Source organism: Hyphomonas beringensis, from assembly GCF_000682755.1.
In the GTDB taxonomy this organism is placed as follows: Bacteria; Pseudomonadota; Alphaproteobacteria; order Caulobacterales; family Hyphomonadaceae; genus Hyphomonas; species Hyphomonas beringensis.
This window is the reverse complement of the sequence record NZ_AWFF01000040.1, coordinates 1-42,905: the sequence shown is the minus strand read 5'-3', so window position 1 is coordinate 42,905 and position 42,905 is coordinate 1. Positions and strand designations below refer to the sequence as shown.

43 protein-coding genes and 1 tRNA gene are annotated in these 42,905 nt (G+C 58.8%); 18 read left to right on the top strand and 26 right to left on the bottom strand.

Features of this window, described 5'->3' with window-relative positions:
• On the top strand, positions 1 to 425 hold a 425-nt coding region (locus tag HY29_RS19695), incomplete at its 5' end, for a hypothetical protein (RefSeq protein WP_241765181.1).
• 70 nt (positions 426 to 495) lie between these two features.
• Complete coding sequence (locus HY29_RS10105; RefSeq protein ID WP_034796465.1) at positions 496 to 2,229, top strand: ShlB/FhaC/HecB family hemolysin secretion/activation protein; 1,734 nt, start codon at positions 496 to 498, stop codon at positions 2,227 to 2,229.
• A gap of 28 nt (positions 2,230 to 2,257) precedes the next feature.
• On the opposite strand, the gene HY29_RS10100 is transcribed toward HY29_RS10105, so the two are convergent.
• The 3 genes from HY29_RS10100 to HY29_RS18490 all read right to left on the bottom strand — a co-directional run bounded on the left by HY29_RS10100 (position 2,258) and on the right by HY29_RS18490 (position 5,309).
• Positions 2,258 to 4,039: an ATP-binding protein gene (locus HY29_RS10100; RefSeq protein ID WP_081811331.1), complete on the bottom strand. Its 1,782-nt coding sequence runs from the start codon at positions 4,037 to 4,039 to the stop codon at positions 2,258 to 2,260.
• Positions 4,040 to 4,264: 225 nt separating this feature from the next.
• Positions 4,265 to 4,555, bottom strand: a complete 291-nt coding sequence (locus HY29_RS10095) for a hypothetical protein (RefSeq protein WP_034796461.1) — start codon at positions 4,553 to 4,555, stop codon at positions 4,265 to 4,267.
• Positions 4,556 to 4,823: 268 nt separating this feature from the next.
• Complete coding sequence (locus tag HY29_RS18490; RefSeq protein ID WP_051601400.1) at positions 4,824 to 5,309, bottom strand: MarR family winged helix-turn-helix transcriptional regulator; 486 nt, start codon at positions 5,307 to 5,309, stop codon at positions 4,824 to 4,826.
• 495 nt (positions 5,310 to 5,804) lie between these two features.
• Here HY29_RS18490 and HY29_RS10085 point away from each other — a divergent pair, with 495 nt between their 5' ends.
• Positions 5,805 to 6,578, top strand: a complete 774-nt coding sequence (locus HY29_RS10085) for a response regulator transcription factor (RefSeq protein ID WP_081811330.1) — start codon at positions 5,805 to 5,807, stop codon at positions 6,576 to 6,578.
• 474 nt (positions 6,579 to 7,052) lie between these two features.
• A complete protein-coding gene (locus tag HY29_RS10080; protein ID WP_034796458.1) occupies positions 7,053 to 9,578 on the top strand; it encodes a sensor domain-containing protein in 2,526 nt (841 codons plus the stop codon).
• Positions 9,579 to 9,926: 348 nt separating this feature from the next.
• On the opposite strand, the gene HY29_RS10075 is transcribed toward HY29_RS10080, so the two are convergent.
• Positions 9,927 to 10,003, bottom strand: a tRNA-Arg gene (locus HY29_RS10075).
• Between the two features lie 111 nt (positions 10,004 to 10,114).
• Here HY29_RS10075 and HY29_RS18485 point away from each other — a divergent pair.
• Complete coding sequence (locus tag HY29_RS18485; protein ID WP_155838281.1) at positions 10,115 to 10,879, top strand: thermonuclease family protein; 765 nt, start codon at positions 10,115 to 10,117, stop codon at positions 10,877 to 10,879.
• On the opposite strand, the gene HY29_RS10065 is transcribed toward HY29_RS18485, so the two are convergent.
• The gene (locus HY29_RS10065; protein ID WP_034796456.1) at positions 10,876 to 11,763 is read right to left on the bottom strand and encodes an RNA polymerase factor sigma-32; all 888 of its coding nucleotides are present in this window, start codon (positions 11,761 to 11,763) and stop codon (positions 10,876 to 10,878) included. The two genes, HY29_RS18485 and HY29_RS10065, sit on opposite strands and share 4 nt — an antisense overlap.
• Positions 11,764 to 11,973: 210 nt before the next feature.
• On the opposite strand from HY29_RS10065, the gene HY29_RS10060 reads away from it, so the two are divergent.
• Both HY29_RS10060 and HY29_RS10055 read left to right on the top strand, forming a co-directional pair.
• The gene (locus HY29_RS10060; protein WP_034796454.1) at positions 11,974 to 12,423 is read left to right on the top strand and encodes an MmcB family DNA repair protein; all 450 of its coding nucleotides are present in this window, start codon (positions 11,974 to 11,976) and stop codon (positions 12,421 to 12,423) included.
• 5 nt (positions 12,424 to 12,428) lie between these two features.
• Complete coding sequence (locus HY29_RS10055) at positions 12,429 to 12,875, top strand: hypothetical protein (RefSeq protein ID WP_034796452.1); 447 nt, start codon at positions 12,429 to 12,431, stop codon at positions 12,873 to 12,875.
• On the opposite strand, the gene tkt is transcribed toward HY29_RS10055, so the two are convergent.
• A complete protein-coding gene (gene tkt, locus HY29_RS10050) occupies positions 12,872 to 14,848 on the bottom strand; it encodes a transketolase (RefSeq protein ID WP_034796450.1) in 1,977 nt (658 codons plus the stop codon). The genes HY29_RS10055 and tkt overlap by 4 nt on opposite strands.
• A 100-nt stretch (positions 14,849 to 14,948) precedes the next feature.
• Here tkt and HY29_RS10045 point away from each other — a divergent pair, with 100 nt between their 5' ends.
• From HY29_RS10045 to HY29_RS10030, 4 genes are all read left to right on the top strand, one after another.
• On the top strand, positions 14,949 to 15,233 hold the full coding sequence (locus HY29_RS10045) for a DUF4164 family protein (protein ID WP_034796448.1): 285 nt from the start codon (positions 14,949 to 14,951) through the stop codon (positions 15,231 to 15,233).
• Positions 15,226 to 15,534 (top strand): cell division protein ZapA, encoded by a 309-nt coding sequence (locus tag HY29_RS10040; RefSeq protein ID WP_034796446.1) that lies wholly within the window; start codon positions 15,226 to 15,228, stop codon positions 15,532 to 15,534. The genes HY29_RS10045 and HY29_RS10040 overlap by 8 nt, the downstream gene beginning before the upstream one ends.
• 82 nt (positions 15,535 to 15,616) lie before the next feature.
• Entirely contained in the window at positions 15,617 to 15,829 is a 213-nt protein-coding gene (locus tag HY29_RS10035; RefSeq protein ID WP_034796444.1) for a twin transmembrane helix small protein, read from the top strand.
• A 7-nt stretch (positions 15,830 to 15,836) separates the two neighbouring features.
• Positions 15,837 to 16,409: a cob(I)yrinic acid a,c-diamide adenosyltransferase gene (locus HY29_RS10030; RefSeq protein ID WP_034796443.1), complete on the top strand. Its 573-nt coding sequence runs from the start codon at positions 15,837 to 15,839 to the stop codon at positions 16,407 to 16,409.
• Here HY29_RS10030 and HY29_RS10025 read toward each other — a convergent pair.
• From HY29_RS10025 to argH, 7 genes are all read right to left on the bottom strand, one after another.
• The gene (locus HY29_RS10025) at positions 16,406 to 17,368 is read right to left on the bottom strand and encodes an MBL fold metallo-hydrolase (protein WP_051601398.1); all 963 of its coding nucleotides are present in this window, start codon (positions 17,366 to 17,368) and stop codon (positions 16,406 to 16,408) included. The two genes, HY29_RS10030 and HY29_RS10025, sit on opposite strands and share 4 nt — an antisense overlap.
• 64 nt (positions 17,369 to 17,432) lie before the next feature.
• Positions 17,433 to 20,015, bottom strand: coding sequence for a bifunctional lysylphosphatidylglycerol flippase/synthetase MprF (gene mprF / locus HY29_RS10020; RefSeq protein WP_051601397.1), 2,583 nt, complete (start codon positions 20,013 to 20,015; stop codon positions 17,433 to 17,435).
• A gap of 9 nt (positions 20,016 to 20,024) precedes the next feature.
• Positions 20,025 to 22,775 (bottom strand): DUF4175 domain-containing protein, encoded by a 2,751-nt coding sequence (locus HY29_RS10015; RefSeq protein ID WP_034796441.1) that lies wholly within the window; start codon positions 22,773 to 22,775, stop codon positions 20,025 to 20,027.
• Complete coding sequence (lysA, locus tag HY29_RS10010; RefSeq protein ID WP_034796439.1) at positions 22,754 to 24,028, bottom strand: diaminopimelate decarboxylase; 1,275 nt, start codon at positions 24,026 to 24,028, stop codon at positions 22,754 to 22,756. Before lysA ends, HY29_RS10015 begins: the two co-directional genes overlap by 22 nt.
• The gene (locus HY29_RS10005) at positions 24,029 to 24,295 is read right to left on the bottom strand and encodes a hypothetical protein (protein ID WP_034796437.1); all 267 of its coding nucleotides are present in this window, start codon (positions 24,293 to 24,295) and stop codon (positions 24,029 to 24,031) included.
• 9 nt (positions 24,296 to 24,304) lie between these two features.
• Positions 24,305 to 24,541 (bottom strand): LPS translocon maturation chaperone LptM, encoded by a 237-nt coding sequence (gene lptM, locus HY29_RS19535; protein WP_051601396.1) that lies wholly within the window; start codon positions 24,539 to 24,541, stop codon positions 24,305 to 24,307.
• Positions 24,542 to 24,547: 6 nt separating this feature from the next.
• On the bottom strand, positions 24,548 to 25,951 hold the full coding sequence (argH, locus tag HY29_RS09995; RefSeq protein ID WP_241765180.1) for an argininosuccinate lyase: 1,404 nt from the start codon (positions 25,949 to 25,951) through the stop codon (positions 24,548 to 24,550).
• 33 nt (positions 25,952 to 25,984) lie between these two features.
• On the opposite strand from argH, the gene HY29_RS09990 reads away from it, so the two are divergent.
• Positions 25,985 to 26,569 carry a TlpA family protein disulfide reductase gene (locus HY29_RS09990; protein ID WP_034796435.1) on the top strand — a complete coding sequence of 195 codons (585 nt, stop codon included), beginning with the start codon at positions 25,985 to 25,987 and terminating at the stop codon, positions 26,567 to 26,569.
• Here HY29_RS09990 and HY29_RS09985 read toward each other — a convergent pair.
• The 3 genes from HY29_RS09985 to rpmE all read right to left on the bottom strand — a co-directional run bounded on the left by HY29_RS09985 (position 26,555) and on the right by rpmE (position 28,273).
• Entirely contained in the window at positions 26,555 to 27,307 is a 753-nt protein-coding gene (locus tag HY29_RS09985) for a hypothetical protein (protein WP_034796433.1), read from the bottom strand. The two genes, HY29_RS09990 and HY29_RS09985, sit on opposite strands and share 15 nt — an antisense overlap.
• Before the next feature lie 78 nt (positions 27,308 to 27,385).
• On the bottom strand, positions 27,386 to 27,886 hold the full coding sequence (locus tag HY29_RS09980) for a thermonuclease family protein (protein WP_034796431.1): 501 nt from the start codon (positions 27,884 to 27,886) through the stop codon (positions 27,386 to 27,388).
• Between the two features lie 168 nt (positions 27,887 to 28,054).
• The gene (gene rpmE / locus HY29_RS09975) at positions 28,055 to 28,273 is read right to left on the bottom strand and encodes a 50S ribosomal protein L31 (protein WP_034796429.1); all 219 of its coding nucleotides are present in this window, start codon (positions 28,271 to 28,273) and stop codon (positions 28,055 to 28,057) included.
• Positions 28,274 to 28,443: 170 nt separating this feature from the next.
• On the opposite strand from rpmE, the gene HY29_RS09970 reads away from it, so the two are divergent.
• Complete coding sequence (locus HY29_RS09970; protein WP_034796427.1) at positions 28,444 to 30,276, top strand: ABC transporter transmembrane domain-containing protein; 1,833 nt, start codon at positions 28,444 to 28,446, stop codon at positions 30,274 to 30,276.
• Between the two features lie 6 nt (positions 30,277 to 30,282).
• Here the strand turns inward: HY29_RS09970 and HY29_RS19530 are convergent, their stop codons facing one another.
• From HY29_RS19530 to efp, 4 genes are all read right to left on the bottom strand, one after another.
• Entirely contained in the window at positions 30,283 to 30,447 is a 165-nt protein-coding gene (locus tag HY29_RS19530; RefSeq protein ID WP_199285825.1) for a hypothetical protein, read from the bottom strand.
• 72 nt (positions 30,448 to 30,519) lie between these two features.
• Entirely contained in the window at positions 30,520 to 32,016 is a 1,497-nt protein-coding gene (locus tag HY29_RS09960) for a flavin-containing monooxygenase (RefSeq protein ID WP_034796423.1), read from the bottom strand.
• A gap of 102 nt (positions 32,017 to 32,118) precedes the next feature.
• A complete protein-coding gene (locus HY29_RS09955; protein ID WP_034796421.1) occupies positions 32,119 to 32,934 on the bottom strand; it encodes an inositol monophosphatase family protein in 816 nt (271 codons plus the stop codon).
• Between the two features lie 8 nt (positions 32,935 to 32,942).
• A complete protein-coding gene (gene efp / locus HY29_RS09950) occupies positions 32,943 to 33,509 on the bottom strand; it encodes an elongation factor P (RefSeq protein WP_034796419.1) in 567 nt (188 codons plus the stop codon).
• A gap of 191 nt (positions 33,510 to 33,700) precedes the next feature.
• On the opposite strand from efp, the gene HY29_RS09945 reads away from it, so the two are divergent.
• Entirely contained in the window at positions 33,701 to 34,033 is a 333-nt protein-coding gene (locus HY29_RS09945; protein WP_034796417.1) for a DUF4282 domain-containing protein, read from the top strand.
• On the opposite strand, the gene thiE is transcribed toward HY29_RS09945, so the two are convergent.
• A complete protein-coding gene (gene thiE / locus HY29_RS09940) occupies positions 34,030 to 34,707 on the bottom strand; it encodes a thiamine phosphate synthase (RefSeq protein ID WP_034796415.1) in 678 nt (225 codons plus the stop codon). The genes HY29_RS09945 and thiE overlap by 4 nt on opposite strands.
• A 96-nt stretch (positions 34,708 to 34,803) precedes the next feature.
• Here thiE and HY29_RS09935 point away from each other — a divergent pair, with 96 nt between their 5' ends.
• Together HY29_RS09935 and HY29_RS09930 are read left to right on the top strand one after the other, a co-directional pair.
• Positions 34,804 to 35,313, top strand: coding sequence for a MarR family winged helix-turn-helix transcriptional regulator (locus tag HY29_RS09935; RefSeq protein ID WP_034796413.1), 510 nt, complete (start codon positions 34,804 to 34,806; stop codon positions 35,311 to 35,313).
• A 64-nt stretch (positions 35,314 to 35,377) separates the two neighbouring features.
• Positions 35,378 to 36,382, top strand: coding sequence for an aldo/keto reductase (locus HY29_RS09930; protein ID WP_034796411.1), 1,005 nt, complete (start codon positions 35,378 to 35,380; stop codon positions 36,380 to 36,382).
• A 76-nt stretch (positions 36,383 to 36,458) separates the two neighbouring features.
• Here the strand turns inward: HY29_RS09930 and HY29_RS09925 are convergent, their stop codons facing one another.
• The 4 genes from HY29_RS09925 to gap all read right to left on the bottom strand — a co-directional run bounded on the left by HY29_RS09925 (position 36,459) and on the right by gap (position 40,574).
• On the bottom strand, positions 36,459 to 37,355 hold the full coding sequence (locus HY29_RS09925; RefSeq protein WP_034796409.1) for a fructose bisphosphate aldolase: 897 nt from the start codon (positions 37,353 to 37,355) through the stop codon (positions 36,459 to 36,461).
• 343 nt (positions 37,356 to 37,698) lie between these two features.
• On the bottom strand, positions 37,699 to 38,898 hold the full coding sequence (locus tag HY29_RS09920) for a phosphoglycerate kinase (RefSeq protein WP_034796407.1): 1,200 nt from the start codon (positions 38,896 to 38,898) through the stop codon (positions 37,699 to 37,701).
• Positions 38,898 to 39,533, bottom strand: coding sequence for a class I SAM-dependent methyltransferase (locus HY29_RS09915; protein ID WP_034796406.1), 636 nt, complete (start codon positions 39,531 to 39,533; stop codon positions 38,898 to 38,900). Before HY29_RS09915 ends, HY29_RS09920 begins: the two co-directional genes overlap by 1 nt.
• 33 nt (positions 39,534 to 39,566) lie before the next feature.
• A complete protein-coding gene (gene gap / locus HY29_RS09910; protein ID WP_034796405.1) occupies positions 39,567 to 40,574 on the bottom strand; it encodes a type I glyceraldehyde-3-phosphate dehydrogenase in 1,008 nt (335 codons plus the stop codon).
• Positions 40,575 to 40,765: 191 nt separating this feature from the next.
• Between gap and HY29_RS09905 the strand changes: the two genes are divergently transcribed.
• Both HY29_RS09905 and HY29_RS09900 read left to right on the top strand, forming a co-directional pair.
• Positions 40,766 to 41,668: an aldo/keto reductase gene (locus tag HY29_RS09905; protein ID WP_034796404.1), complete on the top strand. Its 903-nt coding sequence runs from the start codon at positions 40,766 to 40,768 to the stop codon at positions 41,666 to 41,668.
• Complete coding sequence (locus HY29_RS09900) at positions 41,665 to 42,594, top strand: DMT family transporter (RefSeq protein WP_034796403.1); 930 nt, start codon at positions 41,665 to 41,667, stop codon at positions 42,592 to 42,594. Before HY29_RS09905 ends, HY29_RS09900 begins: the two co-directional genes overlap by 4 nt.
• Positions 42,595 to 42,670: 76 nt before the next feature.
• Here HY29_RS09900 and HY29_RS19585 read toward each other — a convergent pair.
• The coding region (locus HY29_RS19585; RefSeq protein ID WP_206741949.1) for a hypothetical protein at positions 42,671 to 42,905 on the bottom strand (235 nt) is incomplete at its 5' end.

Here is a 42,905-nt window from a genome sequence, read left to right as displayed (position 1 = left end):
TTGAAAGCGGCACCCTGACGGTCCAGGCGGCAGGTGAGCAGCCCTCCCCGGAGCAGCCATCGCCAGGGCAGCCCTCACCGGAGCAGCCCTCGCCGGAGCAGCCCTCCCCGGAGCAGCCATCACCGGAGCAACCCTCCCCGGAGCAACCCTCACCGGAGCAGCCATCACCAGAGCAACCCTCACCGGAGCAGCCAACATCTGAGTTGCCTGTGACCAATGAGGCCAGCCTGTTCGTCATCAATGCTCCTGTGACCCCGGATTCGGGACTCTCGGAAGGCGATGACCGGGCACCGGAACTCGGCGCACTGAATGAGGCCGAAAGCGCCTCTGAAACGACAGAGCAGGATGAAGCCGACGGCGACCTTGAGGACTGCGCCATAGGACAAGACTGCGATAGGCGCCCCGTGGCGCAACCTGTTGAGTAATTTACGGGTCGCCTGCCTCGGTGTGCAGGCTCGGCTCCATCATAACAAGATCAGCATAAAGGGTATTCAGATGACTAAGAAAAAATCCTGCTCGGGCCTGCGGGCAAAGCTTCTCATGTCGGGAGTTGCATCGGCGGCGCTGGCAGGTGCTTCATATGGTCAGGCGCAGGGGACTTCGCCAAGCCAACAGCCTCCAGGCGAAGTCGCCGGCGAGATGCAGAGCGATACTGTCCTTTCATTGCCGCAAGTGCGGGGCCTGATGGCGCCTCCAGGCGCTGAAAACTCCCGGTTCGTTGTAGGTGGAATTGTATTGGAGGGCGGACAGCCAGAGCTAAACGCCCGCGCGCTAGAGGCCGCCCCAAAGTCCGGCGCGACCGTAACGGTTGCTGACCTTTTCGAGTTTGCGGGTCACGTGCAACAGCTTTACTTCGAAGCAGGCTACCCACTCGTACGCGTTGCTGTACCGGCCCAGGATATTCAGCTGAATGGAGGTGATGTTCGCCTCCTGATTGTCGATGGCTATATTGATCACATCGATTCAAGTGCTCTGCCGGACAAGGTTGCGCGCCAAGTTGAGAAGATGCTTTCGCCACTGGTTGGGGAGCAAATGGTGACAGCCGATGAATTAGAGCGCCGTATTCTGCTCGCTGGCGATACCAAGGGCCTCAGGCTGCGAACAGCTCTGACGCCAGGCGCAGAGATCGGGGCAACAACTCTTGTGGTTACCGGTGAGCACCAAGCGCTGAATGCCGTGGTGTCAATCGACAACCGCGTCATTGAAGATGTCGGACGTGAACAGATTACCTTCTCTGCAGCGGCCAACTCAGTGCTCGGGGCCGGCGAGCAAGTCGTCGTGACAGCTGCAACTGCGCTCGATGATCCGGGCTTCGGCTCAACGGCTTTGCGGAGTTATCTCGGTGTTTCGGCCAGCGCTCCTGTGGGTGTGGATGGCTGGTCAGTTGGATTTCAGGCGCTGCAGGCAAGCAATGCGCCAGACCCTGTTGAGGCAGGCGTTCAGTTCAAAAGCGATTTTTTCCGTACCGGCATCAATGCGTCGTATGCACTGGAGCGTACGCGCAAAAAATCTACCACAGTGTCGCTGGGCTTCGATGCGTCTTTTGAAGAACAGAATGTGGAGCTGCTGGCAAACGAAGTGCCGCTATTTTCAGACCGCACGCGCGCGGTTAGGGCTGGATTGTCTGGTTACCGTTCTCTTTCCAGCCCAGGCACGCTGAGCTATGATGTGCAGTTCTCACAAGGGATAGATGGGCTCGGTGCGCGCGGAGCCTCAGAAGCATCAGTCTTGCGACCCTTGTCACGAGAAGGGGCGGATGCAGACTTCACGAAGCTGAACATCGGCGCAACGGCCCTAAAGAAAGTTAGTGAGCAATTGTGGGTGCGGGCGACCGTGAAAGCACAATCCAGCTTCAACGAGCCACTACTGCGATCCGAGCAGACCTCGTTCGTGTCAGCAGACCTCGTATCGGGACCGCCTTCAGGACTAGTGACGGGGGATAGGATGGTCGCTGGAAGGTTTGAAGCACAGTCAAACGTCCGGGTGAATGATTTGTTTAACGTGCAGCCCTATGCCGCCGTCGCCGCAGGGGAGTCCCATCTCGAGCAAGTAAGCCAACTGGAGCGCGCTCATAGCGGCGCCGCAAGCGCAGGCCTGGGACTCAGAAGTCAGTTGCAGTTGACGGACCGTGCGCTGATGAATCTGCAATTGGAGTGGGCTAGCATTCAGTCAAAGGATGAACGTCTTGACCGGGACTGGCTTGGCTTTTCAGTCGCACTACGGAGATAGCTGAGTATCGGAGGAAGGGAGGCGCTGATCAGCCTCTGCGAGTCCATGAAACAGCAGCCCGGAATTCGGCCAGTGACAAGGGTTTTGTCAGGACAATCTCAATTCCAGCTAAGCGATATTCTTCCAGATCTTTGGCGGAAAAGCTTGCTGTAATTGCAACAAATGGCGTTTCGATGCCATTTTGCCTTGCTTCGGTCAGCAGGCCAATTCCCGTGCCGTCACTTAAATTCATATCAGTCAGCACAATGTCGAAGACTTCATGCGAGAGTAGTTCCAAGGCATCATCGTAACCCGCGGCCGCTTTAACTGTGTGGCCGTCACGTTCGAGTTCCTCTTTCAAAAAATGCCGATTAAACGCATGATCCTCTACCAGTAGCACTGAAGCGGTTCCTGCGAGTAGTGTGCGTGAGGTGTGGAATTCTGTTTGTGGAACAGCGTGTGTCTCAGAAAAGGGGAGTTCAAACCAGAAAACGGCACCTCCCTTATCAGCATTTCTGACGCCAATATCTCCTCCAAGCAGAGTGGCAATTTGCTTGGATATGGCCAAGCCTAGGCCAACGCTATGGCTATCGGACGTGTCCCTTCCTTCCCCTCTTTGAAACGGTTCAAAGATGAGTTCGCGCTTGTCATCAGGTATGCCAGGACCATTGTCAGATACTTCTACATGGAGAGTTTTGGCATCGAGGCTCGCGTCAGCAAAGACGTGTATTGCTCCCTCTGTGGAGTACGTCACTGCATTTGAGAGTAGATTCAGCAGTAATTGACGGAGGAGCAGCGGGTCGCAGTCAAACGACTGGGGAACTGAGTCGCTAACCTCAATGTTTATGGACAGAGATTTGCTCTCGATCTGTGGCAAGAGCGTATCTCTTACATTTTCCATATGCTCACGGAGATTGACGGGCGAATATCGAGTCTTGAACCGACCGTCGCTGTAACGGGTATAGTCGAGTGAATTATTGAAGAGTGCCAGAAGGTGGAGAGTCGCCGCCTCCACGGCAATGAACTCATCACTGAACTTTGATACCTCAGGTTTCCGGAGCAGGCGTTGGGATGCCATTACGAGTGTTGTTAAAGGCGTTCGGTATTCGTGGCTTACATTCGCCAGGAAATCACGTTGCGCTCTAGCTGCTCTAAGAGCCCATTCTTTTTCGGCTTCTGCCTGTGCGGATGCGAGACGAACCTGTCTATCTGCCGCGCTTAAAACAGATGGGATCACGAGGAGATGCAGTAGCATGATCGAGATGACAAAATATTCGACCACGTTAAGCAACTCGTCGCGTCTGGTCAGGGGGAGTTCTGCCAAAGGAGCTGGCTGCCATAGGAAACACAGCAAAGTGGCAAGCCCCACGGAGACAAAAGTTGCAATTCTGAAGCCAAGACGTTCGGGTCTAATGAGTATCAAGTGGCTGCCCAATACTACCGCGCTAAACACGATCAGATGGTGTTCTGAGGCGAACATGGCATGGAAAAGCAGGGGCATTGAGAAGGCTGACGCCAAAAACAAGGTCGGAATACGATCCGTTCGGCGAGCGCGTTTCACTAGGGGAACAATAGCGCCACTGAATCCCCAGATTCCTGCTATCAGAAAGAATGGAAGCAAACTATCGCTATAGAGGAACCCCAATCCAATGGACATGACGGTCATGAAAAGGCCAAGCCAGATTGCCATGAAATTGACGGCGACGTGGAAGATGTCCATTTCTTCTGGCTGGCTATAGGATCGAACAATCCGTTTTGATAACTGCGTCATCCAGCGACGTGCGGCCGCAAGCGGGTTAATTGCTGGGGGCAGCATAGCTTTTAAATACATGTTAGATGCACTTCGTCTGCGGTTTCAGTTCGAGACGCATTCTGGCGGATCGGGCCCCTTTAACCTATCACACTGGTTATATTTGTTGAGTCGCATATTCGTTTGGTCTCCACCAAAGCTAATGGTGGTTTGCCTGCTCAGAGCGCGGCACCCAAATTGACTTATTGCAAACGATGCGAGGGCTTGAGGCCGTCAATTTGACCATGCGCCTCGGTACTATGATTTCTAGTCTTTGAGCCGACGATGCGTCGATTTCGAATCATATGCCGACACAAGTGCGAAGGCGCTGTTTAAATGCAGCATTGCAGAAGAGGAATCCAATGAAAGTAATGCGTGTTCAAAAGATCTCATTGCTTCGGTCAAGTCTGTTGCCCCGAGTAGAAGGGCGGCCCCAATGACGGCGTGAGATTTTGTCTTTGCTGACGTATATGCACCGATTTTCACGTCATCGGAAATTGCTTTCAGGATAGGCAGATTGGTATCATGAAAGAGCTGATAATATTTGGATAGTGGCATAAAAGGAAGCCTGATTCATGAAGCCATTCTAGTTTCTGGCGCTCATGGTGACCCGGTGTGGTCAAAATACAGCCCAAAACGCCAAAGGTGCTGCTAATAAATGAATCGAGTTTTGGCAACTGCCAAGGGCGAAACTTCCTTGAAAATAAACATACAATGCCCTGCGCAAAAACGTGGGAACATTCTGTCTAGTGATAAATGGTCTGGCCGTTCCGGTATGAAGGAGCACGCAGGTCCTTACGCCTGTTAGGGCACAAATAACCCATTTTTACTCGGATTTACTGATGCCTTTTAGATTAGCTAAGTCTGGAGCAAGGGCGGCAAAGAGTTCCGTGTTCAGATGCGACAGATAGGTCCGCGTTGCCTCTAGGCCGCATGCAGTCAACACAATATATATTCTTCTTGAATCCTCAGTATCAGGAAGGCGTGCGGCAAGGCCGGCATCTATTAGGCCTTCCAGGCGGCGAAGCGCGCTCGTGGCAGATGTGCCAGCATTGGCGCACAGTGCAGAGACGTATAGCTTTGTTTTGTTGGCATGCGCTTGGTATAGGTCCAAGAGCATCCACCACGCTGCGTCGTCAATCTTGTAATCGCGGACAAGATTTCTGCGCCGTTCCCTCATGCGGAACGAAGCTTTGATTAGTCGCAAATCCACCTGTTGATTTCGGGATGAAGACTCCTCTGCAGCGGATGCGATATCCGGAGATGACATCGTAATGTCGCGGTAGGATGCCTGTTGATTATATCTGTTCATTCTATGGCACAACGCTTTTTTCTGAGTATATGCGCGAACGGCGCACGGTCTTGATCGGTTCAAGATCACAGGATTGGCTGTGCATGTGTACGGATCTTTTGGCTATTCTCGTAAATCTTTTGGTCACTGGAGTGCTCGAAAGTTAGATCTTTTGAGCATTAGGGCGTGCTAATGGCATGGTCGCGTGAAAACCCATTTATTGCTTGAGCTTGTGCCGGTGCGATTGAGGTGCTTTGGGGCTGCGGTTATTTAGAAATTCTGGCTTCACGTGTTACTTTACAACAGCAGGCTGCACGATCGCCGCTGTCTTGAAGCCGAGTGTACTGAACCGGGTTTGCCAACGGAGAAAAGCTTACCGGAGACGAGGTTGCATCAATATCTTTTGATCTCCATTCGGAGGTGTTTGAACTTGGCCGGTTCGTATCTGCCAAATATTTGTAGAATTCGTATTGCGTATAATAGAGAACGCTATCATTCTATTATTGGGGGAAGGAAATGAGTAGCCACCGCGTGTTTTCTGAGGGGAATGGAGGAGGGGCCAGCAAGGCGGAGCCCGAATGGAGGGACTTTTTGATGCGCAGTGGCGAACATAGCGCTCAAAGGGGAGTATCAACAATATTGATTGCGGATGATCATCCGTTTGTGTTGGAATTCCTGGCCGACTTCTGCAAAGGAAAATGGCCGGATGCCAAGGTGGAGAAGGCCACCAATTTCAACGAAGTTCTGACTGCGCTTGACCGTGTTAATCCTCAAATCGTCATAATGGATTTTGTGATGCCTGAGGGGTCAGCGCTCGATGCTGTAGCTGAGATAGTCCAGAGGCTTCCAGACGCCAAAGTCATTTTCTTTTCTGGCATGATGTCCGATGAAGATGCGATCAGAGCCCTGCAATCCGGAGCGGCTGGCTATATTTCAAAAGAAGAAGGCGTTGCTGTTATTGATCGGGTTGCAGATTTGATTGAAATGGGTGGAACATATGCGCCAGTTTCAATTATCAAAGGAGCCTTGGGATCAGACCCATCAGGCTCTGCTTCCAGTAAAGAATTAAATGAGTTGTCGGCCAGTCTATCCAGTAGCGACCGAGAGTTGCTCCGTCTAATTGTCAGCGGACAATCAAATAAGATTATTGCCTCAAACTTGGGTATTTCGATTGCCGCAGTGAAGCAGATGGCACGCGGTGTATTTAAGAAGCTTAATGTGACGAATCGCACCCAGGCCGCTGTCGTGGCTCTGAAGCTCGGTATCAGCACTTTGAATTTAGATGAGTGAGCACGGTGAATGCTAAGTAGACCGTTTAGCGGATGCCTGTCTAAGTGAAAATCTGTTAGAAGGCATTTGTTCTACATAAAATACTCCGTCTTGAAGCGACTTATGAAAACTAAATACTGTGGCCAGTACTGAAAAATATGCTGCGTAGACAGATTTTCGGTGGATGTGATCCAGAGTGGAGTCATCTGTTGGTGAGCTTTTAACCCGCTGCACAATTCTCAAATGCAATGCTCAGGATCGTTGCGCATATTCATGTGCATTTGCGATATTAGCAACTGATGTGAGGAATGTATGAGATCGTATTGTGAATACTCCGCCGGCGTATGGCCGAGTTTCGAAATTGCGCATAGGTTCCGGCTGAACCAGGCGAGATGAAGTTTCGTATTCAGGCTGCAGACCGAGTGACCCGATTGTGGGGCTGGCGAACAGAGTAGTATTCAATGCGACAGACGGTATCTTAAAGGTTTTTTTGACGTGATTTCCCACAACTCCAAACGATTGAAGTTGCGCGGTAGTGTCGTGCAAGAAACGAGTCTTCTCGATGCGACACTTACGGCTATTAGCGATGCGGTCGTGCGAGTCGATGAGCGCGGCGCAATTGAATATTTAAACAACTCAGCCTCCGAAATGTGTGGCATAGAGATTGATGATGCCCAAGGACTCCCCTTTGAAGTTGCCTTCAAGCTGGTGGGGCAGAAAGACCGTCCCCTTGAGCTTCTGAAAGGGTTTGAAGGGCATCAATCACTGCCTGCCAAGCTTGTAACTTCGCGATTGGTGGCGCGAGACGTACAGGTATCGACAGAGCGCCAGTATTGTCCACGCGGGAAGCCTAGAGGACTACTTGTCGTACTGCGAGATGTCACAGATTTGAAGGTGAGTCAGATTGCGTTGGCGGAGTCTGAAGCATTGTTCCGAGAAGCGCTTGATCATGCACCCATAGGCCTTCTGGTTATCGATGGAAACAAGCTGATCTCCTTCGCTAACCGCGTCGCTGGCAAGATCACGGGACTGCCTGTGGCCGACTTGGTGGGCAAACCATTTGCTGATATCGGTATACTGAACGGATTGGGAGCGGAAAGGATCCGTGCGTGTAGCCAATCTGAGGCAGAGGATGAGATAGGTCTCACTTACGAGGTATCAACCCCAAAGGGAGAAGGAGAGGAAATCCGCTTGCGCATATGCATCAGGCATGTCCGCGACGGCCGCGGTGCTGTGCAACACTCCATTATGCGCATGGAGGACGTAACCGCTGAATATCAACATAGTGAGGCGCTACATAAAGCAAATGAACTGGCGCAGGTTACTATTTCATCTGCCAGTGAGGGAATCGTTTGTACAGACGAAAATGGTCTTATCACACTGTGTAACCCGGTTGCCATGAGATTGATTGGACGGGAGAAGAATGATGTCCTCGGTCGGAGATTCGGCGATCTCTTCAGGCTTTTGAGCAATAGGGAGGGGGATGATACGGCCAACTGGGTGGATCGCGTAATCGCTCGCGGTCAGTCGGTGAGATTTCACTCCATGCTCGAGCTCGTAGTCGCGGGGGATAAAAAACAGCCCGTCAACATGTCGATAGCACCAATGCAAAGCGCGGACGGGAGGCCCATCGGATCGGTTGCTCTCCTGCAGGATGCTTCTGACATCATTGCCCTCACGAAGAAGTTGAGAAGCCAGGCGTATACGGATGAAATGACCGGATGCCATAACCGGCGATCATTCGAAGAGCGTTTGAGGGAGAAGGTAAATGAGCGTGAGCGGCGCAACTCGAAGGACTTTCTTTTGTTTTTGGACCTTGATCATTTCAAAGCTATCAATGACCTCTGTGGTCATCGGGTTGGGGATAATGTGCTCCGCGACGTTAGTAAAATGCTCCGTAAGAATGTTCGGGAGTCGGATTTGGTTGCGAGGATTGGGGGGGATGAGTTCGGTATTATCTTGTACGATACTGACAAGGTCCGAGCCCGTGGGGTCGCAGAGAGACTTGTTTCAGAGGTAAGCGCATTTCGGCTCAGTCATAATGAGCGGGTCTTCCGAATAGGTGTCAGTATAGGGATGGTAGAAATTCAAGACCAACTGGACATTGAAACGGCAATGACCCAGGCGGATACAGCCTGTTATTCGGCAAAGAACTCCGGGCGCGGCAGGGTTTGCGACTTTGAGGAAGTGGCCGAGGATGTTTCCGAGACCCAAGAGAGCCGGAGTTGGTACCATCGCCTTTTAGAGGCTGTGGAAGAGAAGCGAATTATCCTGTTTCTTCAGCAAATTGTATCCAAAGGCGGACGTTGTGTCGGGTATGAGGCGCTCATGCGATTGCGGGAGAAGGGCGGTATTTATAGTCCTTGCGACTTTCTAGAAAATGCACGTCGTGGCGGAATAATTCCAGTGCTGGATCGGGTCATGTTTGAGCATGTTATTCAGGTCCTGCGCGATGAAGAGAAATCCGCACTTTTTGGAGAGGGGCAGTACATTTCTGTCAACCTGAGTGCCTCATCAATTGCTGACCCTGCCTTTCGAAATTGGCTGGAAGACGTCCTTGATCAGAATATTGATTTGGTGGAGAGGATCTGGTTTGAGCTTACTGAGTCTGAGCGTATGCGCTGGACTCCTCAGGAGAAGGCATTCCTGGAATCTCTGCGAGCTAGAGGCGCCAGATTGTTTTTGGACGATTTTGGTACTGGATACAATTCGTTTGAAGTTCTCAAAATTATGAACGTTGACGGATTGAAGCTTGACCATTCTGTTATAAAGGATGTGATAACGAGTCCTGTCGATCAGGCTCTTGTTGGTGCGGCGTTGGGAATATGCAGGCATCTTGGTCTGGAAATTGTTGCAGAAGGCGTCGAGACTAGTGCAACGGCATCCTTCCTCGCGAGCTTGGGGGTGCACAAATTTCAAGGTTACTATTTCCACTATCCTGAAGAGGTAAGTACGGTGGAAGCCGGGTACCCATACTCAGGAAGCGTGGAAAAATCGGTTGATGTGCCTGCTGTCGGATAAGGTCAGTTATCTGAACTTTAGCGTCACCCTGCCCTTCCCCCTTAAAACTGCACCTAATTGATCTTAGTGGTCTTGGCTGTTCAAGAGGGGTTTGTGATGGCTCGGAGCGGCATTCGGACGAGGACGCCTTGCAGCTGTTGTGTGAGGTAGAGGTTTCTCTTGCTGACGGGCTGGATGCTGTCTCGACTTGCCGTGCGTTAGGTGTGCCAGATGCGACCTATTATATCTGACGCAAGAAGCTTGGCGGTATCGGGCGAGTATAACTGACCCGAGAAACGATCTCTGGATAAGGAGAGCGCAAAGTCTAACTTTTCCGAATTTATAACGCATTGTTTTTTTATATGATCTTGGCGATCCCGGCGCGATTCGAACGCGCGACCTACAGATTAGGAATCTGTTGCTCTATCCTGCTGAGCTACGGGACCGCTTGGGATAATGCTATAAGGCAAATGGCGGCGGGGTTGAAGACGCCGATTGCGCTTGGCCGGAATGTGCGGCGTGCTAGGAGTGGAGCGAGATAGGAGGTTGGGAGCAAAGTGGGCGTTTGGCGAGTGCTCTGGCTGATGTGCGCCCTTGCGGCATGTGGCAAGGCGGACCCGATGCAGGGGCTGGAGCCGGGCGAGCATGGCCGGGTTGTGCGCGTCATCGATGGGGATGCCTTAGTGCTGGATACCGGCCAGAGTGTGCGCCTTATTGGCATAGAGGCGCCAGCGCGTCCCTACAAGGACCGCGAAGGGCAACCTTACCATGAAGAGGCCAAACGCCTCTTGGAAGACATGGTGCTCGGCCGCGAGGTGCAGCTGCATTATGCTGGCCTGACGCGGGACAGATATGATCGGGCGCTTGCCCATGTGCGTACCACCGATGCGTTGGGCCCGACGCTTTGGCTGAATGCGGAAATGATCCGACGCGGCGGCGCGCGGGTGCGGGTCTACCCGGATACCGCGCTTGCAAATGCGCCACTGCTTGAGCTGGAGGAGGGGGCCCGTGAGGCCAGGGAAGGACTGTGGAAAATGCGCGCCTACCGCATACCTCCAGCAGACAAACTGCCAGACGAATTCTCAGGGTTCCAGATTGTGAGCGGCCATGTCACCGGCATGGAGGGGGCCGAGAGCGCTTACTCTGTGTGCGACCTCATTCTGGTAGGCTCGCCGTTGAGATTGAGTCTTTCAAAGTCTGCCGCCAGTCTGTGTCAGGAGGCGCAGGGCCATCAGATTCGCGCCCGCGGCTATGTGCGTGAGGGGAGAATGGAGATCTCCCATCCGCTGGATCTGGAATTGCTTGGCCCGGTTCCGGACTAGGTGCCCGGCAGAAGGCCCGCTTCGTCCGGATCGCCGACAATACGTTCAAGGGCACGGCGCAGCTTTCCCAAGGCCTGATGTTCAATCTGACGTACGCGTTCCTTCGAAATGCCAAGTTCCGTGCCGAGCTTTTCAAGCGTGACGGAATCCTCGCAGAGGCGGCGGTTCAGGATGATATGCGTTTCGCGTGCGTTCAGGGCCTTGAGGGCGTTGGCAATCCATTCCTTCCGGCGTGTCGTATCGCGGGATTCCATGACCTGTTCGTCAGGGCGCGCGGATTCATCTGGCAGCAGATCCTGCCACTCGCCATCGCCATCCACCGCGATAGGCGCATTCAGGGAGCGGTCAGAGGCTGACAGGCGGGACGCCATGGATTCCACATCGCGTTCCGGCACACCCAGATGCTCGGCGATCCAAGTCTTGTTCTCTTGGGTCATCACGCCATCGCCCGTATCATCAATCTGGGCGCGCAGGCGCCGCAGATTGAAAAAGAGGGACTTCTGGGATGATGTCGTGCCGGTACGGACGATAGACCAGTTGCGCAGCACATAATCCTGTATGGAGGAGCGGATCCACCAACTGGCGTAGGTCGAAAAACGAACTTTTCTATCGGGCTCAAACCGGGCCGCGGCCATCATCAGGCCGACATTCCCTTCCGAGACGAGGTCTGGCATGGGCAGGCCGTAATGGCGGAATTTTGCTGCCATCGCGATGACGAGGCGCATATAGGCCCGCGTCAGTTCGTGCAGGGCGTTTTCGTCTTCTGCTTCCCGCCAGCGCCGGGCAAGATCAAGCTCATGATCCGCCTCCAACATGGGGGCTTTCATGGCTGTCTTCACATAAGTTCGGTCAGCAGGTCCATTGGAACTATAGGCATTGGCCATGGCCGGTCCTTTCCTCCTGCAGTGTGACTATTGCCAAGGTAACACACCCTCTACGGTCTACAGCGCGTAACGGATCATATTCGTTCCCCATTTTGATCACATTCCTGAGAGCGCGGCCGAGCTTGACCCGTAGAAGCGCTCGGGATTAGGTTCGGATTGAACATTAAGGGAACAAATAGCGTCGTGATACCAGATCAACGCCCCGCCGATATGCCTGATAGCCGTGCCGCAGAGATTGTGCGTGGCACAATGCGTCTGCTGGCGGGGCTTGGCTTCCATGGCGTCACGGAAATGACGCTGGCCAATAATCGCCGGGCAGACATTGCTGCGCTTGGGCCTGCCGGAGAGATCTGGATCATTGAGGTGAAATCATCGGTCGCTGATTTCCGGTCTGACTCTAAATGGCCGGATTACATGTCCTATTGTGACCGGCTATTTTTCGCCGTGGGGAGTGATTTTCCACAGGAATTAATCCCGGACGAGACGGGCCTGATCGTGGCAGATGCCTTTGGCGGCGCGGTGATCCGGGATGCGCCGGAAGAACGGGTTGCTGCGGCTCGGCGCAAGGCCGTTACCCTGCGGTTGGCGCGTCTTGCGTCCATGCGCCTCATGCAAGCAGCTGATGCTGGCTGGACGGTGGCACCTGCTTTGCTTACGTGACGCTTATGACAAGCCTTTCCTTTCCCATCGCAAAGACCCTGCAGGATGCCCTGAAGCCTGACGCACAGGCGGCGCGCACGCGTGCACAGGCCGAGGCCATCGCCGAGGGAGAGGTGATTCAGGAGCTGGCTGTAGACTGGCTGAACGTCACTGAAGAAGAGGCCACCGCCTATTTTCAGGCTGCTAATAGCGAGGAAACACCGGCCCAAGGTTATCTCCAGCGGTATGAGGACAATGAAGGCAAACCGGTCCTCGCCGTCACTTGGTGGAAGATCGCGGATCCAAAGGCCCTGAAAGCCAAGGCCAAAAAGGCAGTCAAAGAAAAACCGGCGACTGAAGAGCCGCCGGTCGAAGATCATACCGATGATCTGTATTTCCGCTCCGGGAGGACCAAGCCGCGCCGAAAGCGCTACATTGATCCCCGCCAGATGGATCTGTTCAAGAAGAGCTAGATCAGACCTTTAACGGTATCCGCCACATGTTCGGCCGTGATGCCGAAATGCTTGTAGAGGTCGCCATAAGGGGCGGACGCGCCAAAGCTGTCCATGCCGACAAAGCCGCCCTTCGGGCCGATCCAGCGATCCCAGCCGATGCGCACACCAGCTTCGACGCCCACTTTCGGCAGATCGCCGCCAAGCGTCTCACGCTGATACTTTTCATCCTGCTGGGCGAACAGTTCCATGCACGGCATGGAGACGACGCGAACGTGGATTTTCTCTTTTGCCAGCTCAGCCTGAGCAGCGAGAGCGATTTCCACTTCGGACCCTGTCGCGATCAGAACAGCCGCCTCGCGGGACTTAACGCCCGATGGAGAGAGCACATAGGCGCCCTTCTCGCAGAGGTTTTCGTCCGTGTGCTCCTTGCGGGCAGGGGTCAGGCCCTGACGGGTCAGCGCCATGGTGGACGGGCCGTTCTCGCGGTTGACCGCGATTTCCCAGCACTCTGCCGTTTCGACACCGTCTGCCGGGCGGAAGACCAGCATATTCGGCATCACGCGCAGGGAGGCGACCTGTTCCACCGGCTGGTGGGTTGGGCCATCTTCGCCGAGGCCAATGGAATCGTGTGTCATCACATGGATCACACGGGCCCCCATCAGGGCGCCCAGACGGATGGCTGCGCGGCTATAGTCCGCAAAGGCCAGGAAGGTGCCGGAATAGGGGATGATGCCGCCATGCAGGGACATGCCGTTCATCGCGGCCGCCATGCCATGCTCGCGCACGCCATAATGGACATAGCGTCCAGCCCAGTCTTTCGGCGTCATCGGGCCGGTGACGGCAGTCTTGGTATTGTTGGAGCCGGTCAAGTCGGCTGAACCGCCCACCATTTCCGGAACATAATGCGTCAGCACTTCAAGTGCCGCGCCGCTCCATTGGCGGGTGGCTTTTTTCTCGCCGCCTTCGACAACAGCTTTCTTGTGCTTGATGATCGCCTTGGAGAGGTTTTTCGGCAGGCGGCCTGCAATGGCGGCGTTGAACTCGCCCTTGTGCGGAGACGCCATCAGGCGTTCTTTCCAGGCCTTGCGCGTGTCCTTGCCGCGCTCGCCGACTTTCTTCCAGGCTTTCTCAATCGGGGCCGGAACCTCAAACGGCTCATGTGGCCAGCCGATATTCTCGCGGATGCCCGCCACTTCTTCGGCGCCGTAAGGCCCACCATGGGCTTTGCCAGTGCCTGCCAGTTTCGGTGCGCCGTAACCGATGATGGTTTTGATGGCGAGGAAGACAGGTTGCTTCTGCTTTTGGGCCCATTTCAGGCCAGCTTCGATGTCTTTCGGATCATGGCCGTCCACCTTGCGCGTAACCCAGCCGGCCGCTTCAAAACGGGCGCACTGGTCGGTCGAGTCGGCAACATCGATATTGCCGTCAATGGTGACGGAGTTGTCGTCCCACAGAACGATCAGGCGGTTCAGCTTCATATGGCCGGCCAGCGTGATCGCTTCCTGGCTGACGCCTTCCATGAGACAGCCATCACCTGCGATGACATAGGTCTTGTGGTCAACCAGATCGTCGCCAAAGCGTGCATTCAGGTGGCGCTCTGCCATGGCCATGCCAACGGCAGTCGCAATGCCTTGGCCAAGCGGGCCGGTGGTCGTCTCGACGCCCTTGGTGACGAAGTTTTCCGGGTGACCCGGTGTGTTGGAGCCAAGCTGGCGGAAGTTGCGGATGTCATCCCGGCTGACGGACTTATAGCCCGTAAGGTGCAGCAGGGAATAAATCAGCATGGAGCCATGGCCGGCAGACAGGACGAACCGGTCACGGTCCGGCCAATCAGGATTTGATGCATCGAACTTCAGGAATTTGCGGAAAAGCACCGTGGCGGCATCCGCCATTCCGAGGGGCAAACCGACATGTCCTGACTTCGCCGCCTCGACGGCATCCATGGACAGGGCGCGTATGGCGTTGGCCATGTCGCGGTTCGTGACAGCCATTCTGCTGGTCTCCTTTGATTGCGAGTGTCGTAGGCCAGACTACGGGCCTTGCGTCAAGCCGCTTGGCGGATTGAAATAATGTGGTTACTTCATTGTGTATATGAGTGAAATCGATCCAGCCATTCGCCAGCTTGAAAATGCTTTGACAAGATTGGAGGGCGCGCTCGACAGCCTGATGGCGCGAGCGGGCGATCCGGACGTGGTCAAGGCTGAACTTGCCGCCCTTGTATCAGACCGTGCCCAGCTTGCTGATGAGCTGGATGCTTCGCTGGCGCGTGAGCGCGAGCTTCAGATTCTTGCCGATGAGGCGAGCGCGGCGCTCGGCTCTGCCATTGAAGAAGTGCGCGCCGCAATAGGCCGCGGAGAGGGGCAGTCCGGTGGCTAAGGCAGACATACAACTTCGCGGCAGGTCCTATTCCATTGCCTGCGCGCCGGGACAGGAAGTGCGGATTGAGGCCTTGTCCAAGCAGCTTGACGCGCGCGTGAAACAGATCGCCGGTGCCGTCGGGGATATTGGCGATGAGCGCCTGCTTCTGATCACGGCTCTCGCGCTGCTGGATGAGCTGGACGTGGCCAAACGCACCGGGCCCGGTACAGCGCATAGTGAGGCGCGTGCAGCAGAGGCATTGGTCAAGGCCGCTACGCGCATCAACGAGCTTGCCGCCCGCATGGAAAGCGGCAGCTGACGTCCCGCGACGCTTTGCACATGGCAATGCACGCCCGGGGCACTATGCTTGACCTATACACAGCCTAGGAAAGGCCGCCCCAATGCAATCCTTCCTGATGATCGCTTTCTATGTCGCGATGGTCGTTCTTCTGATCATTCTCGGGCTCGGCGTGGCAAATCTTGCCCGTACTGATGGCAAACAGGCCAGCCGCTCCAACAAGCTGATGCGCATGCGCGTCATCGTGCAGGCCATCGTCATTGTGCTTCTGGTCGCGCTGGGCCTTGCCATGGGCGCCATCAAGATCGGTTTCTGAGGCAGCTATGGTCAAACTCGACAAGATCTATACACGCTCTGGTGACAAGGGCAAAACGCGGCTTTCGACCGGAGAGCCGGTCGACAAGTGGAACCCGCGCGTCATTGCCTATGGCACCGTGGACGAAACCAATGCCGCGCTTGGCGTTGCGGCCCTGCATGCCGATGGGGACATGCTGGCCGCCATTCGCCGCGTGCAGAATGACCTCTTTGATCTCGGCGCAGACCTTGCCACGCCTGACAGGGGCAAGCCTCTGGAATGGACGCCGCTGCGCATCATCGAAACGCAGGTGAAGCGCCTGGAGACCGAGATTGACGTGATGAATGAATCCCTCGCGCCGCTCGACAGCTTCATTCTTCCGGGAGGCAGCGCCTTGGCGGCGCAGATGCATGTCGCTCGCACGCTCTGCCGCCGGGCGGAGCGGGAAGTGGCAAAGCTGGCTGCTGACGAGGCAGAAACGCTGAGCCCCGAAGCGCTGGCCTATATCAACCGCCTGTCAGACTGGCTGTTCGTGGCCGGACGCGTGGCGAACAATAATGGCGCCGATGATGTGAAATGGGTGCCTGGCGCAAACCGCTAGGCCCGCTGGGCGTCGCGTACTTCTGCCATCAGGCCGAATAGCTCGATGACGGGCGTCACCACGCCGTCTCCGCGATATTCCCTGTACAGTGTATCGACATTCACGGCGATCCTCTCGGCATCGCCCCAGCTTGAATAGTCATCCAGCGCGATATCCAGCGCAGCGTCACGTACGCTGAGGCCGGCATCAAAGCGCTTGCGGGCTTCGCGGTCCACATAGGCCAGATAGTCCGCAACACGGCGTACCCCGACCTTGTCCGTGATCGGGCCATGGCCCGGCACAATGACATCCACATCCATGTCACAAATCTTCTCGCAAGCCTGGGTCCAGTTTGACACCGGCCCGGCCCACATCAGCGGCGTACCGTCAATGAACAGTATGTCACCGGTGAACACCGTTCGGTCGGCCGGTACATGCACCAGCACGTCACCTGCCGTGTGTGCGGGACCCACCTCGATCAACTCGACCGCTTTGTCGCCTACCTGCAGGCTCATTTTGCCGGTGAAGGTTTGTGTCGGCGCGCGCTCTTCCACATTCTCGAAATCGAACGGGCCGAAAATATCGGCGAAATAGGTGCCAGCCGGGCCGAGCTGTCCGCCCATTTTCTTGAACTGGGCCAGCATGGCGGGCGGCACTTCGACCATTTCCTTCGCGCTCGCATCCGAAGCGATGATCTCCGCATACGGACAGCACCCATTGCCATGGCAGTGATCGCCATTGGCATGGGTGTTGACGATTGTGCCGATCGCTTCGGCGCGGACGCCGGAGGCATCCGCCATGGCATCCAGCATGTCGCGCGTCAGGTGCATGTCGAACAGCGTGTCGACCAGCAGCGACTGGTCCCCGTCGACAATCAGGCCGGCATTCGACCAGCCCCAGCCGCCATCCGGTTGCAGCCAGGCATAGAGGCCATTGCCCAGATCTTTCAGGCCGCGCGTATAGGTCCAGCGTTCCGCCATGTCGTTTCCCCGATTCTCATATTTTGCCCCAGAAAGCAGGGAAGGGGCCTGTGCACAAGCCATGCTATTTGCGGAACATGCTGACCAGGCCGCCACTGGTTAGGATGGCCACATCGGCCAGCGCCGTTGCTACGCCGCGGGAATTGGAGGTCGCAAGATAGAGCGGCTGCCATTCCGGACGGAATTTCTGCTTATAGGCCCGCAGCCCCTCAAAGCCATACACGCTGCCGGCATGCTCGTAGATGAAGGTTCCGAGCCGGCTGAGCGCTGGGGCCAGGCGATGGCTTTCAAGGCCGGCCAGCGGCGCCATGCCGAGGTCAAAACTCTCCCCACCCTGATCTTTCGCCCATAGCAGCAGCTGGATGAAAAGATACTCCATCACGCTTTTCGGTGCATCGGAGGAAAACCGCATCAGGTCAATCGCCCGGTCGCGCTTGCCGGCGCCTTCCCAGATATTTGCGAATGCCACGATCTCATCGCCAACGCGTGCGACCCCGATGGGAGAGCGCGCAATATAGTCCGGATCAAAGCGGCCAAGGGAGAAGCTTTTCTCCGCGCCCTCATGCACTAACAGCCAGTCCTCTGACACGGCGATCAGCTGGTTCATCACGCCGGGCACGTCTTCTACCGGGATGACGTCAAAGCTCAGCCCATCGCGCTCGCCCCGGCGGACCGTCTGGCGCAGGCCAGACCGGGCAGGCCCTTCCAATGAGAAGGTCGTCAGCGGAATGACCGCCGTCTCTCCCACCTTCTGAACCGTCAGGCCAAGGTCTGCGGCAAGTGGCAGGAAGTCCCGGCTGACGGAATAGAAGACGATGCTGCACCCGGCCGCGTCTGCGGCTTCCCGAAATGACCAGACGAGGGAGGGGAACTCGTCCGGGTCTCCGACGGGTTCGCTCATCGCGATCCAGCTACGTCCGCGCGGGGCGAACATGATGAAGGAATTGCCGCTGGGGCTGAAATGGAATTGCTTGTCCCCGGACAAGGCCAGTGCGGCATCGGGCCGGGCAGCCTTTGCCGCGCTGATCAGGCTGGCAATGGCGTCTGTTGGCACTGGGGCGTCTGCCTGTGCCGGTGTCTTTACGGGGCGCAGCCAGTTCCAGACAAGGAAGAGCAGACCCAGCGCGCTGACGCCGCCAGCGGCCCGCAGGAAGCGGGAGGTACCGCCATGCAGCGCAAATTGCCACCAGAGTTCATCGCGATACTCGACGTGTTCATAGGAGAAAAAGCCAAGCCAGATCGCCGCGCCAATCGTGGCGGTGATGGCCAGCACGCCGACGGGGGTCAACTTGACGGAAGACAGCGGCGTCGCGCGATAGAACGCACCGCGTGACAGCGCCAGTACGGCCAGCACGACTGCCAGCGGTGCAGCTTCTCCCAGCGTCGCGCCTTTCGCCAGGGTCAGCCCGATACCAAGCGTCAGCAGGATAAGTCCTGCCGCCCAGGCATGGCTGAGTCGCCGGGAAAGTCCGTTTGCAATGATCAGCAACAGAAAGCCGACAATGGATGCCAGGAAGTGGGAAACCTCAATCACCGGCACGGGAAGGAAGCGTGCCGCTTCCTGCAGGGCGCCGGGCAGGGCAGGCGTCATTGCGGCCGCCAACATGTAGGCACCGCTTGCAAAGGCCAGCAGTGCGAACAGTGGCGGGGTGAAGAGGTCCGCGAGGCCTCCGGCGCCGCTGCTCACACCTTTCAGAACATGCTTATGGGACTGCGCAAACGTGCTGGCGCCAAGGCCCAGCCCGGCCAGGGCCAGCGGCATCAGATAATAGATTCCCCGGAACAGGATCAGTGCCCCGATCACAGCCTCAATAGAGTGGGACGGTACCAGCAAGAGGATCACGGCATCGAAAGCGCCGATCCCGGCGGGCAGGCCGCTCAGGCCTGCGGCCAGGCAGGCGAGGGCAAAGATTGGCAGGAAGGCCGCAAAGCCCAAGGGCGTACTTTCCGGCAGAAGCAAATAGAGAACCAGCGCAGCCATGGACCAGTCCACAAGGCTGGCAAACAGGCGATAGAGCGCGGAGCCAGGCGTCACGCCGGTAATGGACAGGCTGCGCCACAGCAGCCCCCCTGCGCCCGCCAGACAGACCATGCCAATCACAACCGACAGGATAATGGGCATGCCATAATGCCGTTGAAGGGGACCCGGTTCCAGCAAAAGACCGGCGGCCGCGATGGTCAGAGCACCCACATAAAGGCCCAGCCGTTTGATGCGCACAAACAGCGCGCAGTCTTCGGGGGGCAACCCCGCCTGCAAATAGATGCGTGTCTGCAGCGCGCTGCCCAGCAAGACAAGGCTGCCCACAGTATTCCCTACCGCATTGGAGGTGAAAGATGCGAGGGCCAGATCCTGGCGTGGCGGTCTGGCCGTCAGATGGCGGAAGGCAATGAAATCCTGCAGGCTGAGCGCGGCATGGCCCAGCAATGTTGCGATGATAGCCGCCAAGAGTATGCCCGGGGAATACGCATTGAGATGCGCGTAAACCGCATGCATTGAGGCGCTGCCCAGTTGGGTATGGATCACATAAATCGCTGCAATGAAGGCAATCAGGGCCCAGAAGGGAGCAGCACTTTGCCAGGCCGGACGCCTGCGTGCTTCGGGGGTGAGAGGCGTGTCTTCCGGGTGCAGGTCTTGCGTCGGTGTCATGTGTCTGGCCTAGAATCTGTCGAGCAGTCGTCTCAAATATTCGCGTTCTTCTTCGTCATCAGTCTGATTATATCGCCGACGCAGCTCTTCCAGAATATCCTTGGCGCGCTGGCGCTCAGTCTGGTCCGGAATGGTAACTTGTTCTCCACTATTGCCTGCACCGCCAGCGGGCCGGCCGAGGGGATCGCTTTCAGCGGCGCTCTCTCCGGTGCGCTCCTGCTGCAGCGCGTCGAGACTTTGCGCCAGATCGCGAGCGACAGCCGACAGGCCATCGGTGGCGAGTTCCTGATTCCGCGTGGCGCGGTTTTCATCGCCCTGCTGAAGGGCATCCTCGGCGCTGCGTTGTGCCCGGCGAATGGCTTCCAGCGCATTGGGGTCAATCTTGCCTTCCAGGGCATTCTCGCTTCCTGCGCCTTCGCCGAGGCCGTTCTGGCGGGCGAATTCCTCCACCAGACGGCCGAGCCGCGCCTGACGGTCTGCCAGGCTCTCGCTCTCACCGGGGCCTTGGCCCTGGCCATCGGTTTCTGCAAAGTCGCCGCTTCCGCTGCCGGGGCGTTCGCCGCCTTCCTGTCCTTCCCCGCCGGGGGAGGCCGTCTGCCCGCCGCTGGATTCGCCGCCGCCTGGCTGTCCGCCCTGCTGACCGGGTTGTTGCCCAGGCTGCTGTCCAGGGTCTTGTCCGCCTTGCTGAGACTGGCCGCTTTCGCCAGGGCGTTCGCCGCGCTGCTGGGCCAGTGTGTCATCATTCAGCTGGCGCTGCTCGCGCAGGATTTCGGACAGCCGCCGCATGGCATCTGTCAGTTCCTGTTCCTTCGGGGGCAGATCTTCCTGCTCGCCGTCTGCTTGCTGTCCCGGCAGGCCGGGCATTCCACCAGAGCCGCTTCCACCCTGCTGGAATTCCAGATTCTGCAGCATGTTGGTGATGTCAGACAGCAATTGCCGGGCCTGATCCGTTGCGCCGGTCTCGGTCAAATCCTGCAGCGCGTTCAGCATGTCCTCAAAATCCTGCCCACCCAAATTTGGCGCGCCAGCAGAGGCTTCGCCATCCATCGGCATTTGCGGGGCTTCCCCGCCATTCGCCATCGCCTCAGCCATGCGGGCGGCAAGATATTCATTGGCGGCGTCCCGGAAGGCTTCCATCCGCTGACGGATTTCATCTTCAGAGGCGCCATCGCGTAGGGCCTGTTCCAGGGCGCGCCGGGCGGCCTCCAGGCGGCGCAGGGCATCGGCTGCACTGCCATACTCGGCGCGTAGGGCCAGCGCCCATAACAGGGGATCCACCTGTTCGGCCTCTGCTTTCGTGCCTGCAGCGGAAAGGATGCCCTCTGCTGTGCGGAAGGTCAGGTACACGCCCTGATCCGGCAGGTAGCGCTCGCCTTTGTAGGTCATCGCGTCCAGCATCAGGGCGGCTTTCTGAATGTCAGGTGGGGCGGCATCCAGACGGTTTGCGGCCTGCGTATTGACCGCGTCCTGTTCAAGCGCCCCGTCATTCTTCGGCAGCTCTTCATAGTCGCGTGGCTCTCGCAGCACGGTCACGCGGACTTCCTGCGCCACGCGGGCAATCGGATCCAGGAACAGTTTTTCCGGCAGCTTGAACTCAACCTCGTCGCTCATGCCCTCCTGGCCTGCGCCATCGGTGGCGACCAGGCGCATCTTGACCGGCAGGCCGGCCCAGCGATGACGGGTCAGATCCAGTTGCGTGGTCTCCGTCACCTCGGTTGGGACAGTGCCGGGAAGGGGAACAGGGACGCGGTCTTCTGCCTCCGGCGCAGCAGGGTTTGGCTCCTTCAGACGGATCACCAGTTCCAGCTTGTTCACGCCATAATCGTCAGCGGCAGACCAGGTAAATTCTGTCCGGTCCTGCCGGCCCATTTGCGGGGCTTTCACAAAGCGCGTCGTTGGGGAATCGTCAGGCGAGGCCAGCAATTGCCAGCTTGCCCGTTCGCCCCACCAATTCACGGAGAGGCGGGTATCTTCCATGATCTTCGCGCGCGCTTCATAGGCGCCGTCCGGCGTCGCTTCAAAGGTCTGGCGCCGCGTTTTGTCTCCGCGCAGCACCAGTTTCGGAGCCGTGGGGGCTTCAGTGCGCAATGTGACTTCAGAGCCTTCCGGAACCCGTACATCATTCAGGCCTGGTTTCAGGAAGATCGGTGCGCGGCCCGTATGCTCCGGCGGCGTGATCCAGGCTTCGACCACCATATTGTCCGCGCCGACAAGCGCGCCATAATCCGGGAAAAAGGCCCGTTGCAGGCGGCCCGGAATGTCCGGTCCGGCAATGATCGCCATCAGCACGATAAGTCCCGGCACAATGAAGCGCATCCGGTAGGGGTCAAGGCGCTGCCAGTCCGCCTTCAGGGAGGGCGGCTTCAGGCGATCAATCTCGCGATACAGGCGGGCGCGGTGCTTCTGCCACAAGGCATAGGCGCCGCGCGCCGGGTCTGCCGGGCGGTCTGACAGGGAAGAGACCGGTCTCAGATCAGACTGGCTGTCCAGAACGGCGGCGGCCTCGGCCCGGCTCGCCGGCGAAAAGCGGCGCCAGCCGCGCACAATGAACACGACGGACCCAGCCAGGAAAATAAGGGTCGTTACCGCCGCAGCGGCGCGGTTCATCCGGTCAAACCCTCCGGCCAGCGCAATGGCCATGAAGGTGCCGATGAAGACCAAAAACGGCCACCAGGTCCGGAAAAAGGCAAGCAGCGTCAGCTTCCGCTGTGTGGCGGAAACCTTCGCGTCTAACGCTTTCATGCCGTCGGGGTCAGCCAATCGGGCACCTTTTCCAGAGCAATCATCTCCTCAAAGTCCGGGCGGCGGCGGATAATGTCAAATGACGCTCCGTTTACCAGAACTTCCGGGACAAGCGGGCGGGCATTGTAGGCGGATGACAGCACAGCGCCATAGGCCCCGGCTGACATGAAGGCGATGCGCTGGCCAGGCTGTAGGGCAGACAGGTCCCGGCTCTTGGCGAATTTGTCTGTCGATTCACAGATCGGGCCGACGACATCATAGGTCTTGCGGTCCGCGTCTGCGCCGCTTTCGTCCAGCGGCAGGATGTCATGATGGGCATCATAAAGCGCCGGGCGGATCAGATCATTCATGCCGGCATCAATGATCAGGAAATTCGTGTCCGGGGCCTGTTTTTCATACAGAACCGTACTTAGCATCACGCCGGCATTGCCGGAAATTACACGGCCTGGCTCCAGAATGACCTGAAGTCCCATACCTGCAGTGACCTCGGCAATCATCGCAGCATAGGCCGAAGGTGGCGCAGGATCATCGCCCGCCTTGTAGGGAATGCCTAGGCCTCCCCCCAGATCCAGGCGCTGGATATCGTGTCCTGCCTCGCGCAGGCGGCGCGTCAGGCCAATCACTTTCTCAAACGCGGCACGCATGGGCACCAGATCGCCGATTTGGCTGCCTATATGCACATCCACGCCGACCACCCGAATGCCGGGCAGGCTGGCCGCTTCGGCATAGAGTGGCTCTGCATCGCTCCACGGCACACCGAACTTGTCGCCCTTTTTGCCGGTAGAGATGTTGGGGTGGCCGCCCGCAGCAACATCCGGGTTCACGCGTATGGCAATCGGGGCTTCCAGATTGTTCATCGTGGCGACTTCGGACAGTCGACGCAGCTCGCCCGCGCTTTCCACATTGAACTGATGGATACCGGCCTGCAGGGCCAGGCGCATTTCCTCGGCTGTCTTGCCGACGCCGGAGAACACGATCTTGCTGGCGGGAATGCCTGCTTTGAGGGCGCGCTGCAGCTCGCCGCCGCTGACAACATCGGCGCCGCAGCCTTCACGGGCCAGGGTGGAGAGCACGCCAATATTGCCATTGGACTTCACCGAAAAGGCGATCAGGCAATCCTGTCCCTCAAAGGCCGACGCGATAACGCCTGCATGGCGCACCAGCGTGGCGGAGGAATAGACATAACACGGTGTGCCGACTTCATCGGCAATCCGGTTCAGATCCACATCCTCACAATGAAGCCGACCGTCCTTATAGGTGAAGTGATGCATTTAGTCTTTGATCTCGCCAAGGCCGCCATCATCGACGGACGTTGTAGGTTTGGCCTCAGGAATGACGCCGCCCCATTGATTTGTAACGGGTTCTTCAGGCTGTGTCAGGTCCAGATTGCTGGCCACGGCAACGGGCTCATAGGCCTGTGCCTGCGGGGTGACCGAATAGGTGGTGACCGCAGGTTCGCTTTGGCAGGCGGCCATCAGGCACAGGCCGGTCAGGCCGGCGGCCAGCCGCACGGCAGTCAGACGGTTTGCAGGAATCATGAGGTCTCCTTACGTCCCGCCCAGCAGCTCGTCATCTGCATCTTCTTCTGCGGCGGCATCCTCGTCAGGACGATCCGGCAGATCGGGCAGTGTCCCCTGTTTCTGCTCGGGCAAGTCGGCAGGGGCGACATCACCTTTCGGATCACCCCAGAGCGGGCCGGGACGTTCAAGGTCTCCGGTCAGCCCGCACGCCGCCAGATTGGCGGCAGCGATCAATGCAGCGGAGAGGAGAAGGGGGCGTTTCATCAATGACTACTCCAGTCGAAGTCTTTGTTTCCACTGTGTCACCTGTTCAGTGACGCGAACGGGGCTTGTAGCGCCATAAGATGTCCGAGATGAGGCAGAGGCCTCAACCGTCAGCACATCAAATACGCTGTTATTGATATCCTTATGGACTGCCTGCATTTCGTCCAGAGACAGGTCTGCCAGATCGCAGTTCTTTTCTTCGGCCTTGGCCACCAATTGCCCGGTCACATGATGGGCCTCGCGGAAGGGCAGGCCCAGCTCGCGCACCAGCCAGTCGGCCAGATCGGTCGCCGTGGAGAAGCCTTTCGCGGCAGCGGCGCGCATGTTTTCCGGTTTGAAGTGGATTGTTTCGATCATTCCAGTCATCGCGCGGACGCACAGATTGAACGTGTCGAAGGCTTCAAAGGTCAGGCGCTTGTCGTCCTGCAGATCTTTCGCATAGGCCAGCGGCAGGGCCTTCACTGCGCCTTGCAGAGACATGTAGAGCCCTGAAATCAGGCTCGCCTTGGCGCGGATCAGCTCGGCGGCATCCGGATTGCGCTTTTGCGGCATGATGGAGGATCCCGTCGACCAGGCGTCGGTCAGCTGGGCAAAGCTGAACTGCGCGCTGGTCCACAGCACAATCTCTTCGGCCAGGCGGGACAGATGCGTCGCCGCGATAGAGAGGGTCGCGAGGGCCTCAAGCGCAAAGTCACGCGCTGAGACCGCATCAAGAGAGTTCGCCATCGGCCGGGCAAAGCCGAGCGCCTCGGCCGTCATGTCCCGGTCAATCGGGAAGCCGGTACCGGCCAGGGCTGCTGAGCCCAGAGGGCACTCGTTCAGCCGCTCTGCGCAGCCCAGAAGGCGGGAGCGGTCGCGCTCAGCCATTTCGACATAGGCCAGCAGATGGTGCCCCAGCGTGACCGGTTGCGCGGTCTGCAGGTGGGTGAAGCCTGGCATGACCGTCTCGGTGTTCTCGCCCGCACGCTTAACCAGTGCGCCTTGCAGGCCAGCGACCAACTGCATGGACTCGTCCAGCGCGCCGCGCGTCCACAGGCGGAAATCAGTGACCACCTGATCGTTGCGGGAACGCGCCGTGTGCAGGCGTCCGGCAGGTTCGCCAATCAGCTCTTTCAGGCGCGCTTCGACATTCATGTGAATGTCTTCCAGTTCGCGGCGGAACGGGAAACTGCCATTTTTCAGTTCTTCCAGAATCTGATCCAGGCCCGCCTGAATGGCTTCATTATCGTCTGCGGAAATGATGCCCATCTCCGCCAGCATGTCAGCATGGGCGCGGCTTCCGGCGATATCTTCCTGGGCCATGCGGCGGTCGATATCGAGAGATGCATTGATCTCTTCCATGATCTCGGAGGGGGTCGCGGCAAAGCGTCCGCCCCACATTGTCTGGCCTTTGCCTGTTGTCACTGCCATATCCCTTCAAACTAGCATTGGAGACTGAGCCTGATGACCCGTCTGGCCTATATCGCCCTCTTCTTGGTCGGCCTGATCGCAATTGTCTATGCGCTGATGAGCGCAGCCGGCGGAAAAGCCCCGGAAAACAGCCTGGAGAAGTTCGCGGTAGGCGAAATCCAGAAGCTCGATTTTTCCAAGGCGGGCACCCCGGCCGCTGAAGCGCCCTTCTATCTGCAAGATGGCACCCCTGTCACGCTGCAGGACTATAAGGGCAAGGTGATCCTCGTTAATTTCTGGGCGACATGGTGCGCGCCCTGCGAACGCGAAATGCCATCCCTCGGCGCGCTGCAGACCGCGCGGGGCAGCGACAAGTTCGAAGTCGTCGCGATCAGCGTCGATTCCGAAGAGGATAAAGCCTATGCCGCCCAGCGCCTCACGGAACTCGGCGCCAGCAATATCGACTTCCACATAGTCACGCCGGAACAATATGAACTGGTCTATGACAGCGGTGTTCAGGGCTTCCCGACAACGATCCTGTATGATGCGGACGGTAAGGAAGTTGCCCGCCTGGCCGGCGATGCGGACTGGAGCTCCATTGAGGCGATCGGCCTGATCGATAAGCTAGTCCAGAATTGAGGCCTGCAGCTTCACGCGGGAGGCCTGGGTCGCCAGCAAGGCGGCCGGGGCCACCGCGCCAGACATGATGGGCCCGTCGCTGGGCCACATGCGCACCAGCAATTCGGCTTCCATCTGCAAATCATTGGCCCCTTCCAGCTGATAGGCCAGGCTGCGCGCTTCTGCGGCCAGTCCATAGGCCAACTCATAATGGTGCGCCTCGCTGATGGCGGAATCCCTCACGCCCGCGTCATATTCCTTCACGCAATTATCCATCAGGAAACCAATCAGGGCGGCGGGATCATTTTCTGTCAGGGCGAACATGTCTGCCAGATGGGCGTCTGCGGCGGCAAGGCGCGCATCAATATCCTCAGGCGGTGCGCCTGCTTCAATCGCCAGGGCGATATTGTCGAAGCGGCTTGTGTCAAAGCCGATGACCTGCAGGGGCGCGCGTTCTGTATCGGGGATGTCTGTGCCGATATGGGAGAAATGCCAGACCGCATTCTCGGTCTCGCCAGCTTCATAGAGGGCCTGACCTGCCGCCAGCTGGGCGGCCGCAAAGGCGAGGCGCTTGTCAGCGGACAGGACGCGGATCGTCTCATCCGAGTTGATTTCTGTCGCATCCTGTCGCGGGCCTGTCTCTTGTGGCGCATAGGATGATGGGCGCTGAGGGCCGGCATCCCCGCAGGCTGTCACGAGGCTGAGGCCCAGAAAAGCGGCGCCGAGGGTGGCGGTATATAAGAGGGGTGGGCGCGGCATGGGCGTCCTCCTGCAGTCGGTCTTCAGGGGGTGAAGCCTAAGCGCTCCGCTGATGATCGCAACCGCTTTGCAGTCACTCTATGGCGTGAGGGACTTTGCGGCGCGCTTGTATCTGGGCGTGCACCAATCCGGTTTCGGATCGCCGCCATCATAATCCCAGGCCTGGTGCGTCCCGGCGGCGATTAGCGTTTTTGCCAGATCCTGGCCATCAATGCTGAGATCCACGACGAGGCGATCATAGCGGTCCGGCCCATAGTCGTTGGTCACGGCAACCGTCTTGCCTTCTGTCAGGTCCAGCACCTTTTCCTTGGCCAGATAGCCAAGCTCGCGTTCGGACTCGCAATCGGCGCCGCCAATCTGCTTCGGGCTGCGGGTTTCCGGCGCATCGATGCCGTGAAGACGGAATTTGGTGCCATCGGGAAGCCGCCCGGAATCGCCATCCGACCAGTAGACAATACCGTCCTGCTCTTCAGGTTCATAATCGGTCATCGCCTGTGCGGCCAGCGCAATGGCGGCGGCCACCCCGGCCAGAACGGCCACCGAGGACAGGATGGGTTTGAGCTGCGATGCGAATGACATGGCTTACCTCCGTAAGTATCGGAGGCAGGCTGGGGCAGCGTGGTTAAACCGCGGTTAAGCAATCGGGCCGGCGGCCCTGTCTGACAAAAGTGTAAGGTTCAAAACGAAAAACCCCGGCTTAAGAGCCAGGGCTTTCCCACTATACGCATCACGCGAAGCGAAGAACGCTTACATGAAGCCTTTGAACTTATCTTTGAAGCGGGAAACGCGGCCACCGCGGTCCAGCATCTTGCCGTCGCCACCGGTCCAGGCCGGGTGAGACTTGGAGTCGATGTCCAGAACCAGGCGGTCGCCTTCGCTTCCGAAAGTGGAGCGCGTCTGGTACTCGGTGCCATCGGTCATCACTACGGTGATGAAGTGATAGTCGGGATGACCTTCTTTTTTCATGGCCTTCGCCTCTCTTGAACTCTAAAGGACAACCGCGCTCTGCCGTCACTTGGGTGCGCGGGCTTGTCTCAGCCTGTTTTCGAAGTGGCGCGTGTAACTGAAAGAGGCCATCTCTGCAAGAGGCACCTCGCAGGGAATCTTATAGGCCACTGAAAGGGATTGATAGCCTCATGGCTGACACTGATAGCCAATACGTGAATGACCGCCGTGCAACTGAGCCTGACGGCGGAGCTGCCGTCAATCGGCCCAAGGCCAAGAGCTTGAAACCATTGAAGCTTTTGATGCCGTACATTCGGCGCCACTGGATCACGGTGAGCGTGGCACTGGTATTCCTTGTGCTGGCCGCCGCTGTCAGCCTGGCTATCCCGATGTTGCTGGGAATGGCAGCTGATGCCGGTCAGCGGGCAGAAGATTCCACCGCACAGCTTCTGGAACTGGTCGACAAGGCGTTTCTCTGGGTCGCATTGGCGGCCATTCTGTCGGGTGTTCTGGGGGCTGTCCGGTTCTATTTTGTCTCCCGCTTCGGGGAGCGGATTGCCGCAGACCTGCGCCGCGATCTCTATTCCCACTTGTTGACCCTGTCGCCGCGCTACCATTCCAAGATGCGCTCGGGTGAGGCTGTGTCCCGCCTGACGGCCGATGTGACCCTGATCGAGACCTTCCTCGGTTCGTCCGCCTCGCTTGCCATGCGCACGCTGCTGACCACGTTTGGCGCGCTGACCATGATGATGGTTGTGAACTGGAAGCTGGGGCTGACCCTGCTGGCCATGCTGCCGATTGCCATCCTGCCGGTCATGTTCATTGGCCGGATCATTCGGAAGATGTCGAACACGGCGCAGTCGCGCCTTGCCGATGCAGGCTCGGAAGCGGCGGAAGCGCTCGACGCGATTGAACTCGTCCAGGCCTATAACCGCGAAGATAGCCGCCTGGCCGCGTTCTCAGAAGCTGTGGAAGCAACCTTTGCGGCGGCCATGCGCCGGATCGGCGCGCGCTCTGTCATGATCGTGCTGGTCTCCATCCTGCTGTTTGGGGGCTTTGTTGGTGTGCTCTGGCTCGGCGCGCGGGCCGTGGCGACAGGGGAGATGAGCTTTGGTGATCTCGCCTCCATGGTGCTCTACGCGCTATATGCTGGCTCCGGGTTCGGCATGCTGGCGGAAGTCTATGGCGAAGTGATGCGCGCGGCGGGCGCGGCGGACCGGGCGGCGGAAGTGCTGAATGCGGAGCAGGAAATCTCCGCGCCACTGCAGCCGGTTGCCCTGCCGGAGAAGGTCACTGGCGCGCTGACTTTCGATCATGTCACCTTCCGCTATGGCGGCGAGGATGTTTCCGCGCTTGAGGATTTCTCCCTCAGCATTCGTCCGGGCGAGTTCGTGGCGCTGGTCGGCCCCAGCGGCGCGGGCAAGACCACCGTCTTCCGCCTGGCGCTGCGCCTGTTCGATGTGCAGTCCGGCAAGGTGATGCTGGATGGTGTTTCCGCACTGGAGGCAACGCCGCGTGACTGGCGCCATCAATTTGCCTATGCGCCCCAGGAATCTGCGTTGTTCACGGGTACGGCCCGCCAGAACATTGCGTTCGGTGCGGACAATGCCGATGACGCCGTGCTGGAACATGCCGCCCGCATGGCAGAAGCGATGGATTTCCTGGCCGCAAAGGAAGGGCTCGATACCGATCTTGGTCAGAAGGGGCGCAGCCTGTCAGGCGGGCAACGCCAGCGGGTTGCGCTGGCGCGGGCCTTGGTGCGGGATGCCCCGGTTCTGCTGCTCGACGAGGCAACCTCTGCGCTTGATTCAGAAAGCGAAGCGGCTGTGCGCCGCGCGATCTCCAATGCTGCCGAGGGGCGCACGACGCTGGTCATCGCGCACCGTCTCTCCACCGTACGCCGCGCAGACCGGATCATCGTAATGGAGCATGGCCATATCGTTGAAGAAGGCACGCACGAGGAACTCGTCGCGAAGGGCGGCCTCTATGCCCGCCTCGCCGAATTGCAGTTTGCGGAAGGGTAGGGGGGGCTAGCCCCGTTTCTTGCGCACCTTCTTCACCTTGCCATCAATTGTGAAGGCAAAGGCGAGCGAGAGGATGAGGGGCACCCAGATTGGCAACTCGCCCAGCCCCGGCGTATTCAGGGCTGCTGCCAGATGGTCGTCCACGCACCACCACAAAAGCCATAACCACATAATATTATCTCCATGCATCAGGCCCCTACATGTCAAATATAGGGGCCGGGTGCGCGGATTGACAGGTTGAGCTTATTCCGCGGCCTGAAGGGTGGGCTTTGCGGCGCTCGCCTCTTGTGGGGTCGTGAATTTCATCACGCCGTCTTCAATGGGCAGTTGGCGCAAATTCTTGCGGTCTGTGAAGTAATCCTGATGCAGCTTCCACGGCGCTTCGGTGTGCTGGCGCGGGAACTGGTCCATCACGCGCTGGAAATAGCCTGATGAGAAGTCCACGAAGGGTTCTGTCTCGTTCGGATAGGCTGACAGATAGGGCATGGCAGAGCTCGCGCCCTTTTCGTCCATCGTCTTCAGCAGACGGCAGACATATTCGCTCGTCAGATCGGCCTTCAGCGTCCAGGACGCATTCGTATAGCCGAACGTTACGGCCAGATTCGGCACATTGGAAAGCATGACACCCTTATAGTTCAGCAGCTGTCCGGGATTTACCTTCGCGCCATCCAGCGAGACATCCACCCCGTTCATGAACACCAGATTGAGGCCCGTGGCCGTCACCACGATGTCGGCGTCCAGCGTCTTGCCGGAGGTCAGCTTAATACCGTGCTCCGTAAACGTCTCGATATGGTCAGTCTCGATGTTGGCCTTGCCGCTCTTCAGGGCATGGAAGAGATCGGAATCCGGCACCAGGCAAAGGCGCTGTTCCCATGGATTGTAGGCCGGGTTGAAGTGCGTCTCGACCGGATAGTCGGGGCCGAGTTCCTCTTTCACCATGCCGATCAGGCGCTCGCGGGCCTGCTCAGGATTGCTGCGTGTTTTCTTGTAGAAGAATTGCTGGAGGGCAACATTCCGCCAGCGGATCAAACTGTAGGCCCAGCTGTCCGGAAGGATTTTGCGCAGGAAGTTTGCGAATTTGTCCACGGCCGGGCGAGAGACGACATAGGTGGGGGAGCGTTGCAGCATAGTGACATGCCCCGCCTTGTCAGTCATTGCGGGCAAGAGGGTCATCGCCGTCGCGCCAGAGCCGATGATCACAACTTTCTTGCCGGAATAGTCGAGATCTTCCGGCCAGTGTTGCGGGTGCACGAACTGGCCCTTGAAATTGTCTTCGCCCGGAAAGTCCGGACGATAGCCCTGATCATAATTGTAATAGCCGCCGCACATGAAAAGGAAGCGGCAGGTCGTGACGGCGCGGTCGCCGGCCTTGTTCTCATGCGTGACATGCCAGGCCTGATCTTCAGTGGACCAATTGGCGGCGACGATCTTCGTCCCGAACTTGATATGGGGCGTGATGCCGTACTCGTCTGCGGTGTCCTCGACATAGCTGCGGATCGACGGGCCATCGGCAATCGCCTTGGCGGCGGTCCAGGGTTTGAAATTGTAGCCCAGCGTGTGCATGTCGCTGTCGGAACGGATGCCCGGATAGCGGAACAGGTCCCAGGTGCCGCCAATCGCGTCGCGCTGCTCGAAGATCTGATAGGTTTTGCCAGGGCATTGCTTGCCCAGATGCACGGCTGCGCCGATGCCCGATAGGCCGGCGCCAATGATCAGAACGTCTGTATCTGGTTGTATCATGCGTGTTCCCTGCCCGTTTTGACCCATAAAGCCAAAACTTGACGCCAGTGTCACGATAATTCTGACACCGTGCGTGCAGGAAACTGCCTCAGAAAGGCTTGCCTAGGACTGCTTGCCGAAAGAGGCTGCGTGGCGCAGCTGCTTCTCGATCAGGGGCTGCAGGTCCGCATTGGAGGCCAGGACAGAGCCAGTCGACATCACGTCGCCGCCATCAATCTCCTGAACCGCGCCGCCAGCCTCACGCACCAGCACGATACCGGCTGCAATGTCCCATGGCTTCAGGTCGCGTTCCCAGAACCCGTCGAAGCGGCCTGCGGCCACCCAGGCAAGGTCAAGCGCCGCTGAGCCATAGCGGCGGATGCCGGCGCAGGCGGGCGTCATGGCCAGCAATTCGCGGGCAAAGCCGGTATGGGCGGCTTCGGACTTGCCGTGCCACGGCGTGCCGGTCGCGATGACGGCTTCGTTCAGGCGGGTGCGGGTCGCTACGCGCAGCTTGCGCTGTTCCAGCCAGGCGCCCCGGCCGGTTTCAGCCCAGAAGATCTCGTTCTTGGCGACATCATAAACGACACCGGTCAGCAGTTTGCCTTCCCGCTCCAGCGCGATGGAAACGGCATAATGCGGCTGGCCGTGCAGGAAGTTCAGCGTGCCATCCAGCGGATCGACGATGAACTTGTTGGACTTGTCCGTCCCCTCCACAATGCCGCTTTCTTCCATGACGAAGCCATAGCCCGGACGGGCCTTGGAGAGCTGTGTGTAGATGATCTCTTCAGCGCGGTGATCGGCATTGGAGACGAAATCGGCAGGTCCCTTCTTGGATACTTGCAGGTTTTCGACTTCACCAAAATCACGCGCAAGGGCGCGGCCTGCAGCGCGGGCGGCTGCGATCATCACGGTTCCGACGGGGGAGGGTTTGGACATGTCTGACCTTAGTCTGCGCGGCGGAGGTAAGTGGAATCAGCGGTCTGCACGACGATTTTCTCGCCGGTGCCGACAAAGGGCGGAACCATGACGCGCACACCGCCGGTGCAGCTGGCAGGCTTGAAGCTGTTTGCCGCCGTCTGGCCTTTGACGACCGGCTCGGTTTCCTCGACTTCCAGGATCACCTGTTCCGGCAGGGAGACGCCGATCGGCTGCTCACCATAGAACTCGATCTCGACCGTCATGCCGTCCTGCAAGAAGGCGCCCTGGTCACCAATGAAGTCACGCTGGATGGCAATCTGCTCGAAGCTTTCCTGATCCATGAAGGTGAAGGCGTCATCGTCTGCAAACAGGAATTGGTGGTCTTTCTGCTCCAGGCGTACTTTCTCAACTGTCTCTGAAGAGCGGAAGCGAACATTGGCCTTGGAGCCGTTCAGCAGGTTGCGCAGTTCCACCTGATTGAACGCACCACCCTTGCCGGGTTTCACGGATGCGGTCTTCAGGGCGCGCCAGACGCTGCCGTCATGTTCGATGACGTTGCCGGGCTTGATCTCATTGCCATTGATTTTGACCATGGGAGGTATCCTTTTAAAGGTTTGGCGGGGGCGTAAGCCTTTGGCCTGAAACGGTCAAGCCGGGGTGTGTTAATCCGCCTGCCAAGCAGGCGATGCCTTATAAACGGGGCCGGTTCTTCCCGCCAGTATTCACAAAACAGTGCAATTATGGGCAGAATGGCGGTTCCACTGGCAAATAAGGGGGACAAGCAATGCTTCAACGCTTTCTGACTTTTGACAAGCTGATCGGCACGACGCTGATCAAGGTGCTCTATTATATCGGTCTGATCGGGATCGCGCTTTATGCGGTCATCATGTTTTTGTTAGGCCTTGGTGTAATGGTCAGCCAGAGCTTTTTTGGCGGTATCGGCATGATCATTGCGGCCATTATCGGCGGCGCGGTCAGCCTCTTGTTCTGGCGCTTCATGTGCGAGCTCTACATGCTGTTCTTCCGCATCAGCGATGATGTGCGGGAACTCAAGGAAATGAAGACAGGCACGCCACCTGCTGCTCCGGTTACGGCAACGCCGCCACCTGAGGTCTAGCTCGCGCTCTGGTCCAGACGGTCCAGGACCTTGTTGAACTCTGCCACGGCGGCCGGGGCACCGGCCGGGTGGTTCCACACGCCTGAGGATACGGCCAGGAAGTCTGCGCCTGCGGTGATCAGCGCTTCGGCATTCTCCGCAGTGATCCCGCCAATCGCGACGCAGGGGATCTCCATGCTTTCCTGCCAGATTTCCAGCAGGTCCGGGCTCGCCTCCACGGTGCCGGCCTTGGTGTGTGTGGGGTAGAAGGCACCAAAGGCAACATAGTCTGCGCCGTCTTCGCCGGCCTTCATCGCCACATGGCGGGAATTCTTGGCCGTTGCGCCAATGATCATCTCCGGGCCGACTAGCTCGCGCGCCTGTTTGACCGGCATGTCATCCCAACCGAGATGCACGCCATCGGCGCTGAGCTCTACCGCCAGTTCGGGGCTGTCATTGACCAGAACGGCCACGCCATAGGCCTGCGCCATCTCCGTCACAGCTGTGCCGACCGTGCGCGTCGCGTCGAGATCAATCTCGCCCTCCGGCGTCTTCAGGCGCAGCTGAAGACAGGCGACATCGCCCGCCGTCAAAGTCGTTTCCAGCAAGGCGGCAAAGCCGTCCACATCCTCGATCCGGGGCGGCGTGATCAGGTAAAGCCGCGTGCGCGGGCGGATATAATCAGTGTCGGTCATCAGCGCGATGTGGCTGGAACAGGTACATGCGTCAAGCCATGTCTGACCGCAGCATGGAACTTGACGAATATTGATTAGCTGGCTAATTACCTTGATATGTTCCTGCTGAAAGACCTGCCAGAAGACCGCTATGTGGAGCGGTTTTCGCAAAAATACGGCCCTATCGAGCCTAAACGGCTGAACCTGTTCCTGACTGTGCTACGCAGCGGGTCTGACCTGCTCGTTGAACTCGACAACTTCCTGGAACGGTTCGGCCTGACACATGGCCGGTGGATCACGCTGGTTCTCCTCATGCGGGAGCCGGACGTGTCGGCACGCCCGGCCACTCTGGCCGAAAAGCAAGGCGTACGCCGGGCGACAATGACCGGGTTGACCCAACGCCTTGAAATGGACGGGCTGGTCCGGCGGATTCCGGATGACGAGGATGGCCGGAGTGTCAGGATCTGCCTGACCGAAGCCGGCGCAGACCTCCTGCAAGCGATCATGCCGGAATATTATCGGCGGGTCGGAGACATGACCGCCGGCATTCCCGACGAACAGGTCGAAGCGGCCACGATGGCAATCAACGAACTCAACGGACGGGCCGACCTGCTGTCAGCCCCCTGATGATCCAATGCTGCACAGGCAGCGCCAGCGCAACACGTAACCATAAAGTTAGGAGGCTAATTAAATGAAACACCAACGCGAACTGGGAAAAACAGGCGTATCTCTGCCCGCTATCGGACTCGGCTGTATGGGCATGTCTGAGTTTTACGGCGAGACAGACGACGCCGAGTCTCTGCGGGTCCTTCACCGCGCCATGGACCTCGGCGTGAAGATGCTGGACACGGCAGACATGTACGGCAATGGCCACAATGAGCGTCTCCTGGGGAAATTCCTGAAGGAGACGGCCGCAACGCCGTTTATCGCGACGAAGTTCGGGATAAGACGCGACAAGGAAGATGGTTCCAGCGCCTATCAGCGGATCGTCGACAATTCTCCGGACTATATACGCAGTGCCTGCGAAAGCTCACTACAACGGCTGGGCGTTGAAACAATCGATCTGTATTACATGCACCGCTACGCCCCGGACTATCCGCTGGAAGATGCGATCGGCACACTGTCGCGCCTTGTCGAAGAAGGGAAGGTCAAGGCCATAGGCCTGTCCGAAGTGTCTGCAGAAACATTGCGCCGGGCGCATGCGGTCCACCCGGTCTCTGCTCTGCAGACAGAATATTCCCTGCAAACGCGCCACATCGAAACGGATATTCTGCCAGCCTGCAAGGAGCTGGGCATCGCCTTTGTCGCATATAGCCCTCTTGGCAGGGGCATGCTGTCGGGAGCGATCACATCGCGTGATATGCTTTCACAGGATGACGCCCGGCGAACCATATTCGAACGCTTTACGGATGAAGCCCTCAAGGAGAACCTCGTCCGGATGAACGTTTTCGATGACATTGGTGCAAAACATGAAGCCAGTGCCGCGCAGATCGCGCTCGCCTGGGTGTTGCATCAGGGGGAGAATGTCTTTGCCATTCCGGGCACGAAACGCATCCCCTATCTGGAGGCCAATGTCGCTGCTGGGCAGATTGAGCTGACCGCAGACGAACTGGCGCAGCTTGATGAGGCGTTCGCCCCAGGCACGGTGAAGGGGGCCCGCTACCCTGAGGCGGGCCTGAAGACCGTGAACACCTGAACCGGGTCTCTTCCGGCAGGCATGAAAAAGGCGGCTCCGGAGGGGCCGCCTTTTGTCATCAGCTTGCAGGCCGCGTCTAGCAGCCGGCTTTGGAGGCCTGGTAGATGCTGTCGATCGTGGCGGCGAGGGTCGTGTTGAAGTCCTCATCGCTCTGGCCGGCAGACAGGCCTTCGGTCAGCGCGCGGGAGAAGCTGGCGATGATGCCATCATTCGCGGCGAGCTTCTCACAGGCGTCTTCGCGGGAATAGCCACCTGACAGGGCGACAACGCGCATGACACGCGGATGGTCGACCAGCGGCTTATAGAGGTTTGCCTTGGTTGGCAGGGAGAGCTTCAGCATCACCTTCTTGTCTTCGCCCAGCGCGTCCAGCTGCTTCAGGATCTCGGCCAGAAGCATTTCTTCGGCCTCTGCCTTGTCGGCGATGGTGATGGTGACTTCCGGCTCGATGATCGGCATCAGGCCATGGCCGAGGATCTGGCGGCCAACATCAAATTGCTGGGCCACGATTGCGGCAATGCCCTCGCGATTGGCCGCGTTGACGACAGAGCGCATCTTGGTGCCATAGATGCTCTTGGTGTTGGCGCGCTCCAGAAGATGGTCCAGGTCGGGCATCGGCTTCATCAGCTGAACGCCGTTGGCTTCGTCTGCCAGGCCCTTGTCCACTTTCAGGAAGGGGACAACCTGGTGCTCGTTCCAGAGATATTCAGCGGTCGGCGTGCCATCAATTTCGCCATCCATGGTCCGTTCAAAGAGGATTGCACCAATGACTTTCTCGCCATTGAAGGCCGGCGCCTTGATGATGCGGGCGCGCATATCATGGATCAGGCCGAACATTTCCTCGTCATTGGAATAGGCATCTTCATTAACGCCATACAGGCGCAGCGCTTTTGGGGTGGAGCCGCCGGATTGGTCCAGCGCGGCGATGAAGCCATTCTTTTCGGCAATTTGCCGGGCCATGTTTGCTTTGGTCATATGAGTTTCTCAACAGATCCTTGATTGCGACATTTGCAAAGTTTGCATTCAAGTACCGTGCCTTTTTCACGGGTCAACCGCTGCAGGCTGCAGAGACGGGAAAAGGCTCAAATCGCCTGTCAGACAAGCGATTCGCGGGCTTGCGCCCTGTTTGACGGGGGTAAAACAGCCCAGACTGCAGGGGAAACAGGGTGCAATGCAGCAATCAAGTTTTGCTATGAGGCTGGCAGCGTGGCTTATGGGAACGTTGTCATTCTTCCGCATGCTGCGCGATTTGCCGCAGGCATAAAAAAGGCCTGTCCCGGAAGGGGACAGGCCTTGTGGGTCAAATGGGACTAAAAGATCAGGATTTGAGCGCTTCGACGCCGGGCAGGGGCTTGCCTTCCATCCACTCCAGGAAAGCGCCGCCAGCGGTCGACACGAAGGTGAAATCACGCGCCGCATCGGCATGGTTCAGGGCGGCGACCGTATCGCCTCCGCCGGCCACAGCGATCAGCTTGCCTTCCTTGGCGCGGATGCCGGCGGCCTGGGCGGCGGACACGGTGGCCTTGTCAAAGGGCGGCATTTCAAACGCGCCAAGAGGCCCGTTCCAGACCAGCGTCTTGGACTGGCCCATCGCGGCGACCAGCTGGGCCACCGTCTTCATGCCGGCATCCAGGATCATCTCATCAGCGGCGACGTCTTCCGGCGCGCAGGTGCGATTCTCGGCATAGGCGGCAAAATCCTTGGCGACGACCACGTCGACCGGCAGCAGGATCTCGCACTCATTCTTCCCGGCGATCTCCATGATCTCACGGGCGAGATCTGCCAGATCATGCTCACACAGGGATTTGCCGACATCGACGCCCTTTGCGGCAAGGAAGGTGTTTGCCATGCCGCCACCAATCGCCAGTTTGTCCACCTTGGTGACGAGGTTCTTCAAAAGGTCGATCTTGGAGGAGACCTTCGCGCCGCCGACCACGGCCAGCACGGGGCGCTCCGGCGTGCCGAGGGCTCTCTCCAGCGCGTCCAGCTCGGCTTCCATGGTCACACCGGCATAGGCGGGCAGAAAGTGCGTGATGCCTTCGGTGGAGGCGTGAGCGCGGTGAGCGGCAGAGAAGGCGTCATTGACATAGATGTCTCCCAGCGCGGCCATGCGCTCTGAAAGCTCTTTGTCATTCTTTTCCTCACCGGGTTCGAAACGGGTGTTTTCCATCAGAATGACGTCGCCCTCGGGACGGCTGGCGACAAAGGATTTGGCTTTCGGGCCAAAGCCGCAATTCTCTGCGAAATGCACCGGCGCGCCGAGCACTTTGGAAAAGGCTTCGGCAACAGGCTCCAGGCTCATCTCCGGAACGATCTGGCCTTTCGGGCGGCCGAAATGGGCCATCAGCACCACTTTCGCGCCAGCATCGCGCAGGGCGTTCACCGTGCCGAGTGCCGCGCGCAGGCGGGTATCATCCGTCACCTTGCCGTTCTCCATCGGCACGTTGAAGTCAACGCGGACAAGGGCGGTCTTGCCGGTCAGGTCACCGGCATCGGCGATGCGTTTGAAGCTGGACATTACTTGCTCTCCGTTTTGCGGAATACGGCGCGCAACAGGGCGGCCGGTCCGGAATGATAGGGGCCTTCGCTCAGGGTCTCGATGCCGGTCCAGAAGGAGACGGGCTCGCCACCGGCGAAATCGGCTTTGATGTCTGTTGGGTCGTACAGCAGGTCAGGATTGGGCGGGCCGCCGGACTGGTGGCTCTCCTGATACTGGCTCTGCCCCTTGGTGAAGCCTTCGACGAACAGGTGGCCGCCGGTCTTCAAGGCGCCCAGCAGGCGGGCGTGAAAGGCAGGGCGGAAGTCTGGCGGCATGTGCGCGAACATGATCGCAGCATGGTCGAAGCGGCCTTCGGGCCAGTCCCAGCTGGACAGGTCGGCCTCGATACAGGTGACGAAAACGCCATGGCTGGCGGCCAGGTCTTCGGTCTTGGAAAGGCCCGAGGCAGACATGTCCACCGCGGTCACATCCAGGCCGAGCCGGGCCAGAAATACAGCGTCCCGGCCTTCACCGCTTGCCGGAACAAGCGCCTTCTGGCCGGGACGGAACAGGTCTGAAAAGGCCATCAGCAGGCGGCTGGCGCGTTCTCCATAGGCAAACCCGTCTTCGCTGAATCTGGAATTCCAGAATTCTGCCTGGTCGGGTCCACTCATGAGCAATCCTTTCAGCCGCCTGTGTAAAAGGCCCTAGATCAGTTTGGACATGACGAGCGCAGTGTCGCTCATGCGGCTCGCGAAGCCCCACTCATTGTCATACCAGGACAGGATGCGGACCATCGTACCTTCGATGACCTGCGTTTGCGCCAGGGCGAAGGTGGAAGAGTGGGCGTCGTGGTTGAAGTCAGAAGAGACCAGCGGCTTGTCGGTATAGGCCAGCACGCCTTTCATGGCGCCGTCTGCAGCGGCAATGATGGCATTGTTGATCTCTTCGACATTGGTCGGCTTGCCGGCATCAAAGACCAGGTCAACGACCGAAACGTTCGGCGTCGGCACGCGCACGGAGGAGCCGTCCAGTTTGCCCTTCAGTTCCGGCAGAACCAGGCCCACGGCCTTGGCAGCGCCGGTGGAGGTCGGGATCATGGACATCGCAGCCGCGCGGCCGCGATAGAGGTCCTTGTGCATGCGGTCCAGCGTCGGCTGGTCGCCTGTGTAGGAGTGGATCGTCGTCATGTAGCCGCGCTTGATGCCGACCGTGTCGTTCAGAACCTTGGCGACCGGGGACAGGCAGTTCGTGGTGCAGGACGCGTTGGAGACAACCAGGTCATCCTTGGTCAGCGTGTCGTGGTTCACACCGTAAACAATGGTCTTGTCGGCATTGGTGGCCGGAGCAGAGACCAGAACGCGCTTGGCGCCGGCCTTCAGGTGGGCAGAGGCCTTTTCCTTGTCGGCGAAGATGCCGGTGCATTCCATCGCGATGTCGATGTCCAGCTCGGCATGCGGCAGGTCAGCAGGGTCGCGCACGGCGGTGCAGAGGAATTTGCGGTCGCCGACGATGATCGTGTCGCCCTCAACCTTCACCTCGTAAGGCAGCCGGCCATGCACAGAATCATACTGCAGCAGGTGGGCATTTGTCTCGACCGGGCCGAGGTCGTTGATCGCAACGACTTCGATGTCTTTGCGGTCATGCTCGATGATGGAACGAAGAACGAGACGGCCGATACGGCCAAAACCATTGATTGCAACGCGAACGGCCATGAAAAATCTCCTCGGAGCGGCAGGCTGAAAATCTGTTGGGCCCTTTACGACGCTGGGACGTTTTCGTCCACCCGCATGCCATGCGGCAGCCCGACGCTTGCTATCTAGGAAGGGAAGGTGGCGCTTAAAAGGCATGGACTTGCCGAAAGCGCCCGCCTATGGCCTGATCGCCTGTCAGTGAGGAACACTTCATGCGTCAGGTAAAAATCGGCACGACGGGGCCGCAGGTCGGCGTGCTCGGCTATGGCTGCTGGCGCTTTCTGGGCCACAGCCTGTCCCATGCCGAGACCTTGATCGAAACGGCGCTGGATCTGGGCATGAGCCTGATCGATACCGCAGATGTCTATGGCTATGGCGGGCCGGGCTTTGGCGCGGCCGAGGCTTTGCTGGGCAAGGTGATCGCCGCCAATCCTGACCGCCGGCGCCGAATGATGCTGGCCACAAAAGGCGGAATCATTCCGCCAGAGCCTTACAATTCGAGCCGGGACTATCTGGTGTCGGCCTGTGAGGCCTCTCTGGACCGGCTGGGCGTGGAGCAGATCGACCTCTACCAGATTCACCGTCCAGACCTGCTGACCCCCTGGGATGAGGTGGCACGTGCGCTGGAAGACCTGATCGAGGCCGGCAAGATCCGCCAGGTCGGTGTGTCCAATTTCAGCCCGGCGCAGACCCGCGCGCTGCAGGCGAATCTTGCGCCGCGCATTGTCAGCACCCAGCCGGAATTTTCCGCGATGCATATCGCGCCCATGGATGATGGCACGCTGGACTGGTGCCAGGAAATGAACGCCGCCGCGATTGTCTGGTCTCCGCTGGCGGGTGGCAGGCTGGCCGATGCCCATGTGCCGGGGGAGGGCGATCCGCACACCCTGCTGGCCGTGCATGTGGAGCTGGACCGGCTGGCGCATCAGCACGGCGTCACCCGCAGTGACATTGCGCTGGCCTTTGTGCTGAAGCATCCGGCGCGGCCGGTGGCGCTACTGGGCACTCAGACGCCGGAGCGGTTGAAGGCTGCCATACGGGCGCTGGAGGTCAATCTCTCCCGCCGGGACTGGTACGCCATTCTTGAGGCGAGCCGCGGGACGCCGATGCCATGAGTGCCCGCCTGCCGACAGGGCGCAGCGCGTCTGACTGGACTCTGTTTTCTGTGCTGACCCTGTTCTGGGCGGGCGCCTATGCGCTGACGCGGGTGGCCGTTGACAAGGGCAATCCGGAGATGGGCCTGCCCGTGGCATGGGTGTTGCCGGGGCGTCTGGTGATCGGGGCCGTGGTGCTGTGGATCATCATGCTGGCGCGCGGCCAGCGCCTGCCGCCTCTGGCCGACCGGCGGCGCTGGCTGGTGATTGTCAGTATGGGGCTGACCGGATCTGTCTTTCCGTTCTTCCTGATCACGACCGCTCAGCAGACGGTCAATTCCAGCCTTGCGGCGCTCTACACGGCGGCTGTGCCGATCTTCGTGGCGAGCGGGGCAACCTTCCTGTTCCATGATGAAAAGATGACGCGCAGCTCCCTGCTGGGCGTGCTGATCGGCTTTGCCGGCATTGTCGTTCTGTTCGGGCCGGATGCGATGAAAGGCCTGGGCAATGCGAGCGTCATTGCGCAGATCCTGCTGATCCTCGCCACGATGAATTATGCCTTTTCCAGTCTTGTTGCGCGGGGCGCGCCGGTGATGGAGGCGATGCCGTTTGCGACCGGCTTTGTCACGGTTGCCGCGATCGTCTCCCTGCCGTTGGCCTTTACGGTGACGCCGTCTGAAGTGAATGCGGACTGGAGCCATTGGGCCGCAGTGCTGGCGCTGGGCATCGGGCCGTCAGCGGTGGCGCAGGCGCTCTACATGTTCCTGATCGCGCGGACGAGCGCGACTTTCCTGTCGCTGACGGGCTATTCCATTCCGGTGGTGAGCGCGGCGCTGGGCTGGTTGTTCTTCCGCGAGACGCAGAGCTGGCAGGCGCTGGTGGCCTTTGTGCTGATCCTGGGCGGGGTCTGGCTGGCGCGCGGCGGGGGCGGCGTGAAGGAAGGCTAGGATTCCAGCTGCGCGTGCGACGCCCGTGAAGGCGCTTCGTTTCCAGAGATTGAATTTTCATCCGTAAAGAGACGGGTCAGGTGTCTGGTGGGGGCAGTATACATCCCGCAGCATTGGCGCTCATCCCGGCGAAAGCCGGGACCCAGAATTGCGCGTCCTGAGCCTGCCGCCCTGGACCCCGGCTTTCGCCGGGGTGAGCGGACATGAGGGATCTGCCATCAAGCGCCGCTGCGAAGGCCTTGCCTGGTTCCCACGCAAACGGATCTTGCTGTTTCTGTTCGGCGAGGGCCGCTTCGCGTTCAGCTGCCGTA

Bases quoted from the DNA above. Each gene is read 5' to 3' on its own strand.
- HY29_RS10105 (WP_034796465.1), top strand. From the start codon at position 496: ATGACTAAGAAAAAATCCTGCTCGGGCCTGCGGGCAAAGCTTCTCATG.
- HY29_RS10100 (WP_081811331.1), bottom strand. From the start codon at position 4,039: ATGTATTTAAAAGCTATGCTGCCCCCAGCAATTAACCCGCTTGCGGCC.
- HY29_RS10095 (WP_034796461.1), bottom strand. From the start codon at position 4,555: ATGCCACTATCCAAATATTATCAGCTCTTTCATGATACCAATCTGCCT.
- HY29_RS18490 (WP_051601400.1), bottom strand. From the start codon at position 5,309: ATGAACAGATATAATCAACAGGCATCCTACCGCGACATTACGATGTCA.
- HY29_RS10085 (WP_081811330.1), top strand. From the start codon at position 5,805: ATGAGTAGCCACCGCGTGTTTTCTGAGGGGAATGGAGGAGGGGCCAGC.
- HY29_RS10065 (WP_034796456.1), bottom strand. From the start codon at position 11,763: ATGGCCAATGCCTATAGTTCCAATGGACCTGCTGACCGAACTTATGTG.
- HY29_RS10060 (WP_034796454.1), top strand. From the start codon at position 11,974: ATGCCTGATAGCCGTGCCGCAGAGATTGTGCGTGGCACAATGCGTCTG.
- HY29_RS10055 (WP_034796452.1), top strand. From the start codon at position 12,429: ATGACAAGCCTTTCCTTTCCCATCGCAAAGACCCTGCAGGATGCCCTG.
- tkt (WP_034796450.1), bottom strand. From the start codon at position 14,848: ATGGCTGTCACGAACCGCGACATGGCCAACGCCATACGCGCCCTGTCC.
- HY29_RS10045 (WP_034796448.1), top strand. From the start codon at position 14,949: ATGAGTGAAATCGATCCAGCCATTCGCCAGCTTGAAAATGCTTTGACA.
- HY29_RS10035 (WP_034796444.1), top strand. From the start codon at position 15,617: ATGCAATCCTTCCTGATGATCGCTTTCTATGTCGCGATGGTCGTTCTT.
- HY29_RS10030 (WP_034796443.1), top strand. From the start codon at position 15,837: ATGGTCAAACTCGACAAGATCTATACACGCTCTGGTGACAAGGGCAAA.
- HY29_RS10025 (WP_051601398.1), bottom strand. From the start codon at position 17,368: ATGGCGGAACGCTGGACCTATACGCGCGGCCTGAAAGATCTGGGCAAT.
- mprF (WP_051601397.1), bottom strand. From the start codon at position 20,015: ATGACACCGACGCAAGACCTGCACCCGGAAGACACGCCTCTCACCCCC.
- lysA (WP_034796439.1), bottom strand. From the start codon at position 24,028: ATGCATCACTTCACCTATAAGGACGGTCGGCTTCATTGTGAGGATGTG.
- HY29_RS10005 (WP_034796437.1), bottom strand. From the start codon at position 24,295: ATGATTCCTGCAAACCGTCTGACTGCCGTGCGGCTGGCCGCCGGCCTG.
- lptM (WP_051601396.1), bottom strand. From the start codon at position 24,541: ATGAAACGCCCCCTTCTCCTCTCCGCTGCATTGATCGCTGCCGCCAAT.
- argH (WP_241765180.1), bottom strand. From the start codon at position 25,951: ATGGCAGTGACAACAGGCAAAGGCCAGACAATGTGGGGCGGACGCTTT.
- HY29_RS09990 (WP_034796435.1), top strand. From the start codon at position 25,985: ATGACCCGTCTGGCCTATATCGCCCTCTTCTTGGTCGGCCTGATCGCA.
- HY29_RS09985 (WP_034796433.1), bottom strand. From the start codon at position 27,307: ATGCCGCGCCCACCCCTCTTATATACCGCCACCCTCGGCGCCGCTTTT.
- HY29_RS09980 (WP_034796431.1), bottom strand. From the start codon at position 27,886: ATGTCATTCGCATCGCAGCTCAAACCCATCCTGTCCTCGGTGGCCGTT.
- rpmE (WP_034796429.1), bottom strand. From the start codon at position 28,273: ATGAAAAAAGAAGGTCATCCCGACTATCACTTCATCACCGTAGTGATG.
- HY29_RS09970 (WP_034796427.1), top strand. From the start codon at position 28,444: ATGGCTGACACTGATAGCCAATACGTGAATGACCGCCGTGCAACTGAG.
- HY29_RS19530 (WP_199285825.1), bottom strand. From the start codon at position 30,447: ATGTGGTTATGGCTTTTGTGGTGGTGCGTGGACGACCATCTGGCAGCA.
- HY29_RS09960 (WP_034796423.1), bottom strand. From the start codon at position 32,016: ATGATACAACCAGATACAGACGTTCTGATCATTGGCGCCGGCCTATCG.
- HY29_RS09955 (WP_034796421.1), bottom strand. From the start codon at position 32,934: ATGTCCAAACCCTCCCCCGTCGGAACCGTGATGATCGCAGCCGCCCGC.
- efp (WP_034796419.1), bottom strand. From the start codon at position 33,509: ATGGTCAAAATCAATGGCAATGAGATCAAGCCCGGCAACGTCATCGAA.
- HY29_RS09945 (WP_034796417.1), top strand. From the start codon at position 33,701: ATGCTTCAACGCTTTCTGACTTTTGACAAGCTGATCGGCACGACGCTG.
- thiE (WP_034796415.1), bottom strand. From the start codon at position 34,707: ATGACCGACACTGATTATATCCGCCCGCGCACGCGGCTTTACCTGATC.
- HY29_RS09935 (WP_034796413.1), top strand. From the start codon at position 34,804: ATGTTCCTGCTGAAAGACCTGCCAGAAGACCGCTATGTGGAGCGGTTT.
- HY29_RS09930 (WP_034796411.1), top strand. From the start codon at position 35,378: ATGAAACACCAACGCGAACTGGGAAAAACAGGCGTATCTCTGCCCGCT.
- HY29_RS09925 (WP_034796409.1), bottom strand. From the start codon at position 37,355: ATGACCAAAGCAAACATGGCCCGGCAAATTGCCGAAAAGAATGGCTTC.
- HY29_RS09920 (WP_034796407.1), bottom strand. From the start codon at position 38,898: ATGTCCAGCTTCAAACGCATCGCCGATGCCGGTGACCTGACCGGCAAG.
- HY29_RS09915 (WP_034796406.1), bottom strand. From the start codon at position 39,533: ATGAGTGGACCCGACCAGGCAGAATTCTGGAATTCCAGATTCAGCGAA.
- gap (WP_034796405.1), bottom strand. From the start codon at position 40,574: ATGGCCGTTCGCGTTGCAATCAATGGTTTTGGCCGTATCGGCCGTCTC.
- HY29_RS09905 (WP_034796404.1), top strand. From the start codon at position 40,766: ATGCGTCAGGTAAAAATCGGCACGACGGGGCCGCAGGTCGGCGTGCTC.
- HY29_RS09900 (WP_034796403.1), top strand. From the start codon at position 41,665: ATGAGTGCCCGCCTGCCGACAGGGCGCAGCGCGTCTGACTGGACTCTG.